Genomic DNA, 57,671 nt, shown 5'->3' with positions numbered 1-57,671 from the left:
TAACGAACAGCAAACACCCGCATGGTGTGGCTTCCATTCTTTCTACAGCTAGTTTGAACATATTGACTTGCTCATCCAGAGCAACCAAAACCGGACCTTGTTCAATATTGGCAAACTGTGTTTTTTCGAATAATGGGATATGGATGGGCTCAGACACTTCTTGATAGAGTTGAGTTTGCCATTGCGGCCATAGCTCCGGCTCAATAATCATGTAAATATCAAACTCGCCTTTCGTTAGAGGCGCTAAACCAGTATCAACTCGCCACTGCGTATTTAGTTGTGAATTTGACATTTACCACCTCCGTCGCATTGGCAAAGCTCTTTTAATAACGAACCATTTTCTACCATCTGCGAGTAAGCGCTTGGCGTAATAGTAGGCAAAGTAATCTCTTCAGGATCAGTAATCATCTCAACACCTTTAGGAAGTGCAGCAATTTGCCCAGCATAACCACTCCCACTGCCTGCACTTCCCCCAGCATTAAGGTTAATCGCGGATCCTGAAAGGTGGACGCCACCGGCGTCGACCTTCACAAAACTTCCTCCAGCCTTTAAGGTGACCTCTGCACCAGCTTCGACCACAATTTTGGTGCCACCTTTCAGTGAAATTTCACGCCCAGCTTGCACCGCAATCAGCTTCGCGACTTTGTTTTGTGAAGCGCCAGCAATCTCAACACTACGGTCAGCTACGATTTTAGTGCGGCTTTCGCCGCCCACCGTCAGATGTTGATTGTTTTTGATCTGAGTAAAGCGATCGTTCTCCACCGTGAGGTGTTTGTCGTGCTTTATGACGCTGGTGTGGTCGTTTTCAATCAGGCCATCAAAGTCTTTCTGCGCGTGCAGGTAAATTTGTTCGCTGCCCGCTTGGTCTTCAAAACTGAGTTCGTTATAACCCTGCCCCTGATGAGTTTCGGTGCGCAGCACGGTTTTGGTTTTGTTGTCTGGCAGCGTATATGGCGCAGTGTTGGTGGCGTGATAGGTCCGACCGGTGACAATCGGTTGATCGGGGTCGCCATTGAGAAACGACACAATCACTTCATGGCCGATGCGCGGAATGGCAATCATGCCGTATTGACTGCCCGCCCAGCCTTGTGAGACACGCACCCAGCAGGAGCTGTGCTCATCACCGTTGGAATAGCGATCCCACGGGAAATGCAGTTTTACACGACCGTGTTCATCACAGAAGATCTCTTCACCTTCTGGCCCAACGACTGTGGCGATCATCGGGCCATCAACCTGAGGTTTGGCTTGCGGCGTAGCGCGCCAAGTGCGATGCGCCGGGATGAGCGAGAATTGGTTCGCGTAGGTGGTCGCGCCATTGCCGCCAGCTTCTTGCAGCGCCTGAGGCTGCGTGCCTTGGCTGGTGACACGCACCACCAACCAATCTCGGTTTAAGGTGTCATCAAGGTGCTCTTGCAAGTCAAACTTCACCCCCGGACGCAGCAGTGGTTGGTTGCTTTTACCCGTTGCGGTGCGCGCGTTGCGGCGCAAATAATCGAGGCGGATCTGGCTGAACGCTTTACCGCTGACATCGTCTTTATAGCGCCCCGGCGCATCGAAATGTTCGTAGTCTGGCTGCTGGTAGTCCATTTCGGTCCCGACCGCTTGCTGGGCAAACGAGTACGTCGGCTTTTTAAAACTGTAGTCTTGCAGCGCCGTTTGACTCACCTTCGATTGGGTGTGCACGCTCAGCGCCGAGATATACGGTGATTCAATCATGCCTCCTGCCAGCGTGTTGTACGGGATTGGCTCACCGAGCTTCGGCAGGCTATCTGTGGCGTCGCTGAATATCAGCGTGTGTTTGCCTTCTTCATGAATGAAGCTGTACACCAACCCTTCTTCGGCCGCTAAGCGATGGAGAAAATCTAAGTCGGTTTCGCGGTACTGAACGCAGAATTCACGCTGCGCGCAGTCGCGAGTCAGCGCAAAGGCGTAATCGTTGATACTCATTTCCTGCAGCAGGATAGAGAGGATTTCCGGCACAGTTTTAAGTTGGAAGATGCGGCTGTTATGGCGCAGAGACAAACGCTCTAAAGCAGGGACTAACGTGAGTGAATAAAAGGTATGGTGATGGCCGGTATCGCCCTGCGTAAAGCAGCGCACGATGCCGTTTACGCGTTGAACCAGCACATCATCGCGATAGAGCGTCAGCTCCGCGACTTTATCTACCACCATCTCGGGCGTTAGGTTGGCATGCCGACTGGCGAGCGCCAATTCATAACGAAACCCGTAGCACGGTTGTTCATTCAATAACTGCCCATTCATGCGTTCGCTAGAAAGCGTCTCCTGCCCCTCGAACTCACACACCACCAGCGTGTCGTCCTCCAGACCTTCCACATGAAACTGATACTTTAACGTCGCCATCCTGCCATTCCTATGCTGTCACTGATTTCACTTGATGCGCCGAATAGTCAGCAAGCGCAGTGCCAGTTTGTTTTTATTGATATTCAATGAGTTAAAATGAAATCTTCACTCATTAAGGCAACTATCTGCCTACCCCAAGCAAGAAGCTGCTTTCATCGCAACTTCTTGCTTCTTGGTCTTGTTGCACTATTGCGCGATTGGCTGCCCACTCAACGACTCTTCCAGTTGAGCCATCGTCCAGCTCAAATTATTGAGACGAGTTTTCAGAATCTCCAACTCTTTGCGCGCCGATTCGAGTTCGCCTTGCTTAATCAGATTCTGCACATAATCGACCCGGCCATAGACCGGCGACAAACTCACAGCAAAATCTTCCAACGATTTGGTCTGGCGCTGTAAATCACGCCATTTTTCGCGCTTAGCCAACAGCGAAATATTGGCCATCTTGGTACGAATTTCGCCAAATCGCTGCACAAACAGTTCGGTTTGCTCCAGTGCAGCTCGCTGCGCTGCACTAAACGCTTCATCGCTTGTTTTAATTTGCTCATCGTCTGGATAGAGTGTGCGTAGTGTTGCCATTTCATGCATCGCTTCGCGTTTGCTCTGTTCCATCGAAATAGCGCTTTTTTGCCCGATTGATTGCTCATAAAGTGGCACCAGATCGCTTTTCCAACGTGCAATTTGATTGTCAGACACAGACTGTTGAAAATGGCGGCGCGCATCGTCACTGCTGAGCGTCGCGACCTCAACACGCGTGGCGTAATCGCTGGTGTGAAACCACGGAATCACCTGATATCCCCACACCGCACCCACAGACAAAACACAACCCGTCACAAAGGCCAGCGACAATCGCATGCGATGGACGCGTCGCAGCACTTGTGGCTCTGCGTCCCCCGCCTGTTGGTGTTGCCGTTTCACTAGGCTGTGATATTGGGTTTCAATGCGGTCGATGTGTTCAAAGAGCGCAAACCCGACGCCTTCGAAATCCACCAAATACTCCGGTTGCTGCCGCTCAAGCTGATGGTGGATACGTTCGCAAAAACGTTCGCAACGATATAAATCGCGTAGCGATTCGTAGTTGGGCTTCAGGTCTTTGAGCTCCTGCACCACTCGGGCGTTGACCCAATCCAAGACTTCTTTACGCATCTTGGCGGTTTTCACATCCGGCTGACTTTGATTGCTCAAACTGACACTCAGTAATTCCAACCCGTTGGCATACCCAGCTAATCCCACCGTTTTTAGATTGGCGACCGCAAAGTAACCGCACATCAACAAGTCCAGCCCGGCACGCTTTGCCAACGCGTCACAAGATTCGCGCACGACTTCCCAATCGGTTCCCCCCGCTAACGGATTAAATCGACGGTTAATCTCATCTCTGATTTTCTGGTAAACATCCAGTTGACGAATGGCATCGGTGTCATTGGTCAAACGGTAGTAAGCGTTATCAATAAATAAAGTGTTGGACATGTACAACGTCGTCCTAAATCAACAGGAGCGGGAAACCCGCTCCTTTATTTTTTTAATACAAGGTTTTAGACAGTTTGAACGATCTGAACAGACGTTCCGTGAATGGGTTGGCATCGGCTTCAGCGTTGATGCGGTAAATCATATCGCCGCCATCCACCGCGAATTTATAATCCACCGACGTGGTACTCGCGGCCACCACGTCCCCTTGGTCAAGCAGGCGGAAGAATGCCCACGGCCCCTGAATATTGATGCTGCGTGGTGACATGTTGGTTTTGGTCGGAACCAGCGTCACTTTCGACACAGCCGAATCCCGCAGTGTGTTTGGCCAAATCAGCTCCACGCTATCGCGCGGACCATGGCTATACGCCAGATATTGACCATCGACATTCAATACACTGCGGCGTTTATTGCCACTCAAACGCAGCGGTTCAACTGAGAAGCTGACATCCAAAATGCCTTTGCGGTTAAAGAAGGCTTCACGGATTTTTTGCGCCTGTTTGATCTGACTGAGCACGTCTTTGCGAATGATCGACTGCGAGGTGTCGTCGTTATTCACCGTGATGTTCTCTTCGATGAACATGCGCAACTGATTGTTGTAGAAGCTATCCAGCGTACCATTCGGAGCAAAGAACGATTCAAAATCTTCCAGTGACGCATCTTTTTTCGATGCGGCATTAAACGGATAACGCCCCGCCAGTTTCTCTTCGAACGTCTTGTAGACATCTTCATGCCAACGCACTTCGAGGTGTTTGATCGCCTCTTGTTTCACCACATACCAGCTCTCATCCGCCAGTTTGGCGACCATCGTATCGAGCGGTTTGGGCAAGCCAGACGCGATGCGTTTCAAGGTATAGATTGGGTCTGCATTGACGAGCTTCACTCGCGCCTTGGTCGCATCAAGCGCTGCCATGCCGACATCCGGCGCATCCTGAATCGATTTCAGGTAGGTCTTCAGCTCTTCCACCGATGCCAACACTTCATGAAGATACGCAGGCTTATCACCAACAGGTTTGATCATGTTGTTCAAATCAGAGAACGGCGCTTCGATCATCGAGGCCACTTTATATTTGGGACTCTTAAGCAACTCTTTCTGCGCGCTGTCGTCTTTTGGCAAGGCGGCAAACATCTTGGTGTTATCGTCGAGTGTACGCAGCAGACGTTGCAGCGGTTCGATGTTGCCCGTCAGGTTGTCCAGCACCGTGACGGCATCATTGATATCGCTGAAATATTTCATGTCGATTTCATTTAACGCCGCACGCCAAGTGTTGGTGTAATCCGCCACGTACAGATTTCGAATCTTATCGCGCAGCGCTTGTTTGTCCGCTTCACTGAACTGCGCCGACTTCGACTGCCCTAAAACCCAACTGTCGATCAATGCCAGTTCCGACACCGATTCAGACTGCGGCATAAAGTAATCTTCAAAGCCGCGCTTGGTGAGCATTTGCGGAATGTACAGCGTGCTGCTGTTCATCACGCGCTCTTCAAACACCACGTCAAATACCGGCCCCACCAGATTACGCAGGTTGATCGCCGGGCCAAGCACCGTTTGCGCATTCAGCTTCAGGTTACGGTAAACACGTTGATCGTTTGGCATTGACCCCAAATCACGTTGCACATTCGCGATGGTATTGTCATACGGCTTCATCACCTGATTGGCGACTTTATCGCCGCGCGCACGCTCACCCGCTAAATCGGTATGACGCATGGCGTAATCGAGGTGACCCAACAGTTCTTCCTGAATTTCACGGCGACCTGAGAACTCCTGCTGCCAATATTTGGCAAAGTAATCCATCACGTAATCTTTGTAGCGGCCGCTTTTATCTACCATCATGCGATACACGCGCAGCACCGCCAGTTTTTCTTCATCCGTTTGCGCCTGATTCAGGTCAACCACCACATCCGCCATCAGCAGCGGCAGAAAACGGCTTTCCAGCAGGTTCAGATACGTCGCTTCCACCATCGGCCCGATGGTATGGCCCTGATACAGGCCAAAATCAGAAATAAAGCGCGGTTTTTCACGGAAGAAACCAAACTCCAACGTGGCTTCACGAATTTTGTTCAGCGGCTCTAGCACATCTTTTTGCGATGCCAGATACACATTGGACGGGTATTGATCGTTGTACTGGTTCACCTTCGCCAGCACCGCATCGGAATGCTTGATGTTGGCCAAGTAGTTACGATGCCAAGTCCCGGCAAGCAGCACAGTCGCAATCGAACAAGTGAGGAACGACAACGCAATCAAGCGGCGCTTTTGGCGCGCAATTCGAAAGTTATCCGACGCCAGTCCAGCTTCCGGATAAATGATGTTACTGAACAGCTTCTGGGTGAAATAGATGGTTGAGTTTTTCGCGCGCTGAGCAGTATTGACCGCATGCGATAAACCGTAACGGCGCGACGCCGCATCATCGAACGCATTGGTCGGCACACCTTGCTGATACACCGAAGTAAAGTAAGCCCCACGTACCAGTGCGGAAGTGGAGAACTGATCACTCGCCAAAGCATCTTGGAAAAATTGCGTCAGGATTTCTTTCAAACCGGAGATCTGGCGCGTGAAACTGTAGATGGCATTACGTTCATCCAGCGACATTGGTGCCGAAACCGCATGGGGCAAGACCCCATGAATCCGCTCGACAAACTCGGCGTATTCTTTGGCAAACTCTTCCAACCAGTGATCCAAGTTATCAATTGAATCCAGCGAGAAGGTAAAGCCCAGCACTTCTTCACGCTGGCTCTTGGTGTAGTGTTTGAAAAACGGTTCAAAGCCATACAGAAGATCAAGTTTGGTCAGTGCAATGTACACCGGCAAACGCGTTGAAAGAGTTTCCATCAGCTCACGCAGACGAGCGCGCAGCAGACTGGCGTAGGCTTTACGCTCCGATGCCGTTGCCGTTGCCAAGTGCGACACATCCAACGCCAAGACAATACCGTTCAGCGGACGGCGACTGCGAGTTCTGTCCAGCCAATTGACAAAATGCAGCCACAAACGGCGCTCCATCGATCCGTCGTTGTCTTCACTGCGATTGCCCTGTGTCAGCAGCTCACCATCCGGGTCAATCAGTACCGATTCATCGCCAATCCACCAATCAAACGAGTATGGGTTTTCGCTTTTCTGTCCTGAAGCACGCATCACCGACGAGAACACAAATTTCTGGCCGGAGCGGTTAATCAGGCTGGTTTTACCCGCATTTTCTAGCCCCAACACCAGATACCATGGTAGCGCATACAAATAATTGCGCTTATTGAGGTTCTGTTTCATGTTGACCATGACCTGATTCAGTTCGACTTCCTGACGTTCCTCGAATAACTGAATCGGGTCTTGGCGCAGTTGCTCATCACGTTTCTGCTGCGCTTGATAGCCTTGCAGTTTACGCCATTGCCAAAAGCCCCAAACGGCGAATGCGCCCAGAGTAAACAGGCTGCTTGCGACCGCACGAGCCCCCACAGACTCGAGCGGCTTGTGACCGGAAACCTCTAGCCAAGGGCCCGCCCACCAAATTGCGACGTTCAGTAAAATGAACGTGGTGAATAGCAAAATCGGCAAAGCAGCCACCATTCCCGGCTTGAGCTTTCTCACTATTCCAACAATAAATTTCCACATGTGAATTGTGTCCTTCGTTTACTCTGACGTTGTATATCGTTCTAATTGTTCCACCAGCGACGGTTCCCAATCGGTAACCTGCATGGTGGTGACTTGATGATGTAAGGTTTGATACTGCGCTTTCGCCATCGCATCGAGATGATTGGCGTTGAGCAGATCGGCAGAAAGCATCCGCCAGTAAAATTTGTCGCGCGGCTCCGTGGCTGCCACCAGGCCGTCATTGAGCATCGACAAGGCGACCGCGATGCCGCCTTCTTTTGCCAAAGCCATCGCTTCTTTGCGTTTTTCCTGCCAATCACCGCCCACACTTTGCCCGCTAGTCGAGCCGTTGGCGGATGCCAGCCATTCCTTCACGCTGTCGGAGACAAACGGTTCGCCCCCCTTAAATTTGAGTTCCAGCAGCGAAGGCATCCGGGCGAGAAATTGCTGCGTTTCTTCTGTGATGGCTAGGCACCAGCTCTCTTTACCCAAGTGTTGTGCAATGGTGAAGCTCATCAGTTGGCCGTCAAACCAGTACGGGGAGAGCGTGAGGCTCTGCTCGACCTTACGCCAAAGCGTCAGATCCGCATGACGCATCTGATCCTGATAATCTTTCATTCGGTCTTGCTGCATGCCGCGCAGCATGGTTTCACCATCGGCTTTGTGATCCGGCAACGTGGTAATCGTCCCCCACACGGCGTAGCGGCGCAGGCGAATCGACAGCGCAATGCCAAATTCCTGCTCAGCAAGAAAATCCGCGACTTTGAGCAGCGTCTGCTTGGCCGCTTTGTCACTGGAGTTATCTACCGACAAGGCTGAACTGGTCGTGGTCGGGCGCGGCGACTCAACAGGCTTGGCCGTTTGCTGCTGCTCGGCTTGCTGACGCGCTTCGACTTTATTCAGTTCACTCTGAACCGAGCGAGCCACCGCTTCGACCACATCCGAACTCAGCCCCTGCGCCTCAATGACGTTTTGCCATGCAACCACCGCCTCATTCAATGCTTGGCGGTCCTGCGCATCAAACTGATTAAAATCGATTTTTTCAGTCGCCATCGAAAAACGCTGTGCAATCTGACTGAAAAACTTGCGTCTTGGCAGGTTGCCGCGTTTGCCCGGCGCGGGATAACTCGCTTCCCAGAAAGACGCCATAAAGTCGCTCATCAGCTCAAAGGAGAGAATAAAGCGGGATGGCGACAGTTGGTTGTGCAGGCATTGCAGCAGATACACCAGCAGCTTGATGTCTTTGGTTTTGCCTTGCAGCAATTTCAGCGCACTGTGTTCCACTTCGTCCCACTGCACGCTGCCGTGCGATAGCGAGCCCACTTTCATCATTTGATCTTCGATAAACTCAAACAGAGGATCGTCAATCAAACGCTCGCCGACCGGATTGTCTCCGGCAATCGGCTGTGCCACACAGCGGCGGTATTCCGTTAATTCCATGCAGGCCTCCTACCAACCACAGCGTTCACGCAGTGCCGACAACGCGTCGTTTAGCTCACCTGCATCAAACTGTAAACCGTCCGCAAATGGCGCGTTAGAGCGCAGCACCAGACGCGGCGCTCTTGCCATCGATTTCATCATCTCAATGGCGGGAATGCCGCGTGCCGACGACATCAGAACACCGCTGTCATCGCTGCGTAGATACTCCGGCGGCGCATTGGCTACCGATACCTGAATGCGCGCATCGTCCACACTGCTTGGCAGCGCCAGTTCGACGCGGCTCAGGTTATCAATGCAACTCATCATCAGGATGGGTTTGGCATCGTGCTCAAACCGAGTGGTGCGATTGAGCGCCTTCAGCGTGACCCAAGCATTGCTGCCTTTGCCTTCCCCTTCAGTCACCAGCACCATCGCCGCATCACTGCCGCCAGCCGCTTGCATCGCTCGCTGCCAAGACGGTGGCACGTTCTGCTTAGGGGCGCTCGCCACTTCATCCACGGGCGTTTGAAAAACGTGGTCAAAACAGGCCAAACGTTCTAAGCGCCCCGTGATGGCGCGGCATTGCTCCGCCTGCATCACCAACGCATTAGACTCTTGCGCCCATGCCGAAGCCGACAGCATCAATAGCAGTGCACTGGCCCCGGGAAATGCATATCGCGATCTTGTCATAACGCCTTAATCTCCAGCTTCTGACATTTGTACGCCAAGGTGCGCTTCGGAATGCCAAGGCTCTGCGCCGCTTTGGCGCGGTCACCCGAAAAGTGATTGAGGCGTTCGCGAATGATTTTTTCTTCAAAGTCGCTCAGTGCTTGTTTGAGATCGTGAATCACCGAGTAGTTTTGTCCCGTCGTTGCTCGGGCGTGCTGAGGTTGAGTCGCCTGCGGCATAATGGGCTCATCGTGAGCAGACACCGCTGGCGATAGCATCGCCATCGAAGCAATGCGGTGCGTAAAACAGTGCTCTTCAACCTGCGTGCCATCGGCTGTTTGCGCGCAGCCAAATTCAATCAGATGCTTGAGTTCACGGACATTGCCCGGGAAATCATGTTGTTTGAGGCAATCGATCGCGCTGTAGTGCAGGCCACGAATGTTTTTGCCGTGCTGCTGATTGAACACACGCACAAAATGTTGTGCCAGCAAATCCACATCATCCAGACGGGAAGCAAGGCGTGGCAAGGTGATCGGATACTGGAACAGACGATAGTAAAGGTCCTGACGAAACGCTTTGCGACGCACCTGATCCAGCAAGTTGACATGCGTTGCCGACACCAAGCGAAAGTCTGATGTCAGTTCTTGTTTGCCCCCGACCGGACGGAAGGTTTTCGACTCCAGCACCCGCAGCAGCTTTGCTTGCAACGCCAGTGGCATATCGCCGATTTCATCGAGAAACAAGGTGCCGCCGTTGGCTTGGGCGATCAGCCCCTGCTTATCACTGTCTGCACCTGAGAAGGCGCCTTTACAGTACCCAAACAGTTCACTTTCAAGCAGATTTTCCGGAATAGCGGCACAGTTGATGGCCACAAACGGCGCATGTTTGCGTGATGAAAGATCGTGCACCGCTTCGGCTGCCAGTTCTTTCCCCGTACCCGTTTCCCCCTGCACCATCACCGACAAATTAGAGCTGGCCGCGCTGACGATTTGCTCACGCAGCTTCTGCATCACCTCACTGTCGCCAATCAGTTTACGCGACAGGTCGCTCACCAATACACGCTGCACGGAATCACGTTGAATGTCACATAGCGACTCTTTAAGCGCGCGGCGGTTTTGTTCTTCCCGTTCCATGTCATGCAGCAGTGACCACTGCTGCGAGAACACATCGATGAATTTCAGGAAGGCATCATCTTGGAAAATGTTCGCCACCACATGACTTTCGCCAATCAACAGCAAAATCGATTGCACATGGCGATGCCCCATCGGCAACGGTTGAATCCACACGGAATCAAACATTCCTACTTTTGACACCAGTTGGCTGAATGTGCGATTTGACTGCCAGAACACCAGCTCTTCCGCGGTCAGATGCATGGCTTTTGACGATTGCAGCACATGCGCAAACGGATTATCAAAATCGGTGACCGCCCATGAATAGGTCAGGCGTTCATCATGAGGGACCAAGAGACGACCATCAGAGCTGGGCATCAACAACATCGCGTTCGAAAGCCCAAGCTCCTGCGCGATGATGTCAACAAACCGAGTCGCCAACTGGTGCGGCTTTCGAAGGCCCACCAGATCGGCGGTGAACGCGAGCCAGTTACTCATGATTACGCCACCTCTCCTTTAAATTCACCGTCCTGCGCATCCAAATGAATGCGATGCACGGGTTGCTTCTCTGCCAGTTTATTCAACAGCGCCAGCGACACAGGCGGCAGCAGTTGACCTTCAATGATGGCTTCAAGCATGCGAGCACCGTTTTCGCTGCGCGTGGCGCGATTTAAGATCTCTTCAATCAGGCGATCTTCAATCACCACCTCAGCGTTGTAGCGATCGCGGAACAGTTTCTCCAGACGTGCCAGTTTGCCTTTGACGATCAGCTCCAGAATCGCTTTGTTGAGTGGCATATATGGAATCACTTCCATACGCGCCAACAACGCAGGTTTAAAAAATGCGGCCAATTCGGGGTACAGCGCTTCATCCAGAGCTTTGGGATCGTCCGCGAAGTCCACGATGGTTTGATAACCAAGATTCGAGGTGAGGAAGAACACAATATTTTGGCAGTCGATTAAACGCCCTTCGCCATCGGCCAGCTCACCTTTATCAAACGCTTGGTAAAAGATGTTCAGTACTTCAGGGTGGGCTTTTTCCACTTCGTCCAGTAGCACAACGGAATACGGCATTTTGCGAATCGCTTCGGTCAGGATGCCCCCTTCGCCGTAGCCCACATAGCCTGGCGGTGACCCGATCAAGCGAGAAACTGTATGCTTCTCTTGGTACTCCGACATATTGATGGTGGTGAGGAATTGCTTGCCGCCATAAAGCTGTTCGGCAAGCTGCACCACCGTTTCAGTTTTACCCACGCCACTCGGCCCCACCAGCAAGAAAGCGCCTTTCGGACGTCCCGGACGGCGCAGATCCGCACGCGCCGTCAGCAAATGGCGATGGACACGCTCAATCGCAGTATCTTGGCCTTTGATGGCCGCGCCGAGGATGTCGGTCAAGTGGGTAATTTTATGCAGTTCATCGGTGTTCATTTGATCAACCGGAACGCCCGTCCAATCGGCAATCACTTCGGCGATTTGCTCTGCATCGACTTGGGGGTGCATCAAACGCTCATGGTGCGCAATCGCCGCCAGCGTTTGATATTGCGTGTTGAGTTCAGCTTGCAGCGCCGCGTGGGCATCCTCTTCCACATCATCTGCCGTCGACATGGCCATGAGTTCCGCTCGCAGGCTGATGATCGACTCAATCAATTCTTTTTGTTGCTGCCAGCTTGCGGTCAGCGCGGCTTTTTCCGCTTCGTCTGCCTGTTCCTGAGTGCGCAGCTCATCTAGACGAGCATGATCAACGTCTCGACCGAGGTATTGCGCGCGCTCTAGCATGTCAATTTCCAACTGACGTTGGTGACACGCAGTTTCCAGCAGCGCCAGACGTTTGGGCGGCGTGGTCATGTTGATGGCGATACGGGCACAAGCGGTGTCCAGCACATCAATCGCTTTATCTGGCAGCTGACGACCTGAGATGTAGCGCGCGGATAATTCTGCCGCTGCTTTTAACGCATCATCGGTAATCAGCACGTTATGCGCTTTTTCATACACACTGTTGAGGCCGCGCAAAATGTCGACCGCTTGGGGAATCGTCGGTTCTTCTAACTTCACCAGTTGGAAACGGCGCGTCAGTGCCGGATCTTTTTCAAAGTATTTTTTGTACTCTTTCCACGTCGTCGCCGCGACGGTGCTCAGCTCGCCACGCGCCAGAGCGGGTTTCAGCAAGTTTGCCGCGTCACTGCCGCCTTCCTGATTTCCGGAGCCAATCAAGGTGTGCGCTTCATCGATAAACAGAATGACCGGCTTTGGCGAGCTCTTAATCGCATCGATCACGCCTTTCAAGCGTTTCTCAAACTCCCCTTTCACCGAAGCACCCGCTTGCAGCAAACCGAGATCCAGTGAGAGCAGCTCAACGTTTTGGAGCTGTGTCGGCACGGTGCCTGCGACCACACGCAGCGCCAAACCTTCAATCATGGCACTTTTACCGACACCCGCATCCCCGACCACAATCGGGTTGTTTTTGCGGCGGCGGCACAAAATATCGATCATCAGGTTGAGTTCGTTCTCACGACACAGCACCGGATCCAGTTCTTGATTGCGCGCCTGTTCGGTCACGTTGGTGCAGTACTTGGTGAGCGGAGAATTGTTCCCTTCCAGACGATTGGCGGCGCCCTGCGTTGCTGTGGGTTTACTGACTTCAGTTTCTGCCGAATCAGCCACAATCACATCAAAATGTTTTTTCAGATTTTCACGGTTAATGCTTTCAAACAGACTGATCAGTTTGAAAGGCAGATAACGGTCAGCGCGTGTGATTGCCGCAAGAAAAATTGCACCCGAGCGCAATTCGCTTTGGTCCAGTTCGGTGGTGGAAAGCAGCCATGCTTCTTGCAACAGCTCGACCAGCAAGGGGGAAAATGCTGGATACGTATCGAGCACTTGTTCGCGCGCATAGCTGGCGGCCAAAGCTTGTTTTACGGCATCCAGTTCCAGATTGGCCTGTTTCAGAATCAAGCGCACATCCGACAACGGGTTGTCCGTCAATACATCCAAATAATGTTCAAACGTCACTTCCGGATGCTGACGTTCGATACACAGCGAGGCCGCCTGCTCAAGAGCCAGCTTACTTTGGGCGTTTAATTTTGAAATCAGAGTGGGTAGTTCAATACGAATCACAGCGATTACCTAGCCTTATAATTGTTTTAAAGTATTTGATTGAGTTGATTTAACACGTCGCTTGATTTGCTGTGCAGCAAATAGGTATAGCCGAGAAAGAGTCCGACCCACAGCAGGGCAAAACCGGCAAAAATCGACCAAATCGGCAACTGACGGCTCAGTTTGTATTTGGCGCGCACAACATGGTCGGTGGCACGCGTGAGATCCTGCGGTTCTTCCTCTTCAAGACTCGCGAGCACATCATGCAAACGGGTAATGACCTTTTCACGTTCCAGTTGGCCACCATCCATCACGCGGTATTTGCCTTCAAAGCCCAACACCAAACATTGATAAATGAATTCCAGCAGCGCCTGATAACGCTTCGGTTCGCCTTCCAAACGGCTCAGAATCGTGAATACTTTTTCGCCGCCCCACGTTTCATTGTGAAAACGCGACAACATGGAATGCTCCGCCCATACGCTGGATGCACCCCATTCGGTGCCCATCACCGCTTCATCCAGAAACGCACATAGGATGTAGCGATACGCCATCAAAATCGCGTGCTCAAAGCCTTGTTCAGCCAGCTCAATCTCGATCGCTTTGATCTCTTCAATGGTCTGGTTGTAGATTTGCTCAATGTTGTCGCAGGCTGCCAAAGAACGGACGCGCAGTGACAAGCCAAACAGCGGCGTCGCTGCGTCGATCAACACATTGGGATTATCGCCACGCAGCTGGAACCAGAAGTCCTGATCATGGTTGATCTGCTGCACGTCATCGAAGAGCAAGCTGCTGTATTGGGTCTCTTTTTTACTTAACGCCATGATTAACTCCTAATCGCCCAGAATTGCAGGTCGAGATCATCAAATGCTGCTGCGACGTGGAACGCAAAGCCGCTCGAATGATTCAGCATCGCCCACGCGGGGCTGGTTTTATCCAGCTGGTAATAGGTGTATCCCGCGTGATATGGCAACTGACGAGGCGCCACTGGCAATGAAATCAACGGGATACCTGGCAATTGCAGGGAAATAAGTTCGCGAATTTTTTCCACCGATGACACTTTGGTCTGTTGGGTAAACAAGCGACGCAGATCGTCGAGCGGCATTCGTGCTTTCACCGCAATAATAAATTCGGCGCTGTCCATCAACTGCGGATCGTGCACCGGCGCGACCATCAGGCCGTACTTGCGTTTGTCCAGTTGAATCGAAACGGCGCGAGGCTCCAGCACCACGCTCAAGCTCTGACGCAGATTGCGAATTAAGGGACCAAACGACTGACTGGGCATGTCGTGGTTGTAACTTGGCAACGTTGGCGGCAGACGGCTTTCGTCTGTAAATGTGGCCAACTCACCACACACGGACGCCAAGCATTCAAACAAACGTTCGGGATGCAGGCTGCGCAGCTCTGCCAGATGTTGCATCTGTGGCTGTAGACGGTTCAGGGCTTGCAACAACATAAAGTCCGACACATCGGCAACGCCGCCTTGCGATGGCGCGCTGATCCGCTGCGCAATGTTCTTGGCGCGCTCGCGCATCAAGCCCGACATTTCATTGATGAAACGGTGCAGCGCAGCATTGCCGACCACGTTGAGGTGGCAAGGGATGAAATCCGGGTCCATGACCACGCTGCCGTCCGGGCGTTTTTCCAAAATGCGCGCAATGGCGATGGAGGCAAATGAACTGCGATCTTCTTTTTCCAGCATCAGTTGCATGCGCACCGGCGAGACATCGATGGTCGTGGTATCGCCCTGCACGGTGTGCACGTCACGCACTTCTAAGCGGCGACTGACATAGCGCCCGGTGCCTCGCTCTTCCGGCCAGTTGACCTCCATCAGCGATTCACTGCGTAGCGGCACCGCCAGATACACCAGTTGGTTCGCCAGCGACGCATCGTCGATTTCTAAGGCGTCTGGCATCGCATCTTCCTGCGGAATCCGAAACGCGGTGCCATCGGGCATGATGCCGACCGCGCGTTCAATGGCGATGCGACCAAACGACAGATATTCAGGATTGAGTGACAGCTCAGACACGCCATACAGATAACGGCTGACAGCGGTCATGCGCTCGTCGATGTGGTACTCCACATAACGTTGCTGCTGCTGGAAATGTTGCGGCTTGATAAATAGCCCCTCATTCCAAATGACTCGGTTACGCGCAAACATCTTTTGTTATTCCACCCTATCCAATTTCACATCGTAATCTTTGAAAAACATCAGCAAGTGGTATTCCCTGCCTTTGTTCAGCACTTTGACGGCCTTTTTCCATTCACTAATTTCCGGATCAGAAAAGTGCGCCATCACACCGATGTAGTTTGTTTCTTCATCCACTTCAAACGCATTCACAAACTTGAACTGGCCCGGCATCAGCACGTAGTCGTAATTTTTGACGAAGTTGCTGCGCAGTGATTTTTTATAATCCGCTTTCAGTTGGTCGTAGTCGGCGGACATGAACATCGAATCATCTTTGAGTTCAAACACCTGAATTTCGACCGGAGACGCTTCTCCCCAAATACTGGGGTTGACGCCATCATCAGCGAGTAGACTGAACGTGACTTTCGTCGGCTGTTTCGCTGGCTCGTACGGTTCCGTCGAACTGCAAGCGGTCAATACCAGCAACGAAATCAGCATAAACAGCAGTTTGTTCACGATTAGAGCTCCAGTTGCTTCTCACGAATTTTCTTGTCGTAAGCCTGTTCGAAAATTTCCCAGAACAGCTTTTCAAAACCGCGTTGACGGTTGGAAGTCAGCTCTTGGTAGTAGTTGCAGTACATGTTCCACGCCCACGCTTCATCCGAGGTGGCGCTGGTGTCTGTATTGCGTTTGTAGTGATGGAAGCGGCGCAGCAACACTTGTGGAGAGAATGCGTTCAGAATCTGATTCAGCGCTTCCGAGGTGGCGTGTTGCATCGCTTCGTTGTGGTCGCGGACGTTCTTCAGGCTTTCTGAAATCGCCGCCGGTGCAGAGAGGTGGACCAAGCTCTTGTCGGCATCGTACATGGTGCGAATGGTTTGTTCATAAGACAGCCCAAGGCGCAGCGGGTTATCTTCAATGGGTTGCAGGTTACGGTTCATGGTTCCGAAGCGACCGTCACTCACTTGTTGATGCAGTTCCAGCAAGCCTTTCACACACGCCTGCAGCGACTCACCCAATTCTTGAGACAAGAAGTGCATGCGTTCCATGTCAGTATCCTGACTGAGATCAATCCCCAGCCCCTGCAGCATTGGGCCGGTCAGCAAATGTTTGCCAGCCGCAGAACTTGTGGCAGTGTCGGCGTTGGCAGGTTGCAGACTTCTGGCGACTTCTTCTTCAAGAAGATCCAATACTTTTTCATCCATTGTTAAGCCCTCTGATACGTTATGAGTGTTGATTGGTGATGATGGTGCTGTTGTTGTTTGTTGTGGTGACTGAGGCTGATGCGCTGGCGCGATGTCCGGTTGTGCAACATCGTCTTTACGCGGGCCAAAGCCCAGAATTTTTTTCAATCGAATGGATGACGTCATTTCGTACTCGCTGTCTGCCTGCGGGGTAAATTTCAAATCATGAAGCACCAAGTTCTCTTCCGGCACCAATGCATGCGACTGCTCACCGTCGTCCAGTCGTTCCACATCGCGCAGCAGCGCTTCGGCGTCGTCTTTGGCCTCAAGTAGCGCATCCAGTGCCAAGAGCGGATCAGCATTCGCCGCAAGCGGCGCCTCGTCTTCTAGTGCTTCATCATCGAAGGGTTCATCCGCCAGCAGATCGACCTGATCCGCTTTAAACATCGCATCCAACGGGCCTGCATTGCGATCGTGCTCATCCGCATGACCAAACGAAACTCGTAGCTGATAAGGCCCCACGGTGATTTCGTCTCGATGCTCCAGCTTCGCCAACTGATCTTTACCCAGCGGCATGTGTGAACCGTTCACATAGGTGTCACCACATAAATCACGGACACAAAACGCGCCATCAATCGAGACAATGGCACAATGCTGCGGTTTCACGCGGCCTTGCGCGTCTTTGAGTCGCCAAGTTGCCCATGATTCGGATCCAATGTTGCCGCCATCCGGCGTCCAGTGTGATTGGGCGGTCAAACCCGATTCGAGCAGTTGTACGTTGGCCACTTGAAGGATCAGTGACGTCTGAGTCATTGCGTTCATCTGTTATTGCCTCACTTGAATCAGAACGTGTTGGTCTTGCGCGTTGTCTCCCAGAAACGAAGTCCATCCCAGAGCTACGCCACTATCGGCCGCCAAGCTCAATTTGGGCGCTTCATCTTCATCTAGGGTCAGCTCGACGTCGTAGGCCATCTGCTCACGCAAAATAAATTCCACTAATTTGCACAGCGGTTGGTGTTCCTTACCGGAAGGAAGAAAATCGGCGAAACGCTCGCGCGATAACTTTCCAATGCAGATGACGAACTTACCGTTGCAGTCCATCACCGATTCACCCACCATGCTGTCAACGCCCAGTTGAGCGTTCTGTTGTCCCAGCGACAGTTGCTGGGATTTGTCGATCTGCACCTTGCGGCGCACCCACTGGCGAATGCTCACGTCTTGCAAATCGAAACAGTGGGCAATGATGCCAGCCACCACTTGCGGTGAGCGGCTGCGTCCTGCCAAGGTGCCGGCGTAAGCCAGCATCTTGCACCAGTTGATGGGCGTTTCGCCGCGCAGGTCGGTATCACCCAATCCCACCAACGCGAACAACTGGGTAGAAAACGCATCTTGCGCATCTGGCTGAAAACGCACGTAGTAACGATATTTGCGCCAGATGCGATACACCAAGTTGATCAATCGGTTATTAAAAAAGTCAAAAAATGGCTGTTTGAACCCGCCCGGTTCTTCATTGACCAATTGTTCGATGATGAACCCGGGCAGCGGCGACTGCGCGCCAGACAAACCAAAAAAGTTGGTCAGCATCACCAAACGTTCATCGTCACGCTCATGCAGAGAATTCACATCAGATGGCGAAAACCCCAAGCTTGGGTTGGCACTAAACACCAACTGACACTGACGCTCCCACTCTTCCGATTCAGGGTTGAATTGCTGCAGTTTTTGCAACAACTCAACCAACTGGTAAAAGTTGTAAGCACGTACATCACCAGGCAAGTGCAATTGGGGCACCAGCTGGCCGTCAGCCGTCATATCAACGGCTGCATTCCGGTCTGTGTTCCCCATGTGTACTTCTCTTGGTTACTCACGTTGATGACGACCAATTCGTGAAACGAATTGATACTGGCGTAGAGCGCAAAGAAATGACTCAGCACCGTGCCAAACAGATACAAATCACCTTCCGAACCAAACCCTGCTTGATCAATGTAAAGGGTCGATTGCAGGCCGCGTACGGGTAAGCCGCGCAGCATTTTGTCTACCGGTTGCGATTCGATTTTACTGATGCCATCCATGCGCAGACGCGCCACACGCTCAGCTTGGCGATCCACCAACGCGCGGAAATCGTAAGCCCGCAGCACACAGCTAAGCGCATCTTTGGATAGCAACGACAAGTAGTTGAGTGACAAGTTGGAAATCAGTGTCCACAGCAGGCTGCCATCAAGCACCGGACGCAGTGACTGCGATGGCACGGTGATGTTGCGAAACGTCGCGTAAGGCGGTGAGGTGTCAGTCGGCTCACAAATGTCGCCCACACCCAGCTCCAACGGTAACAAACGGTTGGTGCAAGTCAGTTTGATGGACACCGCTTCATCCACATCAACCGACAGGGTTTCATCGCCGCGAATAAACGACACAAACGAGTCAAAGCCGTCACCGCGAATGCTTTCTTTAATCCGTGTGCGGTAATACAGTGCTTGGCGATGACGCACGCGTTCGACTTCGTGCTGAAAGCTTTCAAATGAGGAGTACACACGCTTCTCGCCGCGTACCCGTTGACCCGCTTGGCTGTTGTCCTGCCAACCCACCACGCTGTCGACGCTAAACACTTCGTAATGCGCCGGATAGCGGCTGGATGGCACAATGCGGTATTCCGATTTACGACCATTGAGGTCGATGGGGTCAGCATCGTGCTCGAAGAGGTTGATCACTGGTGTGCAATAGAGCTGAAAGTTGTCTTTGCGCACACGCACGTCAGCGGGTAATGTTTTGGATAAATGGATGTGCAACGTGAATTCACCGTGCACCGATTTTGGCAGCGCTTGCCCTAAGCCCTTGAGATCAAAAAAGTGGAATGCTTCCGGAAATGACAGGTACTCCTGCAAAATGCGGTAACCTTCGTAAACATTGGTTGGGTAAGGCAATAACGATTCGTCGCTGTGAAAGCCCACGGTTGCAAACGCATTGCGCGGCAGCGTAAAGACGGCCCCATTCACTTCAACACTGACTTTTTCCAAATAGTGATTGAGCCACAGATACAACATTTGCGAACTGTACTTATCTCCGCCGAGGTAAAAACGCAAATCACCCAGCTCGGCATCACCAATTGAAATGTCGCCGTTCATCTTCATTGTCAGCTTAATGATGGTGGCTTCACGCGTGTGTTCCGCGTTGGCATCCAGACAATGAAGCGGATAGAGCGCCACATCGCGGCAGGTTCGAAAATGACACTTCGTGCCAAACACCGGTTTGCTATCCAATTCGGTGCCGCGAGCAATCGTCTGCTTTTCACTGACGCTTTTGTCCGGTGTAAAGGCCACCACGCTCATGCTCGGCACAGGCCGCAAATAGTTCGGCCACAGCATATTGATGATCGAGTGTGTCAGTTCAGGGAACTCATCTTCGACTTTTTCACGCAGACGCGCAGTCAGGAACGCAAAGCCTTCCAACAGACGCTCAACGTCTGGGTCGGTTGTTCTGCCATGCAGAAAGCGCGACAGCTGAGGGTGAATTTCGGTAAATTCTCTCCCCTGCTCTTTAAGAAAAGCGAGCTCTTCCCTGAAATACTTGTCTTGAGTCATGGTGATTAAAACACTCGATACTTTCTGTTTTGATCCAGTAACAGACTGAACTGAACTTTCTTGTGTAATGCATCGCAGTTAATGCTGGCCACAATGTGGAAACGCAGCGTTAAAGGATTGAAATGGTCCGAATCGGCGCGCACCAGTACCTGCTTTAAACGTGGCTCATAGCGTTCCAGACAATGCTGAATCGCCAGTTTGATACGCAGCGACAGATCCATGGTTTCTAAGGTGGCGTCGTTAAAATCCACTAACCCGAGATGCGGCGCGCTTTGCGCACCACCGATTCGTGTATTGAGGATATTGGACACATTACGCTTAACGGATTCGAGTACATCCCATGCATCTGGCCCTTGGGTCAGAGACATGGGTTTAGCATTGGCTTCTAAACGTTCAAAGAAGCCAACACCAAATGCACTCTCTTCAGGTGCAATGTAAGTCATGGTTATGCTTGATCCAGACGGCCTACCAGCGACAGTTCGAAGTTCGCACCCATGTATTTAAAGTGCGGACGAACAGCCAGAGACACTTGGTACCAACCTGGATTGCCTTCCACATCCATCACCTCGATTTTCGCGGCGCGAAGTGGGCGGCGGCTGCGTACGTCTGCCGGCGGGTTTTCCTGATCCGCAACGTATTGCTTGATCCACGAGTTCAGCTCGCGTTCCAGATCTTGGCGCTCTTTCCATGCACCAATCTGTTCACGTTGCAGCACTTTCACGTAATGCGCCAAGCGGTTGATGATCATCATGTAAGGCAGTTGCGTGCCCAACTTGTAGTTGGTTTCTGCTTCTTTGCCTTCCTTGGTGTTCGGGAAGATTTTGGCTTTCTGAATGGAGTTTGCCGAGAAGAATGCGGCGTTGTCGCTGCCCTTACGCATCGTCAGGGCAATGAAGCCTTCTTCCGCCAGTTCAAATTCTTTACGGTCGGTGATCAACACTTCCGTTGGGATCTTGCTTTGTAGCGCGCCCATGGATTCAAATACGTGCACTGGCAGATCTTCCACCGCGCCGCCACTTTGTGGACCAATGATATTTGGACACCAGCGGTATTTCGCGAAGCTATCTGTCAAACGAGTTGCGAATGCAAACGCCGTATTACCCCATAAGTAATGCTCGTGTGATTGGCTCACGTTCTCTGAATAGTTGAATGATTTGATTGGGTTTTCTGTTGGATCATACGGAACACGCAACAGGAAACGAGGCGCAGTCAGGCCAATGTAACGCGCGTCCTCTGACTCACGCAGCGCACGCCATTTGGTGTATTTCGGGCTTTCAAACGTTGACTTGATGTCTTTGATGTTTGGCAGTTCTTCAAATGAATCGATGCCAAAGAATTGGGGGCCAACGCTGGAGATGAACGGCGCATGCGCCATCGCGCCGAGGGCACCCATGTATTGCAGCAGTTTCATGTCTGGCGTCGAAGGGGTAAATGCGAAGTTACCCACGATCGCGCCGGTCGGTTCACCACCAAACTGGCCATAACCGGAGGAATAAACGTGTTTGTACAAGCCAGATTGAGTTGTGTCCGGTGCAAATTCAAAGTCTTCCAGCAGCTCTTCTTTGGTCACGTGCAGCAGTTCAACTTTGTTATTTTCACGGAAATCGGTGCGATCCACGAATAGTTTCAGACCACGCCAAGCAGATTCCATTTGCTGGTATTGCTGATCGTGGAGAATTTCATCCATCTGTGCGCTGATTTTCTTGTCCAGCTCAACCAACATTTGGTCAACCAGAGACTTATTCACCGCTTCATCCAATTGGTTGCCACCAATCAGATTTTCGATAAATGCAGCCACCCCTTTTTTCGCAACATCGTACCCTTCTTCGCTAGGAGCGATTCGGGTTTGCGCCATAATTTCGTCCAGCAAGCTTCCTTCAGCCAGCTGCGGTCTTTCCAGTACCGTTTCAGTCGTAGACATCTTATTGTTCCTGATTAAGATTTAATGACAAAAGTATCAAGTCAACTTAGGCTTGAGTTTCTTCTTCTGATTCACTAACAAGATTGAGTTCTGCCAGCAGTTTCTCGCGTGACTCTTCCGAGTTCAGCAGATCTTGCAGGCGCTCACGGAACGCAGGAATATTACCCAGCGGGCCTTTCAGTGCGACGAGCGCCTCGCGTAACTCAATCAATTTTTTTAATTCAGGAACTTGTGAAGCGACAGAATCTGGGGAGAAATCCGCAAGGGATTTGAAGTTCAGCTCAACCGGTAAATCGGCAGTCTCATCTTCACCCAGTTTGTTCTTCACGGTGGTGGTCAGTTTCAGATTGCTTTCACGCATCACCGCTTCAAAGTTGTTCTTATCCACAGAAACGGTTGAGCGCTCTTCAACTGGCGTCTCTTCTGAATGACCTTTGAAATCACCAACCACTAAGGTTTTCAATGGCAATTCTACTTCAGCCTGTGTATCCCCAGTCGCAGGAATATACTTAATATTAATGCGCTCTTTCGGAGCTACACTTCCTTCTTTAGACATATAACGTCTCCAAATACCTATGCCAGTCGTTGTCGTTGAAATAGCTGCGTCAATATCTGAATTTGCTTTAACTATCAGAAATATCGACACATTAGAAATATCTAAATTTTCTTATTTTAATTTGAGTAAATATAACTTCTTGATAGCAGGCAATTGAAGCATCGCTGGATGACAGCCACACAATCGCCCGAAAAGAATGCAAGTTAAATTCACATTTAAACTTTTTATTTATAAAATGATAAATAAAGAGATTAGCCACTCTCTTTATTTTAATTATTATGAAGCGGGCACATTCTATTCATTTAATATGCGTTTGTTGTACAAAAAAACGCAAAAACATGATCTTCACCCAAAAAATACTTACTTCTCTCACACGTATTATCGGTAGCTAATATTAAATAATTCTAAATATCCCAAAAAAGATCATGGTTATAAAAATCCACACTATTTTTCAGGGAAGATTCAATTTTATCTGCCGCTTTTTCTTGCTCAGCATTAATACGTGGTGTGATTTGTTGGTAGCTCTCAGCCACCGTCGAATAAAGGGTTTCGAGGCGATCCGTTCCAGCCATTTCCATGTACAAATCCAAGTAAGCCTTCGCCAAAACCAAGTCGGTTTCGATGAAGGGATACCCTTCACTTTGGCCACTATAGATAAAGCCCAGCGCAGCGAGCGACGTCAGATCGCCGGCTTGTAACGCCTTTCTGCGCCAATCAAACGCTTCTTTGTAGCGCCCTTTGTCTTCGAGCAAATTAATGTAAGCACGAATCGCAGGCACATAGCCGGTTTCGGCTGCGACCAAATACGTTTTACGCACAACAGTTTCACGCTCACCCGGCATCACATAGGTTCCCGCACCACGCTCGATACGCCTCGCCTGTTCCATTAACGCGCGGGGATGACGAAAGGCAGCCGCCTTGGTGAGATAATATTCGGACCGTGCTTTATCGCGTGCGTGATAATACTGAGCTAGCTCGAACAAGGCTTGTGCCGGCGCAGTTCGCCCTAAGCGAATCAAGGCATCGTGATACTGCTGCTGCCAATCAAGGCGATCTTTTTTACTCAACCACTGCCCATTCAAATAGAGGTGCTGCATCGCATGGCGATTACCGCCTTGCGCAGCTTGAAGCAAGTAATCACGGGCTTCTTGCGGCGTACGGATCGTGGTTTTGTAGTTCGATAACTCCATCGCATAAAGGTAAGCCGCATCGGCATTTCCGCTGTCGGCGGCATGTTTGAGAAACGGTCTTGATTCGACATTTTTGAATTGGGCACGCAACAAACGGCCATTTTCAAACGCCTGTTGCGCCGTTAATGCGGATGCATCGTACGCTTCACCCAAGGCGGTAAAGCTCGTGACGCCAAGGGTGAGTGCCAGCGAGACAAGGCAAGACTTAACCAATGTTGACACTGCTACCACCTTGCAACACGCCACCACAGTCAACTGCATCACCCGCTCTTGCGGCTGGTTTGCCATCAATCATGACACTTGAAGAGCCCGCGGCAATACTGCGCGGATGGGGAGGATTTTTAGGTTTATCATGCGGAGCCAGCGGATCGCCTTGACGGGCCGCGGGAATCCCATCGATTTTAACCGAACCCGAACCTGCGGTGACCGGCGTCGGTGGGAATCCATCATGCGCTGTCCCTATATGCCCAACAACAATACCATTTCCCATAACAAACTCTTCTCTGAAATATAATTAAACACGCCTAATATGAGAAATAGCAAAATACATACCTGTTTTAAGCCCAGTCACTGGTTAAACCAGCACAAAACCAGGCAACTACTTGCCCAGAGCAAGCAACTTATTACCTTAAACCACGCGAAAATTTGCTCACATCGCAACAAATGTCAGAGCAATGACATTTAATAAAGTAAAAACTCTAATTTATAAATACAATCAACACATCTATCACTTAATCGTCGTTTTATGGGAACAAATGTCACTGGATTGAATTTATATCGTGATTAATAACTTCTTATTTTTGAGAATAAACATTAAATATTATTTTTAGAAAATAATATGACTGCGTTTTTATTGAATTCATTCAGTTGAATATAAATTTCTTTTATTATCTTCTTAATCTATATCTAAATATTATTGGCGCTCATCTTTGGGTGAATCCATAACCACCATTGTTGTAATCGATTGCACATGTTGACACTCACCTAATACATCTTCATGAAAACGTTTGTACGCCGCGAGGTCTTGCGTTTCGACGCGCAACAAATATTCGTTCATGCCGGTGATGTTGTGGCATTCCACCACTTCATTCGCAAAGCGCACATGCTCCTCGAAGCTGCGTTGTGACTTTTTCGTGTGGTTATTGAGCCCAATCGAGACATAGGCGACAAATCCAACATTCAGTTGTGGCTTGTCTAACACCGCACGATATCCTTTGATCACCTTTCGGCGTTCAAGTTCCTGCACTCGGCGCAACGTGGCTGAGGGCGACAAACCGACCCGCTCTGCCAACTCAACGTTTGAGACTCGTCCATCCAATTGCAGTTCACGCAATATTCTTTCGTCAAACTTATCCATAACCACCATTAATTGCTAATAAACTCATTCAAGCACAAATATAAACATAAAATTGCGCCTCATGGCCATTACTATCTTTGCATGTTTAATGAGGAATGAGTAACCGCAAATGGATTACAGTCAATGGGGGCCTTTGGTGGCTTTCGCTTTTGTTTCAACCTTTACCCCTGGGCCCAATAACATCATGTTGATGACATCCGGGGCCAACGTGGGATTTTGGCGCACGTTGCCCCATATGTTGGGCGTGACGTTTGGGTTTAGCGCGATGGTGCTGCTGGTCGGTGTTGGATTGACGGGCTTGTTTCAAACCTCACCTTTGTTGCAACAGATCCTGCATGTCGTGTGTCTGGCCTATCTGGTGTATCTGGCGATTCAGATCGCACTCAGCAAGCCAGCCAATCCAGAACATCAATACAAGCCGATGTCGTTTTTGGCCGCAGCGATGTTCCAATGGGTTAATCCAAAAGGTTGGTCGATGGCACTCACGGCGGTCAGCGTTTACAACCAAAGCGCAAGCTGGCTGCAATTACTGCTCATCGCGTTGGTCTTTGCGATCGTGAATATTCCATCCGTGAGCATTTGGACGGCGGCGGGTAAGCAGTTGAGTCACTGGATGACCCACCCCAAGTATGTCCGTTGGTTTAACGGCGCCATGGGCGGCTTATTGCTGCTCTCCACCGTCCCGATGATAGGGTAAGACAAGGTCAGAACTCTTGATTCATCTGAGTCAGCATCTCGACTAACGCCTGATGTTGCGGCTCGGAGAAATGACGAGTGAGCTCTTGCGTGAGCGCAAGGTGCAGTGCGTTGTGCTCACGATAAACATTGTGGCCTTGCGCCGTTAAGTCGACCACAATCGAACGTCGGTCTCCTTCCAGAGACTGACGTTCAATCAACCCGGCCTGAACGAGCTTTTCGACCTGTACGGTGAGTGTGCCCGTGGTAATGCTCAGGCGATTGGCTAACTCTTTCATGCGCATGGCACCATGACTGCCCAACACTTCCAGCGTGTGGATCTGCGCCAGCGAATAGCCGGTTTCTTTCACCACCGACAGTTCCCACGACGACATTTTGTCGTAAAACTCGGTGATCAGGTTGTTGAGTTCAGTCAGATGTTGCATGTGTTTGCCTTTACTTCGAATTCACCTCAAGTGTGAGGTGGTGCAGTTTATCAAACTCGGCCAGTTGCTGTCTAAAGTACGCCGCATCTTTGTTCGTCTCACTGTTCAAGCGGATTGTCGCCGCATAGTGACTCGAACTCACTTTCCACATGTGAATATCCATCACCTCGCCGCCGCTTTGTGCCAGCTTCGTCAACAGCTTTTGCTCATAATTCCGTTCAATGTGCGCATCTAGCAAAATCGGGGCGGTCTGTTTCATCAATCCCACCGCCCATTTGGTGATCACCAATGCGCCGACGATCCCCATGATGGGATCTAACCACACCCAGCCGAGGTACTTGCCCACAATCAACGCCGCAATGGCGAGCAGCGAAGTCAACGCATCGGCCAGCACATGCATGTATGCCGCGGTCAGGTTGTGATCATGAGCGTGCTCATGGTCATGGTCATGGTCATGGTCATGATGATGGTCGTGATGGTCGTGATGGTCGTGATGGTCGTGCAATAAGAACATACTGGCGACATTCACAAGCAAGCCAATCACCGCCACGACGATCGCTTCATTAAACTGAATCGACAACGGATTGAACAGGCGATGCAGCGATTCACCGAACATAAACAGTGCCACCAGCCCCAAACCAATGGCGCTGGTGTACCCCCCCAAGACGCCCACTTTCCCCGTCCCAAACGTGTACTGACGTGAGTCCTGATGTTTGCGTGCATAGCGAAACGTAAACAGCGTAATGCAGAATGCTGCCGCGTGGGTGCCCATGTGCCAACCGTCCGCCAACAGCGCCATCGAACCATAAATCGACCCAGCACTGATTTCAGCCGCCATCGTGATTAACGTTAACAACAGCACGTACAACGTGCGTTTTTCCCCTTTTTCATTGGCATAAGAAAAGGTGTGAGTGTGAGGACAATGAGGTGTTTGCATGATAGATACTTTGATAATCAAATTTTCAAAATAGTAATTAGTTTGACTATCAAAGTAAAACACATTTGTTCCATTTTGTTTTTTCGCCTTAAATGGAGTGAAGATCATTCACCCAACCCCCCAAGGATTCCCTGTGCATCCAGCCCTGCTCACTGTCATCACCATGATGGCCTTTGCGGCCAACTCCATTCTGTGTCGACTGGCATTACAAACACACGCCATTGACGCCGGATCGTTCACGGCGCTGCGCTTGATCTCGGGAGGAATCACATTAGTCGTCCTGCACGCCATGGTCGTGCGCCGCGAACATCGTCGCTATTCGTTGCCGTTCACCCTCAAAGCTGGCGCATCGCTGTTTATCTACGCGCTCTGTTTTTCCATCGCTTATCTGACCTTATCCGCCGGAACTGGCGCGCTGCTGCTTTTCGGCACAGTACAACTCTCACTGCTCGCTGCGCACTGTTGGCAAGGCAATAAGATTCGAACGTTGGAATGGCTGGGGCTGGCGATCTCTATCGCCGGCTTTATCTATTTGATGCTGCCCAGTGCTGAACAACCCGGTTGGATATCCGCACTGCTGATGATCATCGCTGGCCTTGCGTGGGCGGTGTTCACGCTACTTGGGCGCAACAGCGGCAATCCAACCCACGCGATTGCTCAAGGGTTTTGGGCAGCAAGTCTGCTGTGTCTACTCGTGTCTCCCTGGATGATTCATCTGGACGCGCTCTCAACACGCGGCGTGGTGCTTGCGCTATTATCAGGCAGTCTGGCATCCGCCGCGGGTTATATTCTCTGGTATCGGGTCATCAGCCGCTTAACCATGCTGCAAGCCTCCGTTGCACAGTTATCAGTGCCCGCCATCGCTTTGATCGGGGGCAGCCTGCTGTTGAACGAGCCGATGACACTGCGCTTGATACTGGTGAGCCTGATGATTCTCGGCGGCATCTTGTTGGTGTTTGTCGCCCGCAAGCCCGAATAAGCCTCGATGATTCTGCGCTGGCTTTTCTAGGTCAGCTCAGTACAATTCAGCCCGTCTACTCCACTCGATTGTTTTGCTATGTCACACACCAACCGCTGCTTCACACCTTTTCAGGCCGACGTTTCTGCCATCGCTTTGCCGGATCGTTTTACCTTTCCGTTTTGTTACGAGCCGCATCCTTTGTGTGTGATTGCCGCCGAGGAGCTACAGCACCACATCAGCACTCAACAAGCATGGTCGCACCCTTTTGGTCTCGACGGCGATGAAACCGGAGCGCACGGCAAAATGTTTGGCGTCTTGGTGGTCCAAACCCCAACGGGAGCACTCGGTTATCTCTCGGCGTTTTCTGGCCAGTTGGCCGAGCAAAACCACTTGCCGGGCTTTGTGCCGCCCGTGTTTGATCGCTTTGCTGACGACGCGTTCTTTCGCACCGAAGCCAACCAGATTGCGGCCATCAATCAGCAAGTACGCGTGCTGAAACAGAACACACAAGCCGATGAACTGCGCAGCCGCCTTGCCGAGAGTCAACAGCAAGCGGACGCTGAAATAGAAGCGCTGCGTCTGCGCATGATTGACACGCGCGCTGAACGTAAACAGTTGCGTGCAGATGCCGACGCCCATTCGAACGACTCAGCCCCCCTACTGGAACGTTTGGCCAAAGAAAGCGTGGCGGAGAAAAACCAGCTCAAGCAATTAAAGCTGCAGTGGGAGCAACGCATTCGCACCTTACAGGATGACTTAGCGGCGCAAAACGCCGAGCTGCACGCCTTGCAAGAGCAGCGCAAGCAGCTCTCGGCAGCACTGCAGAAAAAGCTGTTTGGCCAATATCGTTTCTTAAACCAGCGCGGTGAGGTGCAATCGTTGAATGATATTTTTTCGCTGGCCGCAAATCCAATTCCCCCCGCGGGTTCTGGTGAATGTGCAGCGCCGAAGCTACTGCAATATGCGTTTACGCATCAACTGACCCCAATTGCGATGGCGGAATTCTGGTGGGGACGCTCTCCCAAATCAGAGATTCGCCAACACAAGAAATTCTATCCGGCCTGCCAAAATAAGTGCCACCCGATCCTCGGTCACATGCTGAGTGGCATGACGCTGGATGACAATCCGCTGCTGAACAATCCCGCCGAAGGCCAAGAGATCGAGATTGTGTATCAGGATGAAGCGATTGTGGTGATCAACAAACCGGCGGAGTTTCTTTCGGTGCCCGGCGTGAACATCAAAGACTCAGCACTGACGCGATTGGAGCAGCAGTTTCCCGAGGTGGAAGGCCCGTTTGTGCTGCATCGTTTGGATATGTCGACTTCGGGGTTACTGGTCTTCGCACTCACACGTCGCGCCAATAAAAGCCTGCAGAAACAGTTTATTACTCGCGGTGTAGAGAAGCGTTATGTCGCGCTACTGAGTGGTGAAATCGCTCATGGTGAAGGCATTATTACCCTGCCGCTGCGTCCAGACTTAGACGATCGTCCGCGTCAAATGGTCTGTTTTGAGCACGGCAAAGCCGCCGAAACTTACTGGCAGACGATCGGCACCGAACAAGGACGCACACGCGTCTACCTCTCCCCTAAAACCGGTCGCACCCATCAGCTACGCGTGCATTGCGCACATGAGCAAGGCTTCAATACGCCGATTTTGGGCGACGATCTGTACGGTGAGAAAGCCAATCGCCTGCATCTACATGCAGAAAGCCTCAGCTTTGATCACCCTTACACCAAGCAGCGTATGACATTTCAGGTCGATCCCGATTTCTGATCTCAGCGCGAGCATCGCCGTTCGTGACGTGATCGCCCGTTTTTGCGCGCGGCGATTCCGCCACTGACACGACGCGCATCCTCATGCCAACAACCAACACTAGACGACTGGTCTAATTATCACTATATTTCACCTCATGAACGCAAAAACACACGATACACGACAACATATTCTAGAAGTCGGTTACCAACTGGTGGTGAACCGAGGCTTTACCTGTGTCGGCTTGTCGGAGCTGCTGAAAAGCGCCGATGTACCTAAGGGGTCGTTTTATCATTACTTCAAGTCCAAAGAGCAGTTTGGCGAGGCATTGATTGAGGCCTACTTTGCCCATTACCTCGACAAACTCGACGCCCTGTTCAACGGCAATGGCGGGACTCACTATCAGAAATTGATGCGGTACTGGCATTTCTGGACAGAGCAAAACAGCTGCAATTGCTCCGCCGGAAAATGTCTGGTGGTCAAATTGGCAGGAGAAGTCGCCGATCTGTCTGAACCGATGCGTCTGGCACTGCTCAAAGGCACCAACGCCATCACGGTCCGCGTGGCCGAATGTATTGAGCAAGGGATCCAAACGGGTGAATTGCACGTACAAAATAGCCAGCTCACGTCCGAGTTACTCTACAATCTATGGATTGGGGCGAGCTTGCTGAACAAAATTCGCCAAGATGACATCAGTCTACAGCAGGCGTTACTGGCCACCGAGCAATTGCTCAAAGGCAATCCGCTCAACGGATAAACACCATTCAAGACCGCTATCTCGATAGCGGATTTTTTGCCACGAAAACTAGACGACTGGTCTAATTGAAACACAAAAGGAAACCAGAAATGACTGAACTGATGAACCAACGCATCGTGCTTGCTTCACGTCCGGTTGGCGCCCCAACTGAACAAGACTTCCGCTTGGAAACCGTCATGCAACCGCAGCCGGGTGAGGGCGAAGTATTGCTGCGCACCATTTATCTGTCACTGGATCCGTATATGCGCGGCCGCATGAGCGATGCCAAGTCTTACGCCGATCCCGTCGCGCTCAATGCCGTGATGGTTGGCGGCACCGTGTGTCAGGTCGAAGTGTCCCATCACCCTGATTTTGCCGTGGGTGAATGGGTATTGGCTTACACCGGCTGGCAACGCTACGCCATTTCCAACGGCGACGGCCTGTTAAAACTGGGCGCTCAACCGACGCACCCTTCGTTTGCGCTTGGCATCATGGGCATGCCCGGCTTTACCGCCTACATGGGGCTACTGGATATTGGCCAACCCAAAGCGGGTGAAACCATTGTGGTCGCGGCCGCCACAGGGCCGGTCGGCGCGACCGTGGGTCAAATTGGCAAAATCAAAGGCTGCCGCGTGGTTGGCGTGGCGGGCGGCGAAGACAAATGTCGCCATGCGGTTGACGTGCTGGGCTTTGATGCCTGTATTGACCACAAAGCCGATGATTTCGCAGAGCAGTTGGCACAAGCTTGCCCGCAAGGCATTGATGTCTACTTTGAAAACGTGGGTGGCAAAGTGTTTGATGCGGTCATGCCGCTGCTCAACACCAAAGCACGTATTCCGTTGTGCGGCTTGGTGTCGCAATACAACGCTACTGCGTTGCCGGAAGGCCCCGATCGCCTGTCGAGCCTCATGGGCATGCTGCTGGTCAAACGCATCAAAATGCAGGGCTTTATTATTTTCGATGACTACGGCCATCGTTACAACGAGTTTGCCCAAGACATGAGCCAATGGTTGGCTGAGGGCAAAATGCAATACCGCGAGCAGATCGTACAAGGACTGGCGCAAGCGCCAACCGCGTTCATGGGTCTGCTGGAAGGGAAGAACTTCGGCAAGCTGGTGATCGAAGTCAACACACCGCTATCATAAGGAGCCCACAATGATCACATTACACCACCTGAACCAATCACGTTCCAAGCGCATCATCTGGTTGCTAGAAGAGCTGGGCGTCGACTATCAAGTTGTTCCCTATCAACGCGATGCCGTGACCTTTCTGGCACCACCAGAGCTCAAAGCGGTTCACCCGCTGGGCAAATCACCGGTGATTGAAATCGACGGACGCGTGATCGCCGAATCAGGCGCGATCACGGAATACCTGATTGAACGCTTTGCCGCGGAACGTCTGGCCCCCGCACGGGACAGCGCCGAGTACATCGACTACCTGCAATGGCTGCATTTTGCCGAAAGCTCAGGCATCCTGCCGCTGCTGCTCAAACTGTTCTTAGCCAAAGACGGGGCCAAAACGCAGTTTTTAGAAGGCTATGCCAACAGTGAAGCGGCAAAAGTCTTGGGCTATGTGAATGCGCAACTCGAAGGCAAACGCTACTTGGTGGCCGACAAACTGACCGGCGCAGACATCATGATGTCATTTATTGCCGAAGGTGTCCACGCCAGCGGCATGTTGGAGCATTTCCCTCACATCAAAACCTATTGGGCGGGCTTGGCAACGCTGCCGGGCTATCAAAAAGCCAATCATACGGAAGCGTCGCTCAGCGTTTGATGATGAAACCAGCGCGATGAAAAAAGCCTGCCAATCGGCAGGCTTTTGATGCTTGAACTTACGCCACTTCGGGCACCGGTTTGGGCAGCGCGTCGGCTTCCGGCTCTTTCTGAACCGGCGGCACTTGCCCCTCTTCCACCGCTTGTTGGTAACATCCACTGAGTTTGATCGCCAAATACATATCAGCACGCAGCACCAAACCGCCGTCGCCGACCGGCACACCGCTCAACTCACACCATTGACGCATACTGCGCTTACGTCCGGCCAGAATTAAACGAATACCGCGTTTTTTCAGGATGTTCTGCACATCCGCCAACATCGCCATTACGCTCAAATCGAGGTGCGTAAAGCTCGCCACCGCATCAATCACCACACAGTCGACGCTGGAATCGCTGGTTTCCACCAATTCCAATAGACGACGCTTGAAGTACGGCGCATTGAAATACGTCAGCGGCGAGTTAAAACGATACAGCATCAAGCCAGGAATTGGCGTGGCTTTGCCGGTGCCATCCACGGTGCGAATCGTCCCGTCTTTATCCAGCCCCAAACGTTGATCGCTCGGTCGCATCACCACGCGTAAGAACTGGAACAATCCAAGCAACACCGCCAGCGTGATACCGGGGATCACGCCGACAATCAGCACAGCAATAAAGGTCACCGACGCCAAATAAAACGCATCTTTATCGCGCTTTCTCAGCCCCCACAACCCTTTGAGATCCAGCAGCGAGGTCGAGGCAATGATCAACACCACACCCAATGCAGCCGTTGGAATGTACTGCAGCGGACGATAAAGGAAGATCGCCACCAATCCGATCACCACCGCTGCAATCACCGAAACCAACTGCGATTTACCGCCATTGGCGTCGTTCACCGCGGTGCGTGAATCGGCACCACTGATAGCAAAGCCTTGTGAAAATGCCGACGCTAAGTTGGCAATCCCCAGCGCTCGAAACTCTTTGTCCGCATCAATATCGTAGCCATTTTTGGCCGCAAAACTGCGCGCGGTCAGCATCATACTCACAAAGCTCACCATCGCTAAGTTGAGTGCAGGAACCACCAATTCACGGCTGATCCCGATGTCAAACGTCGGGGTTTGAAACGCCGGTAAGCCGCCCTGAATCAAGCCAACCACGTTCACGCCTTGGCTATCCAATTGGGTCGCCCACACCAAGATGCCTGCTGAGATGATCGCCAGCATCGCCGCCGGCCACGATGGGCGAAAACGCTTGGCGGCAAAATAGACAGCCACCGTCAGCACACTGACCACCACGGTTTGCCAATGCACGTCAAACAAGCGCTGCGGCGCTTCCGCCAAACGTTCCAACAAGTAGCTCTGCTCATACTTCACGCCGAACACTTTACTCAACTGCCCCACGATGATGGTCAACGCCACCCCGTTGAGCAGCCCCATCAGGATTGGACGCGAAAGAAAATCGGCCAAAATACCGAGACGGAACTTACTGGCGAGAATACACCAGATGCCCATCATCGCGGTCATGGTCATGACCAGTTGCCAATGCTTGGTTGGGTCGCCCGCGGCCAACGGTGCCACCACCGCCGCAACCACCGCACAGGTCGCAGCATCGGGGCCGACAATCAACTGGCGCGAGGTACCAAACAGCGCGTACACCAGCATCGGTGCCACACACGAATACAACCCGACAATCGCCGACACCCCGGTTAATTGCGCATACGCAATCGCCACGGGCAGGGCCACTGCCACAACAGAAAATGCCGCTCGCACGTCATCGACCAGCCAAGCGCGCTCATAGTGTTTAAACTGATACAATCCCGGCATCCACTGCCGAATCCACGCCGATTTCAACTTCACTTCACCTCTAACTCATGTTTTGCGCCTGCAAAACGACTCACTTAAGCATAACTCAAGAACCGCAAACTCTCGCTGCTAATTTGCTGATTTTACAAAGGATTGATTTTCGCTCAGCGAATGAGCACAGTCGTGCATTTTTACCATGTTGGCCACGTGAGAAAAGTGACGCCAAACAAGAAAAAAGTCGCCGCACCCCTGCGCTTTGTGTGACAATGATCCGCTAATTCGCCCCTCAACGATATGAACCCCATGAACTTCCAAGCTGCTATTTTCGACATGGATGGGCTGCTGCTCGACACCGAGCGCGTCTGTATAGAAATTTTTGAACAAGCCTGCCAAGCGGTCGGCGTGCCGTTTTTACGTGATTTGTATTTGTCGGTGATTGGTCGCAATGCCGCCGGGATTGAAGCCACGCTGCGCGCGGGATACGGGCCGGATCTCGATTACATGCAACTGCACAATGAGTGGCGCACTCGCTATAACGCCGTGGTGAAACATCAAGCGATTCCCGTCAAACAAGGCGTGATTGAATTGCTGGAATGGCTGAAAGCAGAGCACATTCCAACCGCTGTAGCGACCTCAACTCAGCGGGATGTGGCGAGCATTAAGCTGCGCCTTTCGGGGCTGGATCGCTATTTCGATTCCGTGGCGACCGGTTGCGAAGTCAGCCAAGGCAAACCGCACCCAGAAATCTATTTGCTGGCGGCCAGTCGCCTCGACGTTGCACCAGCGCAGTGTCTGGCGTTTGAAGATTCTAACAATGGCGTGCGCTCGGCAGTCGCCGCGAAGATGATTGCCTATCAGATTCCAGATTTGGTCATGCCCAGTGACGACGTGGTGGCTTTGGGGCATCGTATTCGCCCAACCCTCAGCGACGTGCTAGAGGAACTAAAAGCGAGTCGTTAACTTGCCTTGGCGATGTGTGGCGACGCTCAGTCGCCACAACTGTCGATGGTGATCACCACCGAATCGGGTCGCCAATATTCAAATTCACAATCCATGATCGTCCCATCCTGTTTGTAATTCACTCGACAAATTTTCAGCACCGGCTGCCCCGTAGCAAGATTAAGCGCTTTCGCCACATGCGATGGCGCGGCGGTCGGAATGACGTCAAAACGCGAACGCTGAGTGCGGTAACCATATTTTTCCGCGTACAAACCAGTCAAAGACCCGTGCAGATTCTCCTGCAAAATGTTGGGAAACAGACGCGCAATCAGGCAGTTTTCGACAAACAACACCGCGCGCCCGTCGATGTAGCGCAAGCGCTCGATAATATGAATCGGCGTAATGCGTTCGATCTGCATCGCTTTGGCATACTCGCGCGAGGCCATCACACTGCGCACATTGAGCACTTTGGTTTCCGCGATGCGGTCTTGCTCACGCACCATCTGATGAAAATGCGAACGCGACAGCGGGTTGTAACGCACCCGTTCTGGCGATACAAACCAACCGCGGCGCTCTTCACGATAAATCAGCCCTTCAGTTTCGAGCGACACCAACGCGTCTTTGATGGTAATGCGCGTCGTTTCGAACAGCTCACTCAATTCACGCTCCGACGGCAATTTTTGCCGGTCGTTCATGATGCCGCCACAAATCTGCTCACGCAGGGTGGATTTTATTTTTCCCAGTTGGGTCGTCGCCTGTAGCTTCATCCTGATCTAGTCCAATACGGTCTCTCTTTTTTCAGACTAATCAACGCACATAACAAATTTATTACAGCTAACCCACTGTTAATCAAAGACAACTGAAACATAACTGCCATAAAACTAACGAAAAAGCGTCATCTGGATGAACCCAAAACGTCACATTCGCTGCCTAGGATAAAAATCAAACTTACTGACCTAGTCCAGAAGGATGGAGACCATGAAAACGTTACTGACCAGTGCAACGCTGCTTGCGACCACGCTCGCAATGCCCGCTTTCGCCCAAGACGGCGATATTCAATCGCTGATCGATGCCGCCAAAAAAGAAGGCGCTGTTTACAGCGTCGGCATGCCGGGAAGTTGGGCAAACTGGAAAGACACTTGGAATGACTTGAACACCCATTACGGCCTGACTCATCAGGACACCGACATGAGTTCAGCGCAGGAAATTGCCAAGTTCGAAGCGGAAAAGAAAAACGCGACTGCCGATATCGGTGATGTCGGCTTCGCCTTTGCCCGCGTTGCGGTCAAAAAGGGCGTCACTCAGCCGTATAAACCGACCACGTGGAGCGACATTCCCAACTGGGCCAAAGATAAAGATGGCCACTGGGCACTCGCTTACACCGGCACAATTGCATTTATCACCAACAACAATCTGGTCAAGCAAGCGCCAACCTCTTGGGCTGATCTGCTCAACGGCCAATACAAAGTGACCGTGGGTGATGTCGGTGTTGCGGCTCAGGCCAATAACGCGGTACTCGCAGCCGCATTTGCCAACGGCGGTGATGAAAGCAACCTGAAACCAGCGCTGGATTTCTTCTCGAAACTAGCGAAACAAGGCCGCCTGTCGTTCACCGACCCAAGCCTGGCTAATCTGGAAAAAGGAGAAGTGGAAGTCGCGATCATGTGGGACTTTAACGCGCTGAACTACCGCGACCAGATTGATCGCAGCCGCTTTACGGTCACCATTCCGCAAGACGGTTCGGTGATTTCTGGCTACACCACCCTCATCAATAAATACGCGAAGAATCCGAATGCGGCCAAGCTGGCGCGTGAGTACATCTTCAGTGACCAAGGCCAAATCAACCTAGCACAAGGTTACGCACGTCCGATTCGCAGCAACATTGAGCTGCCAGAATCAGTCAAAGCGAAACTGCTGGCCAACGATCAGTACCAGAATGTCCACCCGGTCACGGACTTCAATGCCTGGGAAAAATCCGCCCGCAAACTGCCGCGTCAGTGGCAAGAAAACGTCCTCATCCACCAGCAGTAAGAGGTGACCATGAACAATAAGGTGATCCTTGTTGTGCTTGATGGACTCAATTATCAGGTAGCCCGTGATTGCATGGGCTACCTCAATGGTTTAATTGAGCAGCAAAGCGCCACACTTTACTCCCTGCAATGTGAATTGCCGTCGATGTCACGCCCGCTCTATGAGTGCCTGCTGACCGGGATTCGCCCGGTCGACAGCGGCATCGTCAACAACCAGATTGTGCGCCTGTCGCATTTCGACTCGATTTTCAGCCTCGCCAAATCGCAGGGCAAAACCACCGCCGCGGCCGCGTATCACTGGGTCAGCGAGCTGTATAACCGCGCGCCTTTTGATGCCGTGCGTGACCGCTTTACCCATGATGAAACACTCAACATTCAGCACGGCTGCTTTTACCACTGGGACCATTATCCCGATGAAGCGCTGTTTCTTGATGCCGAGCATCTGCGCCTGTCTCATCAGCCAGACTTTCTCTTGATTCATCCGATGAACATTGATGATGCCGGACACAAATTTGGCCTCGATTCACGTCAGTATCGCAACAGCGCGCGCCATGCCGACGTGATTCTCGCCAACTATCTGCAAGGCTGGATTGATGATGGCTATCAGGTGATGGTAACCAGCGATCACGGCATGAACAACGACCTGTCACACGGCGGAGTTTTGGCTGAAGAGCGTCAGGTGCCGCTGTTTGTCATCGGCGAACACTTTTCCCATCACGCCGACGCCACCCTCGCACAAACGGAGATTTGCGGCACGGTGTGTGAATTGCTGCGCCTTGAACACGACAAGCCCGTGGCCCAGCAGGTATTAGCATGATGAGCAGTTCCACCCTCTCTTCACGCGCTGCCAATCGCGGCGACACCGCTGCATCGCAGCCACGTCACGCCTGGCAGCGTTTTAAGCCGCTGGCGTGGCTCTCGCCATTCGCGCTGTTTTTTTATCTGTTTCAACTGGCGCCGATGGTCTGGGTTGGCGTCAACAGCTTTCAGGTCGACGATGAATGGTCGCTGGACAATTACCGCGAAATCCTCGATTCCGGCTTTATTCAACAAGGTTTTGGCAACAGTCTATGGCTCTCGGTCTGGTCAAGTCTGGTCGGGCTGGCGATTGCGGCGCTGCTGGTCAGTTCGCTGCGCCGCGTCAGTGGCCGCCTGCGCGATGCAGTGATCGCCTTTACCAACATGAGCAGTAACTTCGCGGGTGTCCCGCTGGCGTTTGCCTTCATCATCATTCTCGGCACCAACGGCGCACTGACGTTGCTGCTCAAACAGTACGGCCTGATTGACGATTTCAACCTGTACGGCAAATCCGGGCTGATGGCGATTTACATCTATTTTCAGATCCCGCTGGCGGTGTTGCTCCTCTACCCAGCCTTTGATGCGTTGAGCGACGACTGGCAAGCCGCCGCCGCGCTGCTGGGCGCCAAAACCTGGCAATATTGGGTCAAAATCGCGCTGCCTGTGCTGTCTCCGGCACTGCTGGGCACGTTTATTATTCTCATCGCCAACGCCATGGGCGCGTACGCCAGTGTGTATGCACTCACTTCCGGCAACTACAACGTGATCACCGTGCGTATTGCCAGCCTGGTGTCAGGCGATCTGTTTTTGGAACCGAATCTTGCGGCCGCAATTTCAGTCGTGTTGATGGCGCTGCTGGCGTTCATCACGCTGATCAACCAATGGCTGATTGCAAGGAGTTACCATGCAAAACGCTAACCACAGCCTCTATCATAAAACCGTGGTGTACGGCATCGTCGGCATTATGTTGGTGCCAATTCTCGCCACGCTGGTGTACTCGCTCTCCTCTCGCTGGGGCGCAACCATTCTGCCAGACGGCTTTACCCTCGACTGGTATCTCAAACTGCTCAGCGATGCACGCTTTATCGAAGCTTTCGGACGCTCACTGCTGGTGTGCGTGGCCGCGTTAGCGCTCAGCACTCTGCTGATCCTGCCCGCGATTTTTGTCGTATTTTACTACTTTCCGAAGCTGGACCGCGTGATGAACCTGCTGATCTTGTTACCGTTCGCCGTCCCGCCCGTGGTCTCTTCAGTGGGCCTGTTGCAGCTCTACGCCGACAGCACCGTGCCGATTGTCGGCACACCGTGGATTCTGATTGGCACTTACTTCACCATCGCGCTGCCGTTTATGTACCGCGCGCTGGCCAACAGTTTTTCGGCGATTCACCTGCGTGATTTGATGGACGCGGCGCACCTGCTCGGTGCGAGCACGACCCAAGCCTTTCTGCAAATCGTGTTGCCCAATGTGCGCAAAGGTCTGATGGCGTCGCTGTTTCTGTCGTTTTCATTCCTGCTGGGCGAATTTGTGTTCGCCAATATTCTGGTCGGCACGCGTTATGAAACGCTGCAAATTTATCTCTACAACATGCGCCAGACCAGCGGCCACTTCACGTCCGCGTTAGTGATGACTTACTTCCTGTTTATCTTTTTCTGTACTTGGCTAGCAAGCCGATTGGGAGCAAAACCATGAGTGACGTTTCTGTTCAGCAACTCACCAAACGCTTTGGCAACAACACCGTATTTGAATCAATTCAGTTCGACATTCAACAAGGCGAATTCATTACCCTACTCGGCCCAAGTGGCTGTGGAAAATCGACTCTGCTGCGCAGCTTGGCCGGCCTCAATCCGGTCGATAGCGGCTCGATCATCGTCGGCGGCGAAGAGATCACCCACGCCGCACCGCAAAAGCGCGGCATTGGCATGGTGTTCCAATCCTATGCGCTGTTTCCCAACATGACCGTGGCGGGCAACATCGGCTTTGGCCTCAAAATGCAAGGGCGCGATAAAGCCACCATGGCCCGTGAAGTTGCTCAAGTGATTGAGCTGGTCGCCTTGCAAGGCAAAGAAGAGTGCTATCCGCACCAGCTCTCCGGCGGCCAGCGTCAGCGCGTCGCCCTGGCGCGCGCGCTGGTGGTGAAACCGCGGATTTTATTGCTCGATGAACCCTTGTCCGCGCTGGATGCCAAAATCCGCAAACACCTGCGCCAACAGATTCGTGACATTCAGAAAGAGCTCAACCTGACCACGATTTTCGTCACCCACGATCAGGAAGAAGCGATGACGATGTCGGATCGCATCTTTCTGATGCATCAGGGGAAAATTGTTCAACAAGGCTCGCCGGAGTCGATTTATACGCAACCGGCGAACGAGTTTGTCGCCGGCTTTATGGGGCATTACAATCTGGTCGATGCCGCGCAGGCGAAAACGCTGTTGAATCTGGACACGCCGTGGAAAGTCGCGATTCGTCCCGAGTCGATTTATGTCGCCGAGCACGGCCGTCACTATGGCGCGCATATCTCAGCGCCGCAGCGCGCGGTGATCAAAAGTCATCAGTTGCTGGGGAACGTGATTCGTTATCACGTGGCTGTGGATACGTGCGAACTGACGGTCGATACCCTGAACCGCTCTTCCGAACGTCTGTTGCCCAGCGGCAGTGCGCTAGAGCTACGTTTTAATCTGAATGAAATTCAACCTGTGAGTGCCTAAATGTCTCAACCTCTGTACGTCTTTGATATGGACGACACCTTAATTGACGGCGATTGCGCCATGATCTGGAACGAATTTCTGGTCGACCAAGGCATTGCCACCGACCCAGATTTTCTCGCGCAGGATCGCCACCTGATGTCGCTGTATGCACGCGGCGAAATGGACATGGAAGATTACCTTGATTACGTCATGCAGCCGCTATTTGCGCTGCCCGTCGAACAAGTGCACGCGCTGGTCGAAGCGTGCGTCGACAGCCGTATTCTGCCGCGCCTGTTTCCTCAGGCCAAGGTGCTGATTGAGCAGCTAAGCGCTGACGGCATCCCGATGCTGATCATCTCCGCTTCCGTCAGTTTTCTGGTTGAAGCCGTGGCACGCAAAATTGGCGTCGAGCATGCGTTGGGGATTGACATGGCGGTGCGTGATGGCCGTTACACCAGCGAGATTGTCGGCGTACCGAGTTATCGTGAAGGCAAAGTCACGCGCCTTGAAAACTGGCTGCTGACTCATCCCGAGCTCGTGGGTGAACTGCATTTTTTCACCGATTCGATTAACGACCTGCCGCTGTGCCTACATGCAGATTTCGCTTATCTGGTGAACCCCTGTGAACGCCTCGCGCAGCATGCGCATCAGCCCCACTGGCAAGTGTTGCGCTGGGGTTAATGCCGCCACCTCAATGTTACGGCATCCGTGACATTGAGGTAAAAGCCGCCCATTTCTCTGTCATAAATCTCACCTATGCATCCGCTTGAGTGCTAAAGTGGAGAGCATTCCACACGCATGGGTGAGATTTTGCATGCTGCGCACGCCAAAGAAAATCGTGATCGTCCTCATTTTGCTGCCAGTGATGGTGTTTTCATTGCTGCTGCCCCTGCTCGAGCGTCAATATTCCCTGTTTCTGCTCAACCATAAAATGGACGAAGTCAGTCGCTATCTGGCCGAACGCGGGCGTGTGCTCAATCACATGATGATCGAACAAGCGGACCAACTGCAATTTGATTGCAGCGAGGACGACATGTACCTGATGCGTGCGCCGAAATATTACAATCATTATGTGCGCCTGATTGGCGTCATCACAGCAAACGGCAAAAGCTGTTCGACCGTGGGCGTGTCTCTGGTTGCCGATGAGCTCGAAGGCGTACGTATTCCCGCCACGGGATTTTACATGGCCACCACACCCGCCTACGAACACAGTGAGAGCGAACTGCTGGTGATGTACAAAAAAGGCGGCAACCTCATCTACTGGGTGTTGTATGGCGGCTGGGGACGCGAGCTCTTAAAAACGCCTTGTGATGATTGTTTTTATATGACGTTTCGTTTTATGGATTCGTCACTTGAGCACATGCGCATTGAGCGCGGCGATCCCGCCATCGCCACACAGTCCAACCGCATCATCGCGACCATGAGCAATCACGATACCCAACTGAACAGTGAAATGACGCTGTCGGCCGCCGAGCAACTGCACGCGTATGTGCGTCATCGCTTGGTCATGTGGGGGCTACCGCTGTCGCTGCTGGCTGGGCTGGTCATGGGGTTTGGTTACTTCATGGTGCGCCATTACCGCAACTCGATTGAAGGGCTGATTGAGATGGCGATTCGGGATGATGAATTCGTGCCGTTTTACCAACCGGTGGTTGACAGCCGAACAGGGCACATCGTGGGATTTGAAGTGTTGCTGCGCTGGCAGCGCGGCCATGAATGGATTGCGCCGAGCCAGTTTATTCATATCGCCGAAAGCTCTGGGCTGATCATGAAAATTACCCAACAGCTGATCCAACAGGTGGTGGAGGACATCCCCAAATTACAGCCTGAGCAGTGGGTGAGCATCAATCTGGTCGCTGAACACGTGGAAACCGTCGCCCTGCACGACACGTTGAACGCGCTGAACTGGCCGTATGCCCACCAGATTCAATTTGAAATCACCGAACGTGAGCCCATCAAAAATTTGCTGATGGCAGACGACATGATTCAGCGTCTGATTCAACGCGGTTACCACTTTAAGATCGACGATTTCGGCACGGGCTACGGCGGGTTTTCCTACCTGCAACAGTTGCAAATCGACAGCATCAAAATCGACAAGATGTTCATCGATACGATTGACACCACCGACATCAAACGCAACATCCTTGAATCCATTATCGCCTCAGCCCACAAAGCCAACGTCGAGGTGATTGCCGAAGGCGTGGAAACCACCAGCCAAGTGGCCTATTTAGCTAAGCGGGGTGTCTATCTGATTCAAGGGTTTGTCTATTATCGACCGATGCCGATTGCGCAAGTGTTGCACTACATTCAGCGCCCTGAGTCCGCAGACCCTGAACGTTCGGCATAAAAAAACCGGCGAGAACGCCGGTTTGTGTTGCCAAGCGGCTTAGTCCCACTCAGGCGCAAAGTCTGGATTAGCCAAACGATGGTTGCGATCCAGCATCGCAATGCGCGCCATGTCGTCGTCACTCAACGTCACGTTCACGTACGCCAGATTGCTCTCGATATTGGCACGTTTGGTCGACGATGGAATGGTGACAAACGCGTTGGCTGCCATCCACGCCAGCACCACTTGCGCTGGTGTGGCTTGATGCGCGGCGGCAATCTCTTGAATCACAGCGTCTTTTAGCACCTCACCGTAAGCAAATGGCATGTAGCCAGTCACGATGATGTTATGCGCGCGGCAAAACGCCACCACTGCACGGTTTTGCAGGTAAGGGTGCACTTCCACTTGGTTGGTGTAAATCACGCCTTCACCAAGAATCTCAATCGCCTGTTGCATCTGCGCAACGGTAAAGTTCGATACACCAATCTGTTTTGCTAGGCCCAGATCCTGCGCCGCTTTGAGGCATTGCAGGTACTCGTCCATCGCCACGGCGTTGTCTTTGAGCGGCCAGTGGATCAGCAGTAAATCAACATAATCGGTTTGCAAGTCACTCAGGCTCTGTTTCAAGCTTGGCAAGAAGGACGCTTGACCCAGTTTATCCGTCCAGATTTTGGTGGTCAGAAACAGCGTTTCGCGTGCCACACCGGAAGCGGCGATCGCTTCACCCACTTCTTTTTCGTTGCCGTAAATCTGCGCAGTGTCGATGTGGCGGTAACCCGCCTCCAGCGCCATGGTGACCGAATGAAACGCGTCTTCCCCTTTCAGGCGGAAGGTGCCCGCACCAAGCTGAGGTATCTTCATGGTTAACTTTCCTTTCTCTTCATTTTTATGGGTATACGTTACGCAGCGCTGTAGGTTGGGTAATCGATCAATCCTTTCTCTGCGCCGCCGAACAGGGTGTCTGGGTCATGTTTTGCCCACGGTTGGCCCAACTGAATGCGCGCCGGTAAATCGGGGTTGGCGACAAACGGACGACCAAAGCCAATCAAATCAGCCAAGCCCGATTGCACTGCTTGTTCAGCGCGTTCGGCGGTGTATTTACCGGCGTAAATGATCGCGCCAGAGAACACATCGCGCAGCGCACGTTTGAAGTCTTGTGGCATCAGCGGCGCATCTTCCCAGTCGGCTTCCGCAATGTGCAAATAGGCAATGTCGTGCTGGTTAAGCAGTTTGGCTGCCGCCACGTACGTTTCTTCTGGGTGATCATCCACCGTGCCATTGAGCGTGGTCAGGGGCGCCAGTCGAACGCCGACGCGATCCGCGCCAATCGCGTCACACAGCGCGGTCACCACTTCGTCTAAAAAGCGCAAGCGGTTGGTTAAGCTGCCGCCGTATTCATCGGTGCGATGATTCGATTGTGAGTCAATGAATTGGTTGATCAGGTAGCCGTTCGCCGCGTGCAGTTCAATGCCGTCAAAGCCGGCCAGCAAGGCATTTTTAGCCGCCTGACCAAACTGAGCGACCACGTGTTGGATGTCGTCGTGGGTCATTTCGCGCGGTTCAACCACATCGACAAATCCCGGCGCATCGGTGCCGTTATCGATGAAGACTTTGACGTTTTCCGCCTTGATGGCTGAGGCCGAAATCGGCTGCTCGCCGCCGATGTTGTCTGGGTGTGTCACGCGGCCAACATGCCACAATTGCGCGAACATCAAGCCGCCTTCGGCGTGCACGGCGTCGGTCACTTTACGCCAACCAGCGATTTGCTCGTCGCTGTAAATCCCCGGTGTCCAAGCATAACCTTTGCCCATCGGTGAAATTTGGGTGCCTTCACCAATGATCAATCCGGCGCTGGCACGTTGGGCGTAGTACGTTGCCATCATATCATTGGCAACATCACCCGGCTGCGAAGCACGCGAACGGGTCATCGGCGGCATCACAATGCGATTTGCTAAACGAAAACGGCCCACTTGCAGTGGTTGGAATAGAGCGTTAGTCATACGGTTCCCCTTCATGAGTCAGGCGAGAGACTCGGATGGTTTGTCACGTACCAGAGTCACTCAGCGATGGAACCATGCTAATCGCCTGATAGCATGAAATTAAGTCGCAAACAGACAAAACATTTTTGTCCGATTTGCAAAAGTGGCAATCAAAGGTTGAACTTGGGTTGAATGAAGTCAATGAAGGCCGAAATGCGACGCGCCACATTAGACGATTTGTAATACACCGCATTGATGAATTCGCGATCCGAATGCAGCTTGCGGTGCGAATCCAACAGCGCCACCAAACGCCCGGCGGCGATGTCCTCTTTGACCATAAAGCCCGACAAACAGGCAATGCCATTGCCTGCAATCACCAACTGACGCACTGTTTCGCCGCTGCTACATGCAATCGTCGGTTCGATAAACTCGGTGCCATTGAGCGGCCAGATATTCAAGGTGCGTGGCGCGGTGAAACCAACAATATCGTGCTGATGCAACTCTTGCGGCGTGGTTGGGAACCCACGCTGGGCGAGGTAATCCGGCGACGCCACAACATACAAAGCACTTTTCCCCAACGGCCGTGCATGCAAAGTCGAATCATTGAGTTTCCCGATACGAATCGCCACATCGGTGCGCTTTTCCAACAAATCGACAAAGCCTTCGTTGGAGGTCAGTTCCAGATCAATATCGGGATACGCGGCGTGAAATTCACGCACCAAGGGTGCCAGCTGATGGAGCATAAATGGGCTGGCCGCATCAACGCGTAGTTTGCCTTTGGGCAACTCGCCACGAGAGACGATGTCCTCTTCGGCCTGACGCAACTGTTGTAACCCGGCGCGTACCGATTCCACAAAGCGCTTACCCTCTTCGGTCAGTTCCAGCCGCCGCGTGGTGCGATTTAAAATCGTGATGCTCAGTTGCTGCTCCAACCGACTGACGGCACGCGACACTTTCGCCACCTGCACATCCATCACTTCCGCCGCTTGCGAAAAGCTGCCGCTATCTACCACCGTGATGAGAATTTCCAAATCGTCCGAACGAGTCAGCATACGCACTCCATTTATTGCAAAAATCACAAAATTGTTTTGCCAATACTAGCGTTTTTCGCAAATAAAAGCTCATGAATAATGCACGCCATCGCACAGCTCGCTTCACGTCACTGACGCTGAAGCACAACGAGGAAACTGTTATGCCCATTGCTCTATTAGCTCTTACGCTCAGTGCGTTTGCCATCGGCACCACTGAGTTTGTCATCGTCGGCTTGATCCCGACCATGGCCCATGATCTGAATGTCTCACTCCCTTCGGCCGGTTTACTGGTCAGCCTATATGCGTTGGGCGTCGCCATCGGCGCGCCCGTGCTCACCGCCTTAACCGGCAGCTGGAATCGTAAACGTGTCCTGCTGTCTGTTATGGCACTATTTGTGGTCGGCAACGTGCTTGCTTGGCAATCTCCAGGTTACTCCACCTTGATTCTAGCCCGCATTCTGACTGGCCTTGCGCACGGAGTGTTCTTCTCGATTGGTTCCACCATCGCAACCGGACTGGTCTCCAAAGACAAAGCCGCCAGCGCGATTGCAATCATGTTTACCGGCCTGACTGTCGCTCTCGTCACCGGTGTGCCTCTGGGAACTTACATCGGCCAAACCTTGGGTTGGCAAACCACCTTTTTGATCGTCGCAATTTTGGGTCTATTGGCTTTGATCGGAAGCGCATTTTTGGTGCCAAGCAACCTGCCGCAACCGCCACGAACCACATTGACTGAGCAGGCCAAAGTGCTGGCACAGCCTCGCCTTCTGCTGGTATTTGCCATCACCGCACTGGGTTACGGCGGCACCTTTACAGCCTTTACTTTCATTGCACCGATTCTAGAAAACGTCTCTGGTTTTGCGTCAACCACCATCAGTATTTTGATGCTGGTGTACGGCGCCTCCGTTGCGGTGGGTAACATTTGGGGTGGCAAACTGGCCGACAAACATGGCCCAACTCGCGCGCTGACCATCATTTTTGCTGGCTTGAGCCTGATTCTGCTGCTGTTCACCTTTGCTGCGCCGCACCCTGTTGCTGCCGTGCTGATGGTCCTGATTTGGGGTGCCTTCGCTTTCGGTAACGTCCCTGGCTTGCAAGTGTATGTGGTGAAACTGGCGGAACACTACACACCGAAAGCAGTTGATGTGGCATCGGGATTGAACATCGCTGCCTTTAACGTCGGTATTGCGCTCGGTTCATGGGGCGGCAGTATCGTGGTGAAACAATCTGGATTAATGAGCACGCCGTGGGTCGGCGCAATCATTGTCGCCGTCGCGTTGCTGCTCACCCGCTGGAGCCATCGCTTGGACCAACGTCAACCCGAGATTGCTCGCTCACTGTAACGGTCATTCATCAAACCCAAGCCCTCAATTGAGGGCTTTTTTTTATTGGTTTCCTGCCACGTCGTTTTACAATGTCACACTGTATTTTTACTGGCTACCCTGATGAATGCTCTCTGCCGAACCGACACGCTGCTGCGCCAAGACGACTTGCGCATGCGCTGCCTACATGCAGTGCAATCGCTCAATCTGCCCGATGCTTATCTCGGCGCCGGATTTCTGCGCAACGCCATCTGGGATGCGCTGCATGACAAGCGTGAGATGACGCCGCTCAACGATGTGGATGTGGTTTACTTTGACCGTGATGATTGCTCACTCGATACCGAGCAACACTGGCAACGTCAGCTCCATCACTTGGTGCCAGAGATTCGCTGGGAAGTGCGTAATCAGGCGCGCATGCACCTCAAACAGGGTCACGCACCGTACGTCAGTTGCAGCGATGGGATTGCCCGTTGGGTGGAAGTGCCAACGTGTGTCGGCGTGCGACTGGAAGCCGACGGCCATCTGCACTTTTTTGCGCCCTTTGGTTTAGAAGAAAACTGGTCGTTGCAGGTGCGCATCAATCCCGATTTTCCCCAGCCTGAGGTCTTTCGGCAGCGAATCGCGACCAAGCGCTGGCTGACGATTTGGCCAAAATTGCGTGTGAAGTAAAAACGGCCCACCCCAAGGGTGAGCCGCGCAATCCGTTCATCGGGTTTATTCGTTAATCGGGTTTGATGGTGGGGTTGAGGCTGACTCGGCGACGCGTCAGCAACTGCTTGATCCAGCCATGGCCGCTGACCAGCACAATGCCTGCAATCACCATCACAGAACCATACAAGAATCCCGCTTCGATTTTCTCACCGAGAATCAATGCCCCCAACACCACGCCATACAGCGGGGTCATAAACGACAGCACGCCAAGGCGCGAGGCGATGTACGTATTGAGCATCCAGAACCAAACCAGAAAGCCACCAAACGAAATAATCAAGGTTTGAAATGCGACACTGGCGAGCGCCAATGGCGTTGGATTGATGGCCGTTTGATCCATCCAAATGGCCGCGCCAATCAGCACCACAAACGCCACCACCAGTTGATAAAGCAAGGTTTGTTCGGAAGAGACATTGGCCAGTTTCGAGCTGCGAATCAGCACCGTGGTTAATCCCCATGAGACACCCGCCAGCAGCGCCAAAAAATCGCCCCACAGCATGTCGGGTTGCGTGGACACCGCAGTCCCCGGATGCCACAAAAACGCCACCGTAATCCCGGCAAATGCGAGCAAAATGCCACACCATTGCACGGGCGACAGGCGCTCCGAATCAATCAGAAAATGGAGGATCAACGCGCTGAACACTGGCGAGGTATAGAGGAAAATCACCGCGTGCGATGCTGAGGTGTAACGCAGCGCTTCGCCAAGAAACAGGTATTCGAGCGCAAACAGGGTGCCCACCGCCAATCCGGGCTTCCAGTTGCCATCGGCAAACACCAGTTTTTTACCGCGCAGCAGCACATACGCCATCACCAAAACGGCCGCAATGCCCGAGCGCATCCCAATTTGCAAGATCGGGGCAATGTCGTTGCCGGTGGATTTTAGTGCAATTTGCTGCAAGCCCATGGTGAAACAGAACACCACCATGATGCCGAGCGCCATGCCATCGATTGGTTTGCGCGACGTCATTCTTGTTATCCATATGATTGATGATGGCTACATTATGCGTTGTCGTGATTCAGACATATAGCTAGAATCTGACAACGCATAGCGTTGATGTGACAGAGTGACCCATGAGTATTTTAACCAAACAGCTGCATACCCCGCCGTTCAGCACCACATTGCCTGCGCCATTGGTGTTTCGCACCGCTTGTATGCCTGCCGATGCGGCCTATCCGCGCCATAGCCACCCTTGGGGCGAATTCGTTTACTCGTTCAGCGGGGTGATGGAAGTGAAAGTCGGCAGCCGCCAGTATTTGACACCATCACAATATGGCTTGTGGCTGCCGCCGAATGTTGAACATCAAGGGCTTAACCGCTACGAAACCTGCCACAGTTCGCTGTATGTGGATGAAAGTTTGTGCCATCACATGCCACTGCACACCTGCGCGCTGGAAATCAGTCCGTTGGTGATCGCACTGCTAGAGCATCTGCGCCAAACGCCAATCACACCGCCCTACCGTGACGAGGAGTTTCGCTTGTTGCAAGTGTTGGTCGAACAGCTGACCCACGCCACACCGATTGGCAGCTACCTGCCCACCTCAACCGACCCACTGCTTAGCAAAGTGCTGACGTGGCTGGAGCAAGATCCCGCCAGCAACGCCTCATTGCAAACATTGGCCAAGCAAGCCCATACTACGGAACGCACCCTGATGCGCCGCGCTCAGCGCGATTTAGGCATCTCGGTGTCGGAATGGCGTCAGCGCCTGCGCGTGGTGAAAGCCATGCCAATGCTCGAAGCAGGCGATAAAGTGGAGAACATCGCTCATGATCTCGGCTACGCCAGCGCGTCGGCCTTCATTGCCATGTTCCGCCGTTTGATGGGCGTCACGCCCGACGAATACCGTCGCAATCTCGGGGCCTGAAGAACCTAAATTGGAATCGGCATCATGGAGAAACCACGCGCTATCGCCCATAATCAGCTCATCGGAAACCTCACAAGGAAGAAGAGTATGCCAACTTTTCACTGGAAAGCGGCGTGTTTGGCGCTGCTTTTGGCCCTGCCCGTAGCGCCATTGCTGGCATCTGAGCGCTCAGAGCTGGCATGGCAAATGATTGATAGCGGCGCTTTGGTGGTAGATGTGCGCACGCCGGATGAGTTTGCCGAAGGCCATGTGGAGAACGCCCACAATATTCCGCTCAGTGATGTCGCGACTGGGTTTGCGGCGATTGATAAAGACCAACCGATCGTGGTCTATTGTCGCAGCGGAAACCGCTCTGCCATGGCGATGCAAGCGCTGCTAGAACAAGGCTTTACCAACGTGCACAACGGCGGCGGCCTAACCGAAATGCAAAACACCCGCTTAGAGCTGACGCCGCTTAATTAAAGCATATGTGGTTATATACTCAGAATCATCTCCACTCTACGGTTTTTCTTCCGTTGCTCCAAAATCGCATTATTCGCAATGGGCTCAGAATCGCCTCTGGCTTCAATGACGATTTGCTCTGGGTCGACACCTAACTCCACTAAAATATTTGAAATAGTCACCGCCCTTCTGAGAGACAAAGCATAGTTATATTGGTTTGAGCCTTGATTATCAGCATGACCGACCAAAAGCACTTTTATACGGCTATCTTTAGAAATACAATCGATCACCTTAGAATAAACAAAAACATCATCCAGTGCCTCATAGTGAATATCAAATCCGAAGTGGAAGGCGTACTGTCCAGAGAGCATGTTTTCTATACTTTCAGCGCACATATCTTTGGGAATATGATATTCAATGGGGCTATTATTAATCATCGGTTCGACCTGACTACTATCAATAACCATTTCAGCTGGTCTCGATTGCAATATATCACTAGTAACAACTTGATTGTCCACCGGGAAATAGTAATTCACACCAAGTGATATCATATTTATTTTATGACCATCAACAGCATCACCTTTAAATATGTACTGATTATCAAGATGTAACCTAACATTTGAATCAACATTTAAGGCGAGTCCAATACTACCCCCTTTCGAAAAATCCATGTCATGTTCATAAACACCAAACCTTGTGTAGAAGTCCATATAATCATTGATAGGTATAGACATTTTTCCTGAAAAGCTCACCAAATTAGACAAATATTCAACACTGGTATTTCTGAAATGATGAAAACCTAACTCTGCAGAAAGATACCCTAAAAACTCTTCACCAACGACGCCTTGTAAATAACCGCTATTCCCACAATCAATACAATCATCAAAAGATGAAGCATTTCTTCCTGCATATCCTCCAATATATGTATTAGATTCAACATAAAAAGATGTAAATAACAAAAAACAAAAAACTAAACGGAACATAAAACCAAATTACCTATAGTAATGTACTATCAATTCAAATCATAACTAGTTGATTTTGTTGAATAATTTAAAGTAACTTTCTTTAACTACCTTTCCAAAGATCAATCAGTAAGATTCATCCTCGTCCAGTAAGGATATGAAAAACCGTTAGGCAGACACTTAACAACATAATTTAAAATTGGAAGCAGTCAAGCAACAAAAAATGTGTACTGTGTTTAGAGAAAAATAAATATGACTCATACTAAATTATTAATTTTACCGGCAATTATTTCAGTGTTTTTATCCACCACTGCGGTCGCAGATCCAAGCGCAGGAACGGGTACAATCACATTCTCTGGTGCAATTATTGATGCACCTTGCTATATCGCACCAGGAAGTGACGAACAAACAATTTCACTCGGTCAGGTCAATAAATCACTTCTGGCGTCAGGTGGTGAAACAGCGGATGTGCCATTTTCTATTAAATTAGAGGGCTGTGATCTAGACACGATAAAAAATGTAACGGTCACATTTAAAGGTGAACCTGCAGACACATCTAAAAAATCTCTCGCAATTAATGGGACAGCATCAGGCGCTGCCGTTGCACTGATGGAATTTGAAGGTGACAGAATTACACTTGGTCAGCCGACCAATAACATTAATCTTGTTGATGGATCCAATGAACTGAAGTTCAAAGCAAAAATGACAGGTGTACAAATCCCTAACGGTGAAGGTGTTGAACTTGCACCAATTAATGTCGGTAACTTTACTGCAGTAACCGACTTCATCTTAGAATATAACTAATAAAAAATGACAGGGATGTCAGATAAATAAGAGTTATACAATGACACATATTCACCCACGTTTGTTACTAATACTGGCGTTATTGGCTCCAATAATTCAGGCAACTGAGTTCAATCTAGATCTGCTCAGTACTGAAGAAAAGCAGTCTATTGATTTTTCAAAATTTGAATCAGATAACTTCATACTTCCTGGTAAATACGAACTCAGTATATATGTCAATAATGTTAATACTGCCAGAATGCTTAATATCAATATCTATGAATCATTGATATCGGGTACTTACGTATGCATTGATAATGAACTCGTTGATTTAATTGGAATGAAAACAACAATTAAAGATGCGATCATCTTTGATGAGCAAGGATGTATGAATTCCGAACTATTCGATATACATACCGACGTATCTCTAGTCAACGACAGCCTGACTGTAACGATACCAAAGCAAAACTTGGAATACAGTGATAGTTACTGGGACCCGTCGGAACGCTGGGTTACCGGAGAGACAGGGTTAATCATTGATTACAATACTAACTTTAGCCATCGTAAATCCACCGACGGAACATCAAAAAATTCTTCTGCTTATGGTGTTGCCGGGCTAAATTTCGACCGTTGGCGATTCAGAACGGAGTGGCAAACTTCAACACGCAGTAACTCGGGCAATAGCGAACACACTGGATTAGTTGCCAACCGATATTATGCTTATACCGACATCAAAACACTTGAAAGTCGAGTAACAATTGGTGAATCAACGCTCACATCAAAAATATTCGACAACTTTTTATATCAAGGCATAAACCTGACCACGAACGAATCCATGATTCCACCGCACCTTCGTGGTTACGCGCCTGTGATATCGGGTTTTGCGCAAACAAACGCAAAAGTGATCGTGACACAAAACAATCGAATTCTCTACGAAACGACCGTACCACAAGGATTCTTTAAAATAGAAGACCTCGACAGGCAAATCAGTGGCAAACTGGATATTCGAATTGAAGAGGCTGATGGGAGTGTACAAGAATCCACCTACAATACATCATCAATACCTTATTTAACTCGACCAGGAACACTACGATACAACCTAACTGTGGGGCAACCCAATGATAATCAGCATAATAAAATAGCATCTGGTTTTTTATTTGGTGAGACATCTTGGGGAGTTAACAATGGTTGGTCACTTTACAATGGTATCATCGCTAGTGACTACTATAGTAATTTTGCGATTGGCACTGGTTGGGACTTAGATAATTTAGGAGCGGTCTCCTTTGACTGGAGTCATTCAAATTCTAAATATTCTTTTAATCAGCATTCCCACGCTCAAGGAAATTCTTATAAAATTAACTATTCAAAAGAATTTAGCGACTTATCTAGCCAAGTAACATTTGCAGGTTACAAATTTTCAGACAAGAACTACATGTCAATGTCTGATGCTATCAGTGCAAAAAGCAAAGATATTATCAATAAAAATGAGAAAGAGACTTATGTGATCGTGCTTAGTAAACAGTTTGATCAATCCAATCTTTCAACATTTATAGATTATACCAAAAACTCATATTGGGATAATGATTCCAATGAAAGATATAGTGTTTCTATATCTGGTTATACCGAGATGTTCGATGTAAAAAACATCAACTGGTCACTAATTGGTTATCGAACATATAGCGATATAAATTCAGAAAATGGGTATTACTTGAATATCTCTGTGCCACTAGGAAAGGCTCGAATGTCTTACCATAACTCTTCGTACGCAGGGAAGATGACACATAATGCGAGTTATTCCAGTAGGAATAATAATGACAACTATGTCGTCACACTCAACAAAAATCGAGATATCAACGGAATTTCCGGTTACTACACACATGATTCAACCATGGCCAAAGTCGCAATAAATGGTAGTTCTTACTCTGACCATTCTCGAACAGAGAATATAAACATTCAAGGTGGACTAACAGCAACTAAGTATGGGGCAGTTCTACACAATAATTCCGTAGCAAACAGTAGTCGAATTTTTGTAACGACACCTAAAAGCAAAGACGTTCATATTGATGGTAATGGCATATCTAATCCAACAAATAGAAAAGGAAATGCCATCGTTAGTAATATCAATGCTTATAAACGAAGTTCAGTGTCAGTCGATGTCGATAATTTACCAGACAATACGGAGATATTAAGCAATTCTGTATCTACGTTTACGCTCACAGATGGTGCAATTGCCTACCATAAGTTTGACGTTCTACATGGTCAAAAAGGCATGATCAACATTCGACTAGAAAATGGCTCATATGTTCCGTTTTCATCAGTGATTGAAAATGGTGAAGGTCAATATATGGGTATGTTTACTGAGAATGGCAATGCGTATGTATCTGGTATAAATTTTGGTGAATATGCATACGTTAATCTAGATAACACAAATAGATGTCGCATCTATTTGGATGAGAACATATTTACAGAATATTCTATTTGTAGAAAGGTAGATAACAACCATGAATAAATTATTTATTTCCACCCTGTGTGGCGCTATATTTTTCTCTCCTTGCTCATATTCAGCGATTGCGATTGATCGAACTAGAGCTATATTTTTAGAGGGAGAAAAATCCATCAGCTTAAAGATCCACAATTATAGTGAAAACGCACCATATTTAGTTCAAGCATGGGTGGATGATGGAAACGCTCAAAAAGATCGCTATTTCACAGCCATCCCTCCAATTCAGCGTGTTAACGAAAACTCTGACACGAAATTTAGAGTGGTGGACATCAACAGTCAATCTTTACCAAATGATCGTGAAAGTGTTCAGTACCTTAGTATTCGGGAAATTCCGCCAAAATCATCAAATGAAAACGTACTTCAAATATCCACACAAAGTCGAATAAAATTATTTTATCGACCAAAATCAATATCTAGTTTGATGACTGATAACTATAGTCCATTAAATGAACTCACCGTATATTTTAGTGAACAAAAAATGTTGCTAGAAGATAATTCTCCGTTTCATATAACAATTAGTTCAATTGAAGATGAAAATAAAATAATTTATGACAAGGCTTTAATGATAAAACCATTTGAAAATATTTCTATAGATATAGAGAAAACTATTGACAGCAAAAAAACATTATTTATTACTTATATTGATGATTGGGGTGGAAAAAGAAAAGAGACTTTTTCTTGTAATTGGGGGAAATGCAAAATTGTCCAATAATTTTCCATTATTAATATATTCAATTTTTATTTTTTTTAGTCATCTATGTTTAGCCGACACAGAATATTTTCAGATTGAGTTCAAAGGAAAATTTACTGTTGAAACGTGCGCCTTACTTTCTGAAAGTGAGAATATTAACATACCATTTACCGATACAAAAATTGAATACTCAGAAAAAATATATTCTGAAATTATAGAGATAAAATTTCAAAACTGTGAACACACTAAATCCATAGATAATATTATATTTTATGGCAACACTTTAAATGAAACAGCAGAGTTGATTGAGACGTCTTTACAGGGACTAGCGATTGGATTAGAAAACATCGACGGATCAGAAGTGATATTTAACACTCCTAATGATTTAACAGATTTTCAATCAAATATCTTATTTTACAAGGCTTACATTGAACGCATAAAAAATGGTGATTTTCATGGTGGTGAATTTACTTCATCACTCACATTTGTAATAGAGTATAAGTAGCTGAATATGTTAAAAACAATAACACATATCATGACAATAATAACTATTATATTTTCAAACTTAACTTATGGCGGAGAGTTTATATATGTTCCGATGATCACTGGTGTCGGTAACTATGATTATCTTATGTGTCAGCACTGGTCTCTTCCCGTAACGGTCACCGGGATTCCTTATCCAAAAAGTGTCGTTGAAAGTTGGGCAAAACCAGCACCTGATGGAGACGGGAATATTGCAGGATTAACACATGTCAATTACGACGGACCTGGGTATTGGAACGTTTCAGGCGGACCTGCAGAAACTTATGTCTCAATCAAGAAAACCGACTCACTGATATCAGCTATTGAATTGTTATCAAAGCATTACGGCATCGAAAACGGTGGTTCAACCACACTCACTGTACAACACCATGGTGGTTGCCCACCGAACAATGAAAAAGAATGTTTAGGTATATTTTATTTCATTGGATGGATGATGAACACTAATTATTCATCATCTGAACCAGTAAAAAATAATGTTGTTCCTAGTGGTTGTTACAATGTTCCGCCAACGACACATCGATGCTTATGGAAAAATAACAATTTAACCATTGATGTAGGTACATGGAGTGTACCTCACACGAGTGGAACTTCAGGAGAAAGAGATCTACAAATTGAATGTACTACAAATACAGACATAAAAATATCATGGGAAAACCCATCGACCCTTTTAGATGGAAGAATATCCATTACAATTAATGACAAAGATAGCAATAAAATTCACTCCGTCAATAGCGGCATAAATGTCATAAAAATGAAGTACAACTACCAATTTCCTACACAACCTGGAGATGATTATGCCACTACGTTTTTACTCATTGACTATATTTAAATTATATTACTAACTCCATGGAGATATATAATTTCACCGTTATAATTAGTAGAAAAATATATATCTCCATTTACTTTTTTGTAAAATAAATCGTTGTCAGACACTGGCATATTTAGAATGTGTGAATAGTTCTTGAATAATTCAAACCCATCTGGCAATTCTAGGTTATAGCTTAAATTATACCGATTGGACTGATAATTACCTTTAATTTCATTCCCTTTTACATTTCCATTGCTATGATAACTTGCTATTTCCTGACCATCAGAAAGTTGAATTTTCACATGATTTTCTTGGTGATAAACATCTTTATTTATCTTGTAAAGCAGTGCTTTATTATATTTATAGATACAATCATCTAGTGACTTAAATTTAGAGTGGCAATATACAGATGACTGGCCATATATAGACATCGTATCAGAAAATGCATTTTTTGTATGAACTAAGTTTCCATAATCAGATTCTACAATATCACTGACTTTTTTGACCCACTGATCTATTAACTCAAAGTTGTCATTGTGGATTATATTTATAACGATATCCGAAATGTTAAACACATGGATAGATAACATCTTGTCTGTA

The 57,671-nt window shown here is 50.4% G+C and carries 53 protein-coding genes (2 of these 53 cut by a window edge); 23 read left to right on the top strand and 30 right to left on the bottom strand.

The features are described from left to right. The 20 genes from ACF8PK_RS15880 to ACF8PK_RS15785 all read right to left on the bottom strand — a co-directional run. A protein-coding gene (locus ACF8PK_RS15880; RefSeq protein ID WP_392442317.1) for a DUF4123 domain-containing protein crosses the window boundary here: on the bottom strand, positions 1-292 show its start. Its footprint begins 311 nt before the window's first position; 292 of the gene's 603 nt are visible here — the first part of the coding sequence; its start codon is at positions 290-292; its stop codon lies beyond the left edge, outside the window. Beyond that, positions 274-2,361: a type VI secretion system Vgr family protein gene (locus ACF8PK_RS15875; RefSeq protein ID WP_392442314.1), complete on the bottom strand. Its 2,088-nt coding sequence runs from the start codon at positions 2,359-2,361 to the stop codon at positions 274-276. Before ACF8PK_RS15875 ends, ACF8PK_RS15880 begins: the two co-directional genes overlap by 19 nt. Before the next feature lie 186 nt (positions 2,362-2,547). Beyond that, a complete protein-coding gene (gene vasL / locus ACF8PK_RS15870) occupies positions 2,548-3,825 on the bottom strand; it encodes a type VI secretion system protein VasL (protein ID WP_392442312.1) in 1,278 nt (425 codons plus the stop codon). 52 nt (positions 3,826-3,877) lie between these two features. Continuing rightward, the gene (gene tssM, locus ACF8PK_RS15865; RefSeq protein WP_392442753.1) at positions 3,878-7,378 is read right to left on the bottom strand and encodes a type VI secretion system membrane subunit TssM; all 3,501 of its coding nucleotides are present in this window, start codon (positions 7,376-7,378) and stop codon (positions 3,878-3,880) included. Positions 7,379-7,441: 63 nt separating this feature from the next. Continuing rightward, positions 7,442-8,842 (bottom strand): type VI secretion system protein TssA, encoded by a 1,401-nt coding sequence (gene tssA, locus ACF8PK_RS15860; RefSeq protein WP_392442309.1) that lies wholly within the window; start codon positions 8,840-8,842, stop codon positions 7,442-7,444. Between the two features lie 9 nt (positions 8,843-8,851). After that, positions 8,852-9,463 carry a type VI secretion system-associated protein VasI gene (vasI, locus tag ACF8PK_RS15855; RefSeq protein ID WP_004727184.1) on the bottom strand — a complete coding sequence of 204 codons (612 nt, stop codon included), beginning with the start codon at positions 9,461-9,463 and terminating at the stop codon, positions 8,852-8,854. Positions 9,464-9,507: 44 nt separating this feature from the next. Continuing rightward, complete coding sequence (locus ACF8PK_RS15850) at positions 9,508-11,097, bottom strand: sigma-54-dependent Fis family transcriptional regulator (RefSeq protein ID WP_004727185.1); 1,590 nt, start codon at positions 11,095-11,097, stop codon at positions 9,508-9,510. A gap of 2 nt (positions 11,098-11,099) precedes the next feature. Then, entirely contained in the window at positions 11,100-13,712 is a 2,613-nt protein-coding gene (tssH, locus tag ACF8PK_RS15845; RefSeq protein ID WP_392442305.1) for a type VI secretion system ATPase TssH, read from the bottom strand. 26 nt (positions 13,713-13,738) lie between these two features. Further along, entirely contained in the window at positions 13,739-14,512 is a 774-nt protein-coding gene (gene vasF / locus ACF8PK_RS15840; protein ID WP_004727187.1) for a type VI protein secretion system protein VasF, read from the bottom strand. Positions 14,513-14,514: 2 nt separating this feature from the next. Beyond that, entirely contained in the window at positions 14,515-15,849 is a 1,335-nt protein-coding gene (gene tssK / locus ACF8PK_RS15835) for a type VI secretion system baseplate subunit TssK (RefSeq protein WP_004727188.1), read from the bottom strand. Positions 15,850-15,855: 6 nt separating this feature from the next. Then, a complete protein-coding gene (tssJ, locus tag ACF8PK_RS15830; protein ID WP_392442301.1) occupies positions 15,856-16,332 on the bottom strand; it encodes a type VI secretion system lipoprotein TssJ in 477 nt (158 codons plus the stop codon). A gap of 2 nt (positions 16,333-16,334) precedes the next feature. Next, positions 16,335-17,822 carry a type VI secretion system-associated FHA domain protein TagH gene (gene tagH, locus ACF8PK_RS15825; RefSeq protein WP_392442298.1) on the bottom strand — a complete coding sequence of 496 codons (1,488 nt, stop codon included), beginning with the start codon at positions 17,820-17,822 and terminating at the stop codon, positions 16,335-16,337. A gap of 3 nt (positions 17,823-17,825) precedes the next feature. Further along, positions 17,826-18,842, bottom strand: a complete 1,017-nt coding sequence (gene tssG / locus ACF8PK_RS15820; protein ID WP_086027303.1) for a type VI secretion system baseplate subunit TssG — start codon at positions 18,840-18,842, stop codon at positions 17,826-17,828. Continuing rightward, positions 18,806-20,575: a type VI secretion system baseplate subunit TssF gene (gene tssF, locus ACF8PK_RS15815; RefSeq protein ID WP_392442295.1), complete on the bottom strand. Its 1,770-nt coding sequence runs from the start codon at positions 20,573-20,575 to the stop codon at positions 18,806-18,808. Before tssF ends, tssG begins: the two co-directional genes overlap by 37 nt. Before the next feature lie 5 nt (positions 20,576-20,580). Then, positions 20,581-21,018 carry a type VI secretion system baseplate subunit TssE gene (gene tssE, locus ACF8PK_RS15810; RefSeq protein WP_004727193.1) on the bottom strand — a complete coding sequence of 146 codons (438 nt, stop codon included), beginning with the start codon at positions 21,016-21,018 and terminating at the stop codon, positions 20,581-20,583. Between the two features lie 2 nt (positions 21,019-21,020). Further along, positions 21,021-22,496, bottom strand: a complete 1,476-nt coding sequence (gene tssC / locus ACF8PK_RS15805; RefSeq protein ID WP_004727194.1) for a type VI secretion system contractile sheath large subunit — start codon at positions 22,494-22,496, stop codon at positions 21,021-21,023. Between the two features lie 46 nt (positions 22,497-22,542). Beyond that, positions 22,543-23,052: a type VI secretion system contractile sheath small subunit gene (tssB, locus tag ACF8PK_RS15800; protein WP_004727195.1), complete on the bottom strand. Its 510-nt coding sequence runs from the start codon at positions 23,050-23,052 to the stop codon at positions 22,543-22,545. Positions 23,053-23,456: 404 nt separating this feature from the next. Then, positions 23,457-24,464, bottom strand: coding sequence for a sel1 repeat family protein (locus ACF8PK_RS15795; protein WP_392442290.1), 1,008 nt, complete (start codon positions 24,462-24,464; stop codon positions 23,457-23,459). Then, positions 24,448-24,732, bottom strand: a complete 285-nt coding sequence (locus ACF8PK_RS15790) for a type VI secretion system PAAR protein (RefSeq protein ID WP_143679847.1) — start codon at positions 24,730-24,732, stop codon at positions 24,448-24,450. The genes ACF8PK_RS15795 and ACF8PK_RS15790 overlap by 17 nt, the downstream gene beginning before the upstream one ends. Before the next feature lie 423 nt (positions 24,733-25,155). After that, positions 25,156-25,599 carry an Lrp/AsnC family transcriptional regulator gene (locus ACF8PK_RS15785; protein ID WP_392442287.1) on the bottom strand — a complete coding sequence of 148 codons (444 nt, stop codon included), beginning with the start codon at positions 25,597-25,599 and terminating at the stop codon, positions 25,156-25,158. 109 nt (positions 25,600-25,708) lie between these two features. On the opposite strand from ACF8PK_RS15785, the gene ACF8PK_RS15780 reads away from it, so the two are divergent. Next, positions 25,709-26,296 carry a LysE family translocator gene (locus tag ACF8PK_RS15780; RefSeq protein ID WP_004727199.1) on the top strand — a complete coding sequence of 196 codons (588 nt, stop codon included), beginning with the start codon at positions 25,709-25,711 and terminating at the stop codon, positions 26,294-26,296. A gap of 7 nt (positions 26,297-26,303) precedes the next feature. Here the strand turns inward: ACF8PK_RS15780 and ACF8PK_RS15775 are convergent, their stop codons facing one another. After that, the gene (locus tag ACF8PK_RS15775; RefSeq protein ID WP_004727200.1) at positions 26,304-26,720 is read right to left on the bottom strand and encodes a MarR family winged helix-turn-helix transcriptional regulator; all 417 of its coding nucleotides are present in this window, start codon (positions 26,718-26,720) and stop codon (positions 26,304-26,306) included. A gap of 10 nt (positions 26,721-26,730) precedes the next feature. After that, positions 26,731-27,657, bottom strand: a complete 927-nt coding sequence (dmeF, locus tag ACF8PK_RS15770) for a CDF family Co(II)/Ni(II) efflux transporter DmeF (protein ID WP_392442282.1) — start codon at positions 27,655-27,657, stop codon at positions 26,731-26,733. A 133-nt stretch (positions 27,658-27,790) separates the two neighbouring features. Between dmeF and ACF8PK_RS15765 the strand changes: the two genes are divergently transcribed. The 5 genes from ACF8PK_RS15765 to ACF8PK_RS15745 all read left to right on the top strand — a co-directional run bounded on the left by ACF8PK_RS15765 (position 27,791) and on the right by ACF8PK_RS15745 (position 32,882). Then, positions 27,791-28,636 (top strand): DMT family transporter, encoded by an 846-nt coding sequence (locus ACF8PK_RS15765; RefSeq protein ID WP_392442279.1) that lies wholly within the window; start codon positions 27,791-27,793, stop codon positions 28,634-28,636. 78 nt (positions 28,637-28,714) lie between these two features. Further along, the gene (locus tag ACF8PK_RS15760; RefSeq protein WP_392442276.1) at positions 28,715-30,391 is read left to right on the top strand and encodes a pseudouridine synthase; all 1,677 of its coding nucleotides are present in this window, start codon (positions 28,715-28,717) and stop codon (positions 30,389-30,391) included. Positions 30,392-30,527: 136 nt separating this feature from the next. Next, positions 30,528-31,127 carry a TetR/AcrR family transcriptional regulator gene (locus ACF8PK_RS15755; protein WP_392442273.1) on the top strand — a complete coding sequence of 200 codons (600 nt, stop codon included), beginning with the start codon at positions 30,528-30,530 and terminating at the stop codon, positions 31,125-31,127. Between the two features lie 89 nt (positions 31,128-31,216). Further along, the gene (locus ACF8PK_RS15750; protein WP_392442271.1) at positions 31,217-32,251 is read left to right on the top strand and encodes an NADP-dependent oxidoreductase; all 1,035 of its coding nucleotides are present in this window, start codon (positions 31,217-31,219) and stop codon (positions 32,249-32,251) included. Between the two features lie 10 nt (positions 32,252-32,261). After that, positions 32,262-32,882 carry a glutathione S-transferase gene (locus tag ACF8PK_RS15745; protein ID WP_222735801.1) on the top strand — a complete coding sequence of 207 codons (621 nt, stop codon included), beginning with the start codon at positions 32,262-32,264 and terminating at the stop codon, positions 32,880-32,882. 58 nt (positions 32,883-32,940) lie between these two features. Here the strand turns inward: ACF8PK_RS15745 and ACF8PK_RS15740 are convergent, their stop codons facing one another. Further along, entirely contained in the window at positions 32,941-34,680 is a 1,740-nt protein-coding gene (locus tag ACF8PK_RS15740; RefSeq protein WP_004727207.1) for a SulP family inorganic anion transporter, read from the bottom strand. A 282-nt stretch (positions 34,681-34,962) separates the two neighbouring features. Between ACF8PK_RS15740 and ACF8PK_RS15735 the strand changes: the two genes are divergently transcribed. After that, entirely contained in the window at positions 34,963-35,619 is a 657-nt protein-coding gene (locus ACF8PK_RS15735) for an HAD family phosphatase (RefSeq protein ID WP_158141540.1), read from the top strand. Positions 35,620-35,645: 26 nt separating this feature from the next. On the opposite strand, the gene ACF8PK_RS15730 is transcribed toward ACF8PK_RS15735, so the two are convergent. Next, positions 35,646-36,365, bottom strand: coding sequence for a UTRA domain-containing protein (locus ACF8PK_RS15730; RefSeq protein WP_143679838.1), 720 nt, complete (start codon positions 36,363-36,365; stop codon positions 35,646-35,648). Between the two features lie 211 nt (positions 36,366-36,576). Here ACF8PK_RS15730 and ACF8PK_RS15725 point away from each other — a divergent pair, with 211 nt between their 5' ends. The 7 genes from ACF8PK_RS15725 (at position 36,577) to ACF8PK_RS15695 (ending at position 43,458) form a co-directional block, all read left to right on the top strand. Further along, positions 36,577-37,629, top strand: coding sequence for an ABC transporter substrate-binding protein (locus ACF8PK_RS15725; protein WP_004727210.1), 1,053 nt, complete (start codon positions 36,577-36,579; stop codon positions 37,627-37,629). A gap of 9 nt (positions 37,630-37,638) precedes the next feature. Further along, positions 37,639-38,445 (top strand): alkaline phosphatase family protein, encoded by an 807-nt coding sequence (locus ACF8PK_RS15720; protein WP_392442265.1) that lies wholly within the window; start codon positions 37,639-37,641, stop codon positions 38,443-38,445. After that, the gene (locus tag ACF8PK_RS15715; protein ID WP_208551097.1) at positions 38,445-39,344 is read left to right on the top strand and encodes an ABC transporter permease subunit; all 900 of its coding nucleotides are present in this window, start codon (positions 38,445-38,447) and stop codon (positions 39,342-39,344) included. Before ACF8PK_RS15720 ends, ACF8PK_RS15715 begins: the two co-directional genes overlap by 1 nt. Then, positions 39,331-40,116, top strand: a complete 786-nt coding sequence (locus tag ACF8PK_RS15710) for an ABC transporter permease (RefSeq protein WP_392442263.1) — start codon at positions 39,331-39,333, stop codon at positions 40,114-40,116. Before ACF8PK_RS15715 ends, ACF8PK_RS15710 begins: the two co-directional genes overlap by 14 nt. Next, positions 40,113-41,132, top strand: coding sequence for an ABC transporter ATP-binding protein (locus tag ACF8PK_RS15705; RefSeq protein ID WP_392442260.1), 1,020 nt, complete (start codon positions 40,113-40,115; stop codon positions 41,130-41,132). The genes ACF8PK_RS15710 and ACF8PK_RS15705 overlap by 4 nt, the downstream gene beginning before the upstream one ends. Further along, positions 41,133-41,792 (top strand): HAD family hydrolase, encoded by a 660-nt coding sequence (locus tag ACF8PK_RS15700; protein ID WP_392442257.1) that lies wholly within the window; start codon positions 41,133-41,135, stop codon positions 41,790-41,792. Positions 41,793-41,925: 133 nt separating this feature from the next. Continuing rightward, positions 41,926-43,458 carry an EAL domain-containing protein gene (locus ACF8PK_RS15695; RefSeq protein WP_392442254.1) on the top strand — a complete coding sequence of 511 codons (1,533 nt, stop codon included), beginning with the start codon at positions 41,926-41,928 and terminating at the stop codon, positions 43,456-43,458. A 39-nt stretch (positions 43,459-43,497) separates the two neighbouring features. Here the strand turns inward: ACF8PK_RS15695 and dkgB are convergent, their stop codons facing one another. From dkgB to ACF8PK_RS15680, 3 genes are all read right to left on the bottom strand, one after another. Then, positions 43,498-44,298 carry a 2,5-didehydrogluconate reductase DkgB gene (dkgB, locus tag ACF8PK_RS15690; protein ID WP_392442251.1) on the bottom strand — a complete coding sequence of 267 codons (801 nt, stop codon included), beginning with the start codon at positions 44,296-44,298 and terminating at the stop codon, positions 43,498-43,500. A gap of 38 nt (positions 44,299-44,336) precedes the next feature. After that, the gene (locus tag ACF8PK_RS15685) at positions 44,337-45,437 is read right to left on the bottom strand and encodes an alkene reductase (RefSeq protein ID WP_004727218.1); all 1,101 of its coding nucleotides are present in this window, start codon (positions 45,435-45,437) and stop codon (positions 44,337-44,339) included. Between the two features lie 149 nt (positions 45,438-45,586). Then, a complete protein-coding gene (locus ACF8PK_RS15680; protein WP_238770469.1) occupies positions 45,587-46,468 on the bottom strand; it encodes a LysR substrate-binding domain-containing protein in 882 nt (293 codons plus the stop codon). A gap of 140 nt (positions 46,469-46,608) precedes the next feature. Here ACF8PK_RS15680 and ACF8PK_RS15675 point away from each other — a divergent pair, with 140 nt between their 5' ends. Together ACF8PK_RS15675 and ACF8PK_RS15670 are read left to right on the top strand one after the other, a co-directional pair. Beyond that, positions 46,609-47,790, top strand: a complete 1,182-nt coding sequence (locus ACF8PK_RS15675; protein WP_014257973.1) for an MFS transporter — start codon at positions 46,609-46,611, stop codon at positions 47,788-47,790. Between the two features lie 102 nt (positions 47,791-47,892). Next, positions 47,893-48,438: a nucleotidyltransferase family protein gene (locus ACF8PK_RS15670; protein ID WP_392442246.1), complete on the top strand. Its 546-nt coding sequence runs from the start codon at positions 47,893-47,895 to the stop codon at positions 48,436-48,438. Between the two features lie 52 nt (positions 48,439-48,490). On the opposite strand, the gene ACF8PK_RS15665 is transcribed toward ACF8PK_RS15670, so the two are convergent. Continuing rightward, entirely contained in the window at positions 48,491-49,444 is a 954-nt protein-coding gene (locus ACF8PK_RS15665; RefSeq protein ID WP_392442244.1) for a DMT family transporter, read from the bottom strand. 104 nt (positions 49,445-49,548) lie between these two features. On the opposite strand from ACF8PK_RS15665, the gene ACF8PK_RS15660 reads away from it, so the two are divergent. Beyond that, a complete protein-coding gene (locus ACF8PK_RS15660; protein ID WP_154179345.1) occupies positions 49,549-50,340 on the top strand; it encodes a helix-turn-helix domain-containing protein in 792 nt (263 codons plus the stop codon). 87 nt (positions 50,341-50,427) lie between these two features. Then, on the top strand, positions 50,428-50,802 hold the full coding sequence (locus ACF8PK_RS15655; protein ID WP_154179346.1) for a rhodanese-like domain-containing protein: 375 nt from the start codon (positions 50,428-50,430) through the stop codon (positions 50,800-50,802). An 11-nt stretch (positions 50,803-50,813) separates the two neighbouring features. Here the strand turns inward: ACF8PK_RS15655 and ACF8PK_RS15650 are convergent, their stop codons facing one another. Beyond that, complete coding sequence (locus ACF8PK_RS15650) at positions 50,814-51,764, bottom strand: OmpA family protein (RefSeq protein WP_392442241.1); 951 nt, start codon at positions 51,762-51,764, stop codon at positions 50,814-50,816. Positions 51,765-51,995: 231 nt separating this feature from the next. On the opposite strand from ACF8PK_RS15650, the gene ACF8PK_RS15645 reads away from it, so the two are divergent. From ACF8PK_RS15645 to ACF8PK_RS15625, 5 genes are read left to right on the top strand one after another with little or no spacing between them, the layout of a single operon-like run. Next, positions 51,996-52,547: a fimbrial protein gene (locus ACF8PK_RS15645; protein WP_148228015.1), complete on the top strand. Its 552-nt coding sequence runs from the start codon at positions 51,996-51,998 to the stop codon at positions 52,545-52,547. Between the two features lie 40 nt (positions 52,548-52,587). After that, positions 52,588-55,035, top strand: a complete 2,448-nt coding sequence (locus ACF8PK_RS15640; RefSeq protein ID WP_392442238.1) for a fimbria/pilus outer membrane usher protein — start codon at positions 52,588-52,590, stop codon at positions 55,033-55,035. Continuing rightward, positions 55,028-55,741 (top strand): molecular chaperone, encoded by a 714-nt coding sequence (locus ACF8PK_RS15635; protein WP_038151717.1) that lies wholly within the window; start codon positions 55,028-55,030, stop codon positions 55,739-55,741. Before ACF8PK_RS15640 ends, ACF8PK_RS15635 begins: the two co-directional genes overlap by 8 nt. Further along, on the top strand, positions 55,683-56,225 hold the full coding sequence (locus ACF8PK_RS15630; protein WP_392442236.1) for a fimbrial protein: 543 nt from the start codon (positions 55,683-55,685) through the stop codon (positions 56,223-56,225). The genes ACF8PK_RS15635 and ACF8PK_RS15630 overlap by 59 nt, the downstream gene beginning before the upstream one ends. 6 nt (positions 56,226-56,231) lie before the next feature. Continuing rightward, positions 56,232-57,092, top strand: a complete 861-nt coding sequence (locus tag ACF8PK_RS15625; RefSeq protein ID WP_392442234.1) for a hypothetical protein — start codon at positions 56,232-56,234, stop codon at positions 57,090-57,092. Here ACF8PK_RS15625 and ACF8PK_RS15620 read toward each other — a convergent pair. Next, positions 57,089-57,671, bottom strand: partial view of a transcriptional regulator gene (locus tag ACF8PK_RS15620; protein ID WP_392442231.1) — the 3' portion only. The gene runs 569 nt beyond the window's last position; the window shows 583 of its 1,152 coding nt (coding positions 570-1,152); the start codon falls outside the window, past its right edge; the stop codon is at positions 57,089-57,091. The two genes, ACF8PK_RS15625 and ACF8PK_RS15620, sit on opposite strands and share 4 nt — an antisense overlap.

It is taken from the genome of Vibrio sp. CJQ_6 (assembly GCF_043106745.1).
GTDB classification, from domain to species: Bacteria; Pseudomonadota; Gammaproteobacteria; order Enterobacterales; family Vibrionaceae; genus Vibrio; species Vibrio furnissii.
The sequence above is the reverse complement of the archived record's forward strand: the minus strand, read 5'-3'. Positions and strand labels throughout refer to the sequence as shown.

Excerpts from the sequence above, each read along its gene's own strand:
- dkgB (WP_392442251.1), bottom strand. The coding sequence starts at position 44,298 with ATGAAGATACCTCAGCTTGGTGCGGGCACCTTCCGCCTGAAAGGGGAA.
- ACF8PK_RS15635 (WP_038151717.1), top strand. The coding sequence starts at position 55,028 with ATGAATAAATTATTTATTTCCACCCTGTGTGGCGCTATATTTTTCTCT.
- ACF8PK_RS15680 (WP_238770469.1), bottom strand. The coding sequence starts at position 46,468 with ATGCTGACTCGTTCGGACGATTTGGAAATTCTCATCACGGTGGTAGAT.
- tssA (WP_392442309.1), bottom strand. The coding sequence starts at position 8,842 with ATGGAATTAACGGAATACCGCCGCTGTGTGGCACAGCCGATTGCCGGA.
- ACF8PK_RS15755 (WP_392442273.1), top strand. The coding sequence starts at position 30,528 with ATGAACGCAAAAACACACGATACACGACAACATATTCTAGAAGTCGGT.
- ACF8PK_RS15625 (WP_392442234.1), top strand. The coding sequence starts at position 56,232 with ATGTTAAAAACAATAACACATATCATGACAATAATAACTATTATATTT.
- ACF8PK_RS15660 (WP_154179345.1), top strand. The coding sequence starts at position 49,549 with ATGAGTATTTTAACCAAACAGCTGCATACCCCGCCGTTCAGCACCACA.
- ACF8PK_RS15640 (WP_392442238.1), top strand. The coding sequence starts at position 52,588 with ATGACACATATTCACCCACGTTTGTTACTAATACTGGCGTTATTGGCT.
- ACF8PK_RS15775 (WP_004727200.1), bottom strand. The coding sequence starts at position 26,720 with ATGCAACATCTGACTGAACTCAACAACCTGATCACCGAGTTTTACGAC.
- ACF8PK_RS15790 (WP_143679847.1), bottom strand. The coding sequence starts at position 24,732 with ATGGGAAATGGTATTGTTGTTGGGCATATAGGGACAGCGCATGATGGA.
- ACF8PK_RS15850 (WP_004727185.1), bottom strand. The coding sequence starts at position 11,097 with ATGAGTAACTGGCTCGCGTTCACCGCCGATCTGGTGGGCCTTCGAAAG.
- tagH (WP_392442298.1), bottom strand. The coding sequence starts at position 17,822 with ATGAACGCAATGACTCAGACGTCACTGATCCTTCAAGTGGCCAACGTA.
- tssF (WP_392442295.1), bottom strand. The coding sequence starts at position 20,575 with ATGACTCAAGACAAGTATTTCAGGGAAGAGCTCGCTTTTCTTAAAGAG.
- ACF8PK_RS15735 (WP_158141540.1), top strand. The coding sequence starts at position 34,963 with ATGAACTTCCAAGCTGCTATTTTCGACATGGATGGGCTGCTGCTCGAC.
- ACF8PK_RS15720 (WP_392442265.1), top strand. The coding sequence starts at position 37,639 with ATGAACAATAAGGTGATCCTTGTTGTGCTTGATGGACTCAATTATCAG.
- dmeF (WP_392442282.1), bottom strand. The coding sequence starts at position 27,657 with ATGCAAACACCTCATTGTCCTCACACTCACACCTTTTCTTATGCCAAT.
- ACF8PK_RS15695 (WP_392442254.1), top strand. The coding sequence starts at position 41,926 with ATGCTGCGCACGCCAAAGAAAATCGTGATCGTCCTCATTTTGCTGCCA.
- ACF8PK_RS15750 (WP_392442271.1), top strand. The coding sequence starts at position 31,217 with ATGACTGAACTGATGAACCAACGCATCGTGCTTGCTTCACGTCCGGTT.
- ACF8PK_RS15650 (WP_392442241.1), bottom strand. The coding sequence starts at position 51,764 with ATGTTCCGTTTAGTTTTTTGTTTTTTGTTATTTACATCTTTTTATGTT.
- ACF8PK_RS15760 (WP_392442276.1), top strand. The coding sequence starts at position 28,715 with ATGTCACACACCAACCGCTGCTTCACACCTTTTCAGGCCGACGTTTCT.
- ACF8PK_RS15645 (WP_148228015.1), top strand. The coding sequence starts at position 51,996 with ATGACTCATACTAAATTATTAATTTTACCGGCAATTATTTCAGTGTTT.
- ACF8PK_RS15875 (WP_392442314.1), bottom strand. The coding sequence starts at position 2,361 with ATGGCGACGTTAAAGTATCAGTTTCATGTGGAAGGTCTGGAGGACGAC.
- ACF8PK_RS15725 (WP_004727210.1), top strand. The coding sequence starts at position 36,577 with ATGAAAACGTTACTGACCAGTGCAACGCTGCTTGCGACCACGCTCGCA.
- ACF8PK_RS15745 (WP_222735801.1), top strand. The coding sequence starts at position 32,262 with ATGATCACATTACACCACCTGAACCAATCACGTTCCAAGCGCATCATC.
- ACF8PK_RS15740 (WP_004727207.1), bottom strand. The coding sequence starts at position 34,680 with ATGCCGGGATTGTATCAGTTTAAACACTATGAGCGCGCTTGGCTGGTC.
- ACF8PK_RS15700 (WP_392442257.1), top strand. The coding sequence starts at position 41,133 with ATGTCTCAACCTCTGTACGTCTTTGATATGGACGACACCTTAATTGAC.
- ACF8PK_RS15685 (WP_004727218.1), bottom strand. The coding sequence starts at position 45,437 with ATGACTAACGCTCTATTCCAACCACTGCAAGTGGGCCGTTTTCGTTTA.
- vasF (WP_004727187.1), bottom strand. The coding sequence starts at position 14,512 with ATGGCGTTAAGTAAAAAAGAGACCCAATACAGCAGCTTGCTCTTCGAT.
- tssK (WP_004727188.1), bottom strand. The coding sequence starts at position 15,849 with ATGTTTGCGCGTAACCGAGTCATTTGGAATGAGGGGCTATTTATCAAG.
- ACF8PK_RS15675 (WP_014257973.1), top strand. The coding sequence starts at position 46,609 with ATGCCCATTGCTCTATTAGCTCTTACGCTCAGTGCGTTTGCCATCGGC.
- tssE (WP_004727193.1), bottom strand. The coding sequence starts at position 21,018 with ATGACTTACATTGCACCTGAAGAGAGTGCATTTGGTGTTGGCTTCTTT.
- tssC (WP_004727194.1), bottom strand. The coding sequence starts at position 22,496 with ATGTCTACGACTGAAACGGTACTGGAAAGACCGCAGCTGGCTGAAGGA.
- tssM (WP_392442753.1), bottom strand. The coding sequence starts at position 7,378 with ATGGTGGCTGCTTTGCCGATTTTGCTATTCACCACGTTCATTTTACTG.
- ACF8PK_RS15715 (WP_208551097.1), top strand. The coding sequence starts at position 38,445 with ATGAGCAGTTCCACCCTCTCTTCACGCGCTGCCAATCGCGGCGACACC.
- vasI (WP_004727184.1), bottom strand. The coding sequence starts at position 9,463 with ATGCTGTCGGCTTCGGCATGGGCGCAAGAGTCTAATGCGTTGGTGATG.
- ACF8PK_RS15705 (WP_392442260.1), top strand. The coding sequence starts at position 40,113 with ATGAGTGACGTTTCTGTTCAGCAACTCACCAAACGCTTTGGCAACAAC.
- ACF8PK_RS15670 (WP_392442246.1), top strand. The coding sequence starts at position 47,893 with ATGAATGCTCTCTGCCGAACCGACACGCTGCTGCGCCAAGACGACTTG.
- tssG (WP_086027303.1), bottom strand. The coding sequence starts at position 18,842 with ATGGGGAACACAGACCGGAATGCAGCCGTTGATATGACGGCTGACGGC.
- ACF8PK_RS15730 (WP_143679838.1), bottom strand. The coding sequence starts at position 36,365 with ATGAAGCTACAGGCGACGACCCAACTGGGAAAAATAAAATCCACCCTG.
- ACF8PK_RS15780 (WP_004727199.1), top strand. The coding sequence starts at position 25,709 with ATGGATTACAGTCAATGGGGGCCTTTGGTGGCTTTCGCTTTTGTTTCA.
- ACF8PK_RS15710 (WP_392442263.1), top strand. The coding sequence starts at position 39,331 with ATGCAAAACGCTAACCACAGCCTCTATCATAAAACCGTGGTGTACGGC.
- ACF8PK_RS15665 (WP_392442244.1), bottom strand. The coding sequence starts at position 49,444 with ATGACGTCGCGCAAACCAATCGATGGCATGGCGCTCGGCATCATGGTG.
- tssB (WP_004727195.1), bottom strand. The coding sequence starts at position 23,052 with ATGTCTAAAGAAGGAAGTGTAGCTCCGAAAGAGCGCATTAATATTAAG.
- vasL (WP_392442312.1), bottom strand. The coding sequence starts at position 3,825 with ATGTCCAACACTTTATTTATTGATAACGCTTACTACCGTTTGACCAAT.
- ACF8PK_RS15785 (WP_392442287.1), bottom strand. The coding sequence starts at position 25,599 with ATGGATAAGTTTGACGAAAGAATATTGCGTGAACTGCAATTGGATGGA.
- ACF8PK_RS15655 (WP_154179346.1), top strand. The coding sequence starts at position 50,428 with ATGCCAACTTTTCACTGGAAAGCGGCGTGTTTGGCGCTGCTTTTGGCC.